Genomic DNA, 57,671 nt, shown 5'->3' on the forward strand with positions numbered 1-57,671 from the left:
CCGCGTCGTCGGTCGAGCGCGCCAGCTCCGCGAGCAGCGCCGCCGGGTCGCCGGCCCCGCCGCGATACACGATCGCCGCCGCCGCGCGCGCGATCGCCAGCGCGCCCGCCAGCGCCCGTGGGTCGGTGTGGGTCATCCGCGTCGAGCGGATCACGAACGCCTCGAGGCGCACCGGGTCCGCGCCCACGCACGCGCCGAGGATCGCCGCGCGCATGGCCGGTCCGTTGCCGGCCGAGTCGACCCCGCTGCGCTCCGGCGACCACCCCAGCCACAGCCGCACCAGCGCCCGCAGCGTGCCCCAGCCGACGCTCACCGGCATCCCGAGCAGCCAGCCGCGCAGCCGCCAGGCCAGCGAGCGGGCGAACGCCCGCGAGTCGCCCGGCGCGGCCAGCAGCGCCTGCCCGGTCATGCACGCGTGCTCGGTGTCGTCGCTGATCATCCCGCGCGCCCCGATCAGCGCGTGCTGCAGCGGCGCCGCCCCGAGCGCCGCGGCGATGCGCCCGCGCGACAGCCCCTCCCACGGCAGCCCGATCGCGTCTCCCACCGCGCCCCCGAGCAGGCAGCCGACGATCGCGTCTCTCAACTCCATGTGCACCTCCGGAGCGCCTCACAGCAATTCACGGGCCAGCCCCTCGCGCGCTCGACCGGCGACATTCCGTCGCCGCGCCTCGCGGGCCTGCGCGGTGCGGTGACAACGTGTCGCCGCCACGCGCGGATCGCCGTCGCCTGCTCTCACCCGGCCTCCGGCCTCGCACCGCGATCGTCCGGCCGGCGCGCCGCGTTTGGCCCGCTGACATTTCGTCCGGCCCGACGCCTGACAGTTCGTCCGCGTCGCTCGCCGCTGCGTGCAACCTTGTCGCCGCGCGCCACGACCTCCGCCTCGTCTCGGCCCCGAGCTCGCTCCTCACGCGTGTTCATCGCACCGCCGCCGCGATCACCCTGCGATCCTCCGCGTGACCGTCGTCGCGCCCGCGCCCGCGCGGCAGCCCGGGCCCCCGTGTTAGAACGCCAGGCGCGTGCAGGTCGAGCGCACCCGTCACGGACCCTTCGAGCGGCTCTCGTTCGCCTTCGACACCCCGACCGGGCGCAGCCAGCACTCCGTCTACCGCCTCGGCGACACCTTGATCGACGCCGGCGGCACCGTCGCCAGCGCGGAGCTGCTGGCCGTCCTGCGCGAGCGCCCGCCGCGGCGGATCATCTGCACCCACCAGCACGAGGATCACGTCGGCAACATCGCCGCCATCCGCCGCGCCTTCGGCGACCTGCCCGTGTTCGTCCCGCGCGAGCACCTCCCGATCATCACCACCACCGAGCGGATCCCCGACTACCGCGCGCTGTTCTGGGGTCACCCCGAGCCGAGCGGCCCCGTCGAGCCCTACGACCCCGGAGCTGTCTTCGAGGACAGCCGGGTCGCCCTCGAGGCCGTCCTCACGCCGGGGCACACGCCGCATCACATCACCTTCGTCGCCCGCGACGGCGGCGTCGCCTATGCCCTCACCGCCGACCTCTACACCTCGCGCCCGCTCGAGGGCTGGTTCGAGTCCGCCGCCGACGACATGGTCGCCTCGCTGCGCCGCGTCGCCGCCCGCGACCCTGGGCTGGTGGTCCTGCCGACGCACGGCCGGGTCAAGCCCGACGGCGCACGTGTCCTTTCGGACATGGCCGACTGGATCGACCGCGAGGCCGAGCGCGTCCGCGTCGAGGCCGAGCGCCGCGGCACCCGCGACCCTCGCACGCTCGCCGCGGCGCTCTACGCCGACCTCGGCCCCGACCTCGCCGACCTCGGCTCGGGCGGCGAGATCTCGCGCGCCGGCTTCGTCCGCTCGATCCTCGCGCCCAACCGCAGCCTGCCCGTCGACGCGCCCTGATCGCGGAGGACCCTCGGCGGTCATCGCGATTCGCGGCCTCGACGTCCTCGATCCGCCTTGCGCTCGCGCTCGAGGTGGTCGACCTCCGCCCTCTCACCGACCATGCCCGACGTCTTCCGCGAGCATCATTCGCGGACGCGATGATCGATCGACCGCCCCTCGCGCGTGCCGCCAATGAAACACGTTGCAACCACGCGTCACTCGCGGTCGAGCCGGCGCTGCCGTGAATCATCCCATGTGTCTGTCGCTCCCACGCGCGCGCCAGTGCGATCTCGAGCGAGCGCGGGGCAACCGCCGTTCGACCGCCGTTCAATTCCTTGCGCCCGTCGCCGCGATTCGTGGGACCCTGGGGCCCCTCTCCCCCGATGACGTCGCAGGACCTCCGAAACGAGCCCGATTCTGTATTCGTCGCCCTGCAGGGCGCTCTGGCGCAGGTGTTCGCAGGCCTCGCCCGGGCTCGCAGCGAGGTCGAACACCTCGAGGCATGCGCTCCGTGCCTGCGCGCCCTGAACGTCCGCCACGCCGAGCTGCTCGGCGTCGACGGCTCGGCGCACGAGCAGCTGGCCGCGTGGCGCTCCGAGGACGCCGCCGGCCCGGCCTCGGCGGCGGCGCTCGACCTGTCCGAAGGGACATGGCGTCAGGGCGCCGTCTATCTCGGGCGGCACGCGATCGTGCCGCTGCGCTGCGACGCCGACGAGCTGGTGTTCGGCGCGCTCCGCCTCGAATTCGCCGACGCGACCGAGCTCTCCGCGGGCCAGCGGGAGGCGCTCACGGTGGTCGCCGACGGGCTCGCGGCCTTCCTCACCGCGCGCCGCGTCGTGCTGCGCCAGCGCGAGGCGCTGCGCAACGCCGACCGCCAGCAGGCGACGCTGGAGGCCGTGATCGATTGCCTGCCGATCGGGATCTTCCTCGCCGAGGCCGGGACCGGCACGCCGACGCTCGTCAACCGCGTCGGCGTCGAGCTGCTCGGCCGCGGGGTCGACCCCAACGCCCGCCAGGAGACCTACTCCGAGGACTACCAGTGCGTCCGCCTCGACAGCGACGAGCTGCTGCCGAACGACGAGCTGCCGCTGGTCCGCACGCTCATCACCGGCGAGCGGCACACCAAGATGTTCGGGATCCTCCACCCCGACGGCAAGCGCGTCACCATCGAGGTCACCGCCGCGCCGATCCGCGACCGCCAGGGCACCATGTTCGCCGCCGTCGCCGTCATCATCGACTTCACCGAGCGCAACCGCCTGGAGGCCGAGCGCGCGGAGTACCGCGACGAGCTGATCAAGGCCCAGGCCCAGGCGCTGGCCGAGCGCTCGACCCCGCTGATCCCGCTGAGCGACGAGATCGTCGCCATGCCGCTCGTCGGCACGCTCGACCGCGAGCGCGCCGACCAGGTCGTCGAGACGCTGCTGACCGGCTGCGCCGCCCGCAAGGCCCGGGTGGCCATCCTCGACGTCACCGGCGTCCCGCACGCCGACACCGCCGTCGCCGCCTCATTGCTGCGGGCCGCCGCCGCCGTGCGCCTGCTCGGCGTCGAGCCGGTCCTCACCGGCATCCGCCCCGACGTCGCCCGCGCCCTCGTCGGCCTCGACGTCGACCTCAAGAGCCTCGTCACGCTCTCGACCCTGCAGGACGCGATCCTCTACGCCACCCGCACCGCGCGCCGCTGAGCGCGAGGCGACATGTCCTCGGGGACATCATAAGACGTGTCCTCCGAGACAGCCGAATGGCGCTCACGCCCCCGTGAGCCCGGCCAGCTCGGCGCGCGCGCGGACGATGTCGTCGACCAGCAGCGGCATCGTCGACGCCGCGCGGGCCGCCTCGACGTGGGCGCTGGCGGTGGTGCGGTCGCCGTCCGCCGCCGCCAGCGACGCCAGCTCGAGCAGCAGCAGGCTCGCGCGCAGCGACACCGCCTGGTCGGCGCGGCGGCACAGCTCGAGCGCGCGGGCGAAGTCTTCGCGGGCCGCCGCGGGCTTGCGGGCGCGCTGCAGCAGGCGGGCGCGCCAGGTCAGCAGGTCGGCCGCGCGCAGCAGCTCCGCCGCGCTGCTCCCGGGGCCGGTCAGGCGCTCGGGCGCCAGCCCCGACAGGATGTCCAGAAAGACAGGTGCCACCCGCGGGTCGTCGAGGTGATTGGCCCCGGTGTTGCGCCACGCCTCCGCCAGCAGGTCGAGGTAGCGCGGCTCCGAGATGGCCCGAAGGACAGGTCCGACATCCGCGTGGTGCCCGCGCAGCAGCGTGTGCAGCGCCCCGCGGGCTGTCGCGTCCTCGCTCGCCAGCAGCGCCTGCCAGATCGGCGCCGCCTCGGCCGCGCGCCCGGTCTGGACCAGCAGCAGGGCCTGCAGCGCCTGCTCGCGCGCGTCCGCCGGCCCGACCTCGGCCAGCGCCGCCAGGGTCGCCACCGCCTCGCCCTCGACCGCCGCGTTCACCAGCGCCGCGCGCCGCGGATCGACGGCCGGCGGATCGACCGGCCTGGCCCCGCGCACCGCCACGCGGTGGATCTGCGCCGACAACCACGCCGGCACGTCGCCCGCGGCCCGCAGCACCAGCCTGTAGCGCCCCGGCGGGCCGATGCGCGCCGGCAGGCGGTCGCGCTGGATCCGCGACTCCTCGCGGTCGAGGTCCGTCAGCGCGCAGCCGAGCTCGTCGAGCGGCGCCACCGCGAACATCCGCAGCCGCAACCGCGAGCGCGTCGACGGGTCCGCCGGCAGCAGCGCCGGCACGTGGTTGACGTAGAACACCCGCCGACCGGCGTGGCACTGGTACTCGCGCAGCGTCGGCTGGCCGCCGCGGCTGGTCCCGTGGGTCATCACCCCGAGGCGCAGCACCGGCCGCTCGGGCTCGGCCTCGGGCACCAGGTCGAGCAGGAGCTGCGAGCTCCACTCGGTGTGTTCGACGGTGAGGTCGACGCTGACGTCGATCGTCTCGCCGTCCCACTCGAGCGGCAGCTCGGCCAGCGGCCCCGGGCTGGTGGTGCGGACCTCGAGCGTCTGCGCGAGCGGCCGCCGGCGCAGCGCCAGCGGGTCGAGGATCGTCCACGCGGCCGCGAGCGGGCGGTCGAAGCCGACGTCGATCGGCGGGTGGTCGTCGACCGCGCGGACCAGTCGGTCGCGCTGCTCGAGCAGGTCGGCCGCCTCGCCGGGCGCCAGCTCCGGCCGCGTCCGCAGCAACTCGAGCGCGCGCAGGGCCCGGTCGTACTCGCCGAGCCGCAGGTGTGAGCGGAACACCCCCTGCAGCGCCGCCGTCGTGCGCGCCCCGTCGTCGGCCTCGCGGTACAGCGCCAGCGCGGCTGCGTCGTCGCCGAGGCGCTCGCGCAGGCCGGCCGCGTCGACCAGCACCCCGCGGCGCAGCTCGCCCGGCGGCACCCGCCGCGCCAGCTCCTCGTAGGCCCCGGCCGCGTCGGCGAACAGCCCGAGCCGGCGCAGGTCGTCGGCGCCGGCGAACGCCCGCCGGAGCGCCGCGTCGCTCACCATCGACCGATCGGACATGTCCTCATGGACAGGCGGACGCACCGGCAACGTGCCCTCGCCGGCCCCGAGCAGCCACAGGTCGGCCGCCCCGCCGGCGTCGAACACGTTGACCAGCAGCTCTTCGGCCGGGTCGTCGTCGAGCTGGACCAGCCGCAGCACCTGGATGCCGTCGAGCACCGCCGGCACGAACCCGCCGCGCTCGTCCTGCAGCTGGACCACCGAGTGGAATACCCCGCGCTCGAAGTAGTGATTGACGAAGTCGCCGCGGCCGTCGCCGTCGGCGTCGCCGACCAGCGGGTACCAGTGCACCCCGTCGGCCTTGGCCCCGGCGTCGTCGCTCACGAACGGCACGTGCGCGCGGCGGACCAGGCGGTCGCCGTCCAGCGCCAGCAGGTAGTTCCCGGCCGGCGCGCCGAACGGCTGCTCGGGCGCGAACACCAGCGGGTTGGGCTCGCGGTGGAACACCTCGGCGACCACCCGCACCCGGCCCCTGTCGTCGCGCACCGCCCCGAGCCCGAACGCCTGGCCGATCTTGTCGCGCGCCACCGCCACCAGCTTGCCCGTGCCCGGCGCCGCGCGCAGGACCCGGACGTCGTAGGCCCGCCAGCCGGCGAACGCGACCACCAGCTCCTCGCGGCCGTCGCGGTCGAGGTCGACCGCCAGCATGCTGTGCACCACCGACTCGACGCTGTCGCCGACGTCGTAGACCGTGCGCCGCGCGAACGACCCCTGCGGGTCGCGCTCGATCCTTGTGATCTGGCACGAAGAACCTGTCCCGACGTACATCTCCCGCGCGCCGTCGCCGTCGAGGTCGGCCGCGGCCGCGGCGTAGACCTGTCCTTCGGGCCATGTGTAGAGCCGCTCGAGCCCGCCGCCGCCCGCCCGCCCGTACAGCGCGAGCGTGTCCTCCTGGGCGACCACGTACCCGCCGAGCGGGTCCACCAATTCGACGCGCGCCGTGTCGGCCGGGAACGCGTGGCGCCACAGCGGCGCCAGCGAGGCGTCGGCCCTGGCCGCGTGCAGCACCGGCGCTCCGACCCCGCGCGCCAGCAGCCACACCTCGTCGCCGACGCGCCCGTAGACCTGGCCGACATCGGTGAACCCGGCCCGGCGCGCCGAACTCAGCGCGCGCGCCAGCTCGCGCTTGGGCCCCGCCAGCCGCGCCGCCGCCCCGGCGAAGTCATGGCGCGCGAGCGCGACGTCGCCGCGCACCGACGCCAGCGTCAGGTCGCCGGCCGCCTCGGGGTGGCGCTGGTCGAGCAGCGCCAGCACCTGGGCCAGCCCGTCCCACTCGAGCTCGCCGCGGAACAGCCCGACCAGCCCGAGCAGCGCCTCCTTGCTGTCCTTCGGGTCATGTGCCAGCGTGAACGCCCGCGCCAGCGCGGAGATCGCCGCGCGCCGATCGCCGTCCTCGCTGCGGCGGCCCGCCTCGGCCAGCCACGCGCGAGCGATCGCCGCGGTGTCCCTGTAGGCCGGCTCGTCGAGGAACGCCGCGAACATGCGCGCCGCCGCGATCCTGTCGCCGCCGGCCCGGCTCTCGCCGATCCGCGCCTCGAGCTGCGCCAGCGCGGCCGCGGCGTCGTCCTCGCGCTGGTCGCGACGCCAGCGCTGCTGCAGGCCCTGGGCGAGCAGCACCGCCGCGATCACGAGCACCGCGGTCACCAGCGCGACCCCGGCGATCCGCCGCCGCCGCCGCCGGCTCGCCCCCGGGTCGTGGTCGAGCGCGGCCAGCAGCGCCGTCATGTCGGGGAAACGCGCGTCTGGCCGAAAGGACAGGCCACGCCGCAGCGCCGCCGCGATCGGGGCCGGCACCGCCAGCGCGCGCGCGCTCGACTCGAGCGACACCTGCGAGATGGCGGACAGCACCTCGGTCGCGTTGCCGCCGGCGAACGGCCGCACCCCGTGGAGCGCCTCGTAGACCGCCGCGCAGAAGCTGTACTGGTCGGAGCGCGCGTCGGCCGGGCGGCCCAGCCACTGCTCGGGCGACATGTACGCCGGCGTGCCGAGGATCGCCCCGGTGCGGGTCAGCATCTCGGCGCTGTCGAGCGGCGAGCCGGGCCGCCGCCGCGGCGGCTCGCCGCGGGCGGCGACCAGGCCGAAGTCGAGGACCCGCGCGCGCCCGTCGGCGCCGACCAGCACGTTGTCGGGCTTGAAGTCGCGGTGCACCAGCCCCGCCGCGTGGGCCGCCGCCAGGCCGCGGCCGGCCTCGATCAGCGTCGACATCAACTCGCGGCAGCCCGCCCCGGCCTCGCGCCGCTCCTGGACCCACGCGCGCAGCGTCGGCCCGTCGACGTACTCCATGGCGATGAACACCTGGCCGTCGCTCTCGCTGACGTCGTGGATCTGGACCACGTTGGGGTGCGACAGCTTGGCCAGCGCCTTGGCCTCGCGCAGCACCCGGGCCAGAAGGTGCTGATCGTCGCGGTCGCTGCGGACCATCTTGATGGCGACGATGCGGTCGAGCAGCTCGTCGTAGGCGGTGTAGACCACGCCCATGCCGCCGCGGCCGAGCACGCGCAGCAGGGTGAAGCGGCCGAGCCGGACGTCGGCGGGCAGGTCGTCGGCCGTCGGCTGCGCGTCGGCCTTGCGCGCGCCGGCGCTGCTGAGCGTGTCGGCGTGGCTGATCCGCGACGGATCTTCCGAGTCCCGCTCGACCTCGGCGGTGTCTCGCGCACGCTCGACCACGGGGCGAGTATGCCAACCGACCGCGACCCGCAGGAGGTCGAACGATCACCTCGGGCGCCGCTCGGGCGCCGGGCGGGCGCCCACAACATGTCTTTCGCGACATGTTCATCGAGACATCTGTCCGACGCCCGTCCGCGCCGGGGCTCCGGGGCCGTCCCGCGGGTCGCGCGCGGGCGGACGACCCGTGTTACACTCCCGCGCACAATGCGGGTCTGCATCCTCGGCGCCACCGGCCTCGTCGGCCGCGAGCTGCTCCACCTCATCCCGCGCGCCTGGCCGGGCGCGCAGCTCGCCCTCTTCGCCAGCCGCGACCAGGAGGTCGAGGTCGACGGCCGCCGCTTCGAGGTCAAGGCGGCGAACGCCCTCGACGCCCTCGACGCGACCGGCGGCGAGCTGGCGTTCGTGGCGCTCGACGACGAGCACAGCGCGCGCTACGTGCCGCGGCTGTTGGCGCTCGGCTACCGGGTGATCGACAAGAGCAACGCCTACCGCGGCGACCCTGCGGTCCCGCTGGTGGCCGCCGGGGTCAACGACGGCCTGGTCGGCGACGAGGTCCGGCTGGTCGCCAACCCCAATTGCACGACCATCCCGCTGACGCTCGCGCTCGCGCCGCTGCGGCGCCGCTTCGGCATCCGCGGCCTCGCGGTCTCCACCTACCAGGCCATCAGCGGCGCCGGCATCGCCGCCCTCGACCAGTTCCTGCTCGACGCCCAGGTCGGCTACGCCGCGCAGAACCGCCTGGGTCTCGCCTTCTCGCCCTCGGGGTACGCAGGCAACACCGTCCCGCACAACGGCAAGACCGACGACAGCGGCTTCTCGGCCGAGGAGCGCAAGCTCATGACCGAGAGCAGCAAGATCCTCGCCTTCGCCGACCTCCCGATCTCCGCCCAGGCCTGCCGCGTCGCCGTCGCCGTCGGCCACTACGAGCAGGTGTGGCTGACCTGCGAGCGGCCCGTCACCCCCGCCGACGTCGCCGCCGCGTGGGCCGAGGGCCCCTTCCTCCGCGTCGTCCCCACGGCCGACGGCGCCGGCCTGTCCGCGCTCGCCTGCGTGCACGAGCGCGACCTCACCCTGGTCGGCCGCGTCCGCGTCGTCCCGCACGACCCCGCCACCGTGTGCTTCACCGTCGCCGGCGACAACCTGCGCCTCGGCGCCGCCACCAACGCGGTGCGGATCGCCGCGCGCTGGTACCCCGCCGTCGACCCCACCCTCCAGGCCCCGGGCGACATGCCCTGAAGGACATATGCCCACGACCCCACGCAAGCTGGCCATCGCCACCGGCGGCGGCGACTGCCCCGGCCTCAACGCGGTGATCCGCGCCGTCGTCCTGCGGGCCCACGCCGCCGGCCTCGAGGTCCTCGGCATCGAGGACGGCCTCAACGGCCTGCTCGAAGGGACAGGTGCCACCGTGCGCGCGCTGACCCCGATCGAGGTCGCGCCGATCCTCGCGCGCGGCGGCACCGTGCTCGGCACCACCAACCGCTGCAGCCCGTTCGCCTGGCGCGACGGCAAGGCGCCGCCGCGCGACCGCGGCGACGAGCTGCTGGCGCGGGCCGAGGCGCTCGGCATCGACGTGCTCATCAACGTCGGCGGCGACGGCTCGCAGGCGATCTCGCTCGAGCTGGCGCGCCGCGGCATGACCGTGATCGGCGTGCCGAAGACCATCGACAACGACCTCGACGCGACCGTCGAGACGTTCGGCTTCGGGACCGCCGTGCAGGTCGTCACCGACGCGCTCGACCGCCTGCGCACCACCGCCGAGTCGCACGACCGCACCATGATCCTCGAGGTCATGGGCCGTCACGCCGGGTGGATCGCCCTGCACAGCGGGATCGCCGGCGGCGCCGACGTCATCCTGATCCCCGAGCTGCCCTACTCGCCGGTCCACGTCGCCCGCGACCTCATGCGCACCCTCGGCACCGGCCGTCACTTCGCCCTCGTCGTCGTCGCCGAGGGCTGCGCCTGCGTCGGCGGCGAGCTCTCGCACAAGCCGGTCGCCTCCGGCGGGATCGGCCCCAGCTCGATCCTCGGCGGCGCCGGCCAGCGCGTCGCCGAAGAGATCGCCGCCGTCGTCCCCGAGCTCGAGCTGCGAGTCACCGCGCTGGGTCACATCCAGCGCGGCGGCACGCCCACCGCCTACGACCGCCTGCTCGCCAGCCGGCTCGGCGTCGAGGCCGTCGAGGCCGCGCTGCGCGGCGAGCGGAGCGTGCTGGTCTCGTCGCAGCCGCCCGACATCAGGACCGTCCCGCTCGAGCTCGCGGTGAAGAAGATGCGAGCCGTCGACCCCCGCGGTCAGCTCGTCGCCCACGCCCGCGGGCTTGGCATCAGTTTCGGCGACGCCTGACCCTCGGCGTTGCGGGGTTGCGGGCCGACGCAAGCCGCGCCATCCTCCCGCCTCCCATGGACGGAATCAGTCAGGCGATCCTCGAGCACGCGGACGGTGCCGGCACGCGCGGTGTGGCGATGGGTCAGCTGGTCGACGCGCTGGTCGGCCGCGGCTACACGGCCGAGGCGATCGAGCACGCGATCTGGGCCCTGCTCGGCGCGCGGCGCCTGACCCCGAGCGGCTTCCTGTGCCGCCACCTCCGCCGTCGGGACGCCTTCGGCGAGGTCGTGCAGACCCGCTGCTACGAGCTGCTGCTCGCCCCCTGGTCGAGCGAGCTCGACCACCAGCTCGACCTCGACCTCGCCGCCGAGAGCGAGATCGACGAAGACGAAGACGACCGCGCGCCATGACCGTCGGGGCCTGCGAGCGCTTCGTCGCCGACCCTGCCCGGCGCGTCGGCGAAGCTGTCCTCGCGGACATGCGACAGGACAGCGCCGCCCGCTGGGCCGCGACCTGGGCCGAGCGCGGCCGCGTCGCCGCCCGCCCCGGCGAGCCCGGCCTCTACCTCGCGCTCGCGCCGATGGACGGCATCACCGACGCCGTCTACCGCCGCCTGCTCACCGACCAGTTCGGCGGCCGCAGCGGCATCAGCCTGTGCGTGTCCGAGTTCGTGCGGGTCACCCGCGACCCCGTGCCCGCCGCGGTGCTGCTGCGCGACGTCCCCGAGCTCGCCCGCGGCGGCCACACCCGCGCCGGCGTCCCCGTGTACGTGCAACTCCTCGGCGGCGACCCCGAGCCGCTGGCGGAGACGGCCCGCCGCGCCGCCGAGCTCGGCGCCCCCGGCATCGACCTCAACTTCGGCTGCCCCGCCAAGACCGTCAACAACCACGACGGCGGCGCCAGCCTGCTGCGCGCCCCGCAGCGGATCCGTGCCATCGTCGCCGCCGTCCGCGACCGCGTCCCCGAGCACGTCCCCGTCACCGCCAAGGTCCGCGTCGGCTGGGACTCGAGCGACGGCCTCGAGGAGATCGCCGCCGCCGCCGCCGACGGCGGCGCCGCCTGGCTCACCGTCCACGCCCGCACGCGCACCCAGCTCTACCAGCCGCCCGTGCGCTGGCCCGACCTCGCCCGCGCCCGCGCGGCCGTCGACATCCCCGTGGTCGCCAACGGCGACCTGCGTGTCCCCGAGGACCTGTCCCATTGTGCAGCTCAGAGCTGCTGCCAGGCCTTCATGATCGGCCGCGCGGCCATGGCCCGCCCCGACCTGTTCGCCGTCATCCGCGGCGAGCGCCACGACGGCCCGCTGCCGCTCGCCGAGCTGGCGGCGATCGTGCGCGACTACCACGCCGCGATGCGCGAGGACGGGCTGGAGCCGGGCCGCGCCGTGGCCCGGGTCAAGCAGTGGCTGCGCCTGGCCGCCCAGCTCGACCCGCGCGTCGAGCCGCACTTCGCCGCGACCAAGGCCGCCGCCGCCTGGCCGCCGATCGCCGAACACCTCGACACCATGGCCTAGGCTCGCGACAAAAGTCTCTCGCGGCCTCGCTCGCCGCAGGGCCCGCAGAACCACGTAAAAAACCCCGCGCAGGCCGTGTGTCGAGTCCTGCCTGCGCGGGGGTGCTGCGTCTGCTTGTCGAACGAGCGGAATTCACGGCCACGGCGCGCCGCAGCGGCGACGCGCACGCGGGCCTGGAGCCGTCACCAGCCGCGGAAGAAGCCGAGGACGAGGGTGACGACCGCGGCGAACAGGAACACCAGGAACAGCATGCGCGCCATCCCGCTGGCGGTGGTCGCCGCGACCTTCGGGGTCGTGCTGGTATACCCCGAGAACCCGAGCGCTCCGGCCAGGAGCGCGAGCGTCAAGAAGCTGACCGTCCAGATGAGCATCTCTTACTTCGTCTCGCGGGTTCGCACTTTTCATGAAACGGTCGGCCAGACCTGTCAAGCGCGGTCCTGAACTCGTGGGTAGTCCATCGCACCGGCGCGCGGCGCGAAGCCCCCTGACGCTTCCTTGATGTTCGAAGCGCCATGCTCCCCGCGCCGTGTCCGATCGGACCTGGCCCCGCGATCCATCGCCGAATCTTCGATCGACCGCCGCGTCGGCGCCCGGTCCCGCCGCTCGCCCGGAGTCGTTCGACTGCCTCACGCGAGATGCGGGACGGCGAAACAACATGTCCCATGAGACATGCCTCGAACACGCGTCGCACCGCGCTCGCCTCTGGTCACGACCAGTCCTCGGTGTACCCGTGGACCTCGAACGCCGCCCCGCGCTCGCGCTCGCAGGTGATCTCGAACCCGATCCGGCCGAGCGGGTCCAGGGGGCTCTGCGGCGCGAAGTCGAGGTTCTCGACGAGGACGCCGCACACGCCGGCGATGGACTCGGGGAACAGCACGCCGAGGCTGGTGCCCACCCCGGTGGGGCTGAAGCCGCCGCGAGCCATCGTCAACGACATGACATCGTCCTGCACGAACGGTTGGCCGTCGAGCTCGCCCTCGACGCGGAGCAGGAGCGCCAGTCCGGCGCGGGAGCTGGCCAGGCGCTCGAGGTTCTGCAGCTCGAACCTGAAGGTGCCGCGCGCCGTGTCCACCGTCCAGCGCCGGATCGGCACCTCACCGAAATCGCAGGGAGCGAGCTCGATGCCGATCCCCTGCGGCTGCGCCACATCGCCGATCGAGCACGCGTCGACCGCCGTGTTGTCGCAGGCGACGAGGACCTGGAAGTCCTGCGCCTCCTCCGGCGTGGACGGCGGCCGCAGAACCAACGTCTCTTGCCCGTCCGGGACGCCGGCGATCCCGACGCGCAAGAACGCCGCGCTGAGCGGCGCGCTCTCACTCGTCGGTGTCCTCGCCGGCGACATCCAGACCAGCCCGGGCGCCTCGGCTCCCCACAGGTCGCGATCCGCGACGGCCGCCCAGTTCCCACCGCCGAACGCGTGCACCCCCGACTTCACATTCGGAAACTCGATGGTCGCGCCGAGCTCGATGTCCGCCCCCGAGGGCGGCCCTCCCTGCAACATCCCGTCTTCGTCGGCCGGCCATACGACGCGCGGCCCGAGCTCGTGCTCACCGGCAGGCACCTCGAGCCGGGCATTGAGCGCGAATGCCTCGGGCACGCTCGTCGAGACATGCGAGTTCGCGCAGAGCGACAGCGCCTCGGGGACCACGACCCGCACACCCGAAGGGTGGCCCGTCGGGTCGTCGGCGGTGCTGGTCGCGGACTCGGACCCGCCGCTCGACGTCGTACCGTCCGTCGAATTCTGCCCCGACGTATCGTCGCCGCAGGCGAGCAAGACAGCGGCGAACAAGCCCGAGATCGTGGCACGGGCTCCGACCAGAACGCGCTCGGCGGTAGAGGGAGCATGCATCGAGCCCGGCATCGAGGGCGGACCCTATCACGCTTCTTCTTCGTCTTCAGATCGCGCCGACGCCAGTCGAGCACCCAATCGCCTGTCTCGCTGACGAACCACGATGTGCTCGTCCGCGGGGAGGTCCAGGGCTGCGAGCCTTCAATTCCCCGCCGCGCAGCTCCGGCGCAGCACCAGGTCCTCGCCGCTCGCCTCGAGCGTCGTCTCGAGCGCCTCGCTGAGCGTCCGCATGCGCGTCCGCACGATCTTGCCGAGCCCGCCGGTCGCGGGGACCGGGTGCTTGCTCGGCGTGCGTTTGATATAGGCCGGGTGGAACGTCAGCGCCTCGAGGCACGACGTCGCGGTGAAGCGCGCCCGCAGCACCCCCGTGAGTCGGGGGATCTCGTTCGTGTTCTCGAACAAGAAATTGCCGAGCGAGTACGCGATCGCTCCCTCGCCGTACTTCTCGATGCCCTGCAGCACGTGCGGGTGGTGCCCGACCACCAGATGCGCCCCGCGGTCGAGCAGCGCCCGCGCCTGGTTCTGCTGGTGGCGCCCCGGCGCGTCGGCGTACTCCTCGCCCCAGTGCACGAACACAATGATTAAATCGTGGGTCGGCTTGGCGGCGTCGATGAGCGGGCCGAGCGTCGCGGTGAATTCGTTCGTCGACAGGAACGGCAGCTCCGGCGTGCCCGCGAACTGCGGCGCGTTGCGGCGCGACGTCACCGCCAGCAGCCCGATCTTCCACCCGCGGCGCTCGATCGTCTCGACGCGGAACACCGGCGGCTCGCTGCGCGACGCGCCGAGCGGCAAGATCCCCAGCTCCTCGAGGATCTTCGGCGACTGCAGCAGCCCCTCCGCGCGCTGGTCGAACGAGTGATTGTTGGCCAGGCTCACCGCCGTGAACCCGCCGTCGACCAGGTGCTGCGCCATCGCCTTCGACGCCCCGAACGCGAACTTCGCCCCGATCGGGCTCTTCGCCGGCAGCTCGTACACCAGCGGCGTCTCGAGGTTGCCGATCAGCACGTCGCTGCGCATCGTCGCCAGGATGTCGTCGAACGGCCGCTCGCCCTCGCCGACGATCGGGTCGAAGCCCGTCGTGCGATAGCGGCCGAAGATGATGTCGCCGACGAACGTCAGCTCGATCGGCTCGCGCAGCGGCGGGCTCGCCACCGTCGCCGCCGGCTTCGCCTCGGCCGCCAGCTCCGCCTCGGGTTCGGGCGCCGCGTCCTTCACGGCCGGCTCGCGGCTGTCCTCCGGGACAGGTGACTGCACCACCGGCGGCAGCGTCGGCTGGGCCGCCGTCGCGCTGTCGCGCCCCGCTCCCGAGCACGCCGCGAGGCCGAGGACAGCGAGGGCGAGGGCGACTCGGACGGCTCCGAACACGGCGCGCGCGAGTTACGCCCAAACCCTCGTCCGACGCAAGAGTTCGGCGCACCCGGTGCGTTGGCGACCCTGCGCCGCGACGGTCCGCGTTCGCGCCCGCGACCTGCTGAACGCTGGGCGTCATGGCAGCCCCACGTCCCCCGGGCCTCGCGCTCGCCGACGCGCGCGGGACCGTCGCCCCTCGCAGCGGCGCCAGTGTCGCGTCGGCCGTCGCATTCGCGCTAGCGACCTGCAACGCCTCCCGGCCCCCCGCGACGACCGGCGCCTCGGCCGCGTCCGTGTCCGCCGGCACCACCGACGACGATTGGATCGACGCCCCCACGACCACGAGCGGCGGAAGTGGATGCGCCCGCCCGGACCTCGGCGACCGCCGCTGCGACGTCTATCTTTTTATAGATGGCTGTCCCGAAGGACAGAAGTGCGTGTGGAGCCGCGGCGACGGCGTGAGCTACTGGACCGAGAACCGCTGCGTCCCGCTCGCGGACGACCCCCTGCCCCTCGGCGCCGCGTGCACGCCCGGGTGCAACAGCACTGCCTGGGCCGACGACCGCTGCGACCTCGGCCTCGAGTGCTACGGCGGCCGGTGCGTGCCGCTCTGCGCCGGCGCGCCCGCCGAGCCGACCTGTCCCGAAGGACTGGTCGCCGAGAATTTCTCCAATGGCTGGTGTCACTGCCTCGCCCCCTGCCACCCCCTGGTGCAGGACTGCGGGCCCGGCGATCGCTGCTTGCCCGGCCTCGGCAGCAGCGGGACCTTCGTCTGTTCGCCCGATCGCTCCGGCGCCGCGGATCAGGAGCGGGACCCCTGCGAATACGCCGACGGCTGCGACCCCGGCCTGATGTGCGTCGATCCGTCCCTCGCCGCCGAGTGCGACCAGGCCGCGGCCGGCTGCTGTCTGCCGTTCTGTAGCGTCACCGCCGGCGATTGCCACGGCCAGGATCAGCAGTGCCTCCCGTGGTACGAGCACACCACGGCCCCTCCCGGTTACGACGACGTCGGCGTGTGCGGCATCCCGCCGTGACCGGCGCTCGCCTCATGCCCTCCCTCTCGTCACTCGCACGACCCGAGCACCTGCGAGACGGCGCTCGTGTTCACCGCGCGGCGCGTGCGGCGTCCCGCCACGAGTCGCAGCGACGCCCGCGCTGTTCGACCCCCGCGGCGAACGCGGCAGTCCTGGCCGACCCCTCGCGTCTCCCGTCCGCCGCCGCCCTTCGCTACACTGCGCCCGTGCCCCTCGACGCCACCCGTCGCCGCGCCGCCGTCCTGCTCGGCGTCTTCGGCCTCGTCGCCGCCGTCGAGTGGATCGCCGCCGCGCGGGCCTATCGCCCGCTCCTCTCCGCCGCAGACTGGGACGCCGCCGCCGCGGCCCTCGCCGCGCTCCCGGCCGACGAGCCGGTGCTCCTCGCCGACGACTGGCTCGGCCCTGTCGCTCGCCGCCACCTCCCCGCCTTGCAGCGCTCGCTGGGCCGCCCCGACCTGCACGGCGCGCCGCGCTTCCACGTCCTCGCGCTCGGCGAACCGCTGCGCCCCGACCTCCGCGCCGACCTCGACGGACTCGCCCTCGAGCCGCTCGGCGTCGACGACCTCGGCCCGCTCGCCCTGCATCACTTCGCCGCCCCTGCTTCGGGACATGTCCTGTGGGACATCCTCGATCAGCCCGCCCTGCTCCCCGCCGATCGCCACGGCCCGTGCAAGAAGGCGCAGAAGACGTGGGTCTGCAAGCAGGGCCGCGTCACCGCGCGCTGGGCCGAGGTCGGCTACCGCCCGCGGCGCTGCCTCGCCCTCGACATGAGCGACGGCGCCGCCTTCGAGCTGCGGGGTCGCGTCGAGCTCGGCGCGCGCCTGCGCGGCCACCTCGGCTTCACCGACTTCAACGGCCGCCTGCGCAACGACGCCCCCGCCGTCGTCGAGCTCGAGGTCGACGGCGTCCCACGGGCGCGCTGGCTCGTCAGCGACAACCAGGGCTGGGCCGGCTTCGAGCTCGCCACCGCCCCGGGCCCGGCCGAGCTCACCGTCCGCGTCACCAGCCTGCTCGCCGGCACCTTCACCCCCGGCGGCTACGACCCCGACGCGCGCCGCGTCCCCTGCCTCGACCTGCGCGCCCTCACGGAGCCCGCGTGACTCGCCGCCTCACCGCGCTCGTCGCCGTCGCGCTCGGCCTCGTCGTCGTCCTCCTGCTCGCCCGCGGCCACCGCGACGTCGGCTACGTGCGCGACGAGGGCATCTACTTCCACGCCAGCCGCGCCTACGCCGACTGGGCCGTCCGCGGCCTGCGCTCGCCCTCCGCCCTGTTCGACCGCGCCGCCCGCGACCGCGCCTTCGCCGTCAACCACGAGCACCCGGCCTTGATGAAGCTCGCCGGCGGCCTGTCCGCTCGCCTGTTCTCTGCGCCAGGTCCCGAAGGACAGCCGGCCGAGGCCCGCGCCCAGGCCGGCCTGCTCCCGCTCGTGCCCGAGGGCGCCGCCATGCGCCTGCCCGCCCAGCTGCTCGCCGGCCTCGGCGTCGTCCTCCTGGCCCTCGCCGGCGCCGCCCTCGCCCGTCCCCGGGGGCATGTCCTTGGGGACACCTCACCGCCGCCCCCGGACCTGTCCCCAGGGACATGGACCATCCACCCGCTCGTCCCCGCCCTGCTCGCCGCCCTGTGGTTCATCGGCCTGCCGCACGTGTGGTTCCACGCCGGCCTCCACTGCTTCGACGTCCCGGTCGCCGTCCTCACCCTCGCCGTCGTCCTCTGCTACCGCCGGGCCCTCGCCTCGTGGCGCTGGTCGCTGCTGCTCGGCCCGTTGCTCGGCGTGGCGATCTCCGTCAAGCACAACGCCCTCTTCGTCCCCGTCCTGCTCGGCGTCCACTACCTCGCCAGCCTCGCGCTCGCCCGTCGGCGCCCCAGCCGCGGCCAGTGGCTCCCGCTGCCGTTCCTCAGCATGGCCCTGCTGGCCCCGCCGACCGTGCTCGCGCTGTGGCCGTGGCTGTGGCGCGACCCGCTGGTCCGCCTCGGCGAATACTTCGAGTTTCACCGCCTCCACGCCTATTACAACACCGAATACCTCCACATCAATTACAACCAGCCCCCGCTGCCGTGGAGCTACCCGTTCGTCCTCACCTGGGCGACCGTCCCGACCGCGCTGCTGCTGCTGGCCGGCCTCGGCCTCGTCCTCGCTGTCCGCAAGGACCTGTCCGCAAAGCCACCCGCCGATCTCCCCGCCAACACCTTCGCCGCCCCCCTGCGCGGCCACCCCGCGCGCGACGGCCTGCTGTGGGCGCTGTTCGGCCTGTTCCCGCTGCTCCTCATCAGCCTGCCGAGCATCCCGATCTTCGGCGGCACCAAGCACTGGCTGACCGCCTACCCCTTCCTCGCCCTCGCGGCCGCGTTCGCCTACGTCACCCTGTGGCGCGGCCTCGCCCCGACCGGCCGCCTGCGCCACCTCCCCGCCGCCCTGCTCCCGCTGCTGCTCGTGCCCGCGCTGTGGAGCACCGCCCACGGCCACCCCCACGGCCTCTCGCAGTACGCCCCGCTGGCCGGCGGCGCCCGCGGGGCCGCCGACCTCGGGCTCCTGCGCGGCTTCTGGGGCGGCGCCGTCGCCCCGCTGCTCGACGACATGTCCCGGCGGCCAGGTCCGCTCTACCTCCACGACCTCCACGAGCTCGCCCGCCTGCAGTACGAGCGCGAGGGCCGCTGGCCGCCCGGCCTCGCCGGCGCCCCGCTGTCCCGCGCCCGCGCCGGCCTGCTGTTCCACGAGCGGCACATGCTTTCCAACGAGGTCGACCTGTGGAACCACTTCGGCACCACCGCCCCGGTCGACGTCGTCACCCTGGACGACGTCCCCCTCACCAGCCTCTACGCGGGCGGCAATTGACCGGCCCCTCGACACCGGCGCAGACACTCCACATGCCTCTTCGGGCAGGTCGGTATCATTCCAGCTCGCTCTGGTGAAGGACCCGCCCGAGGATGAAGGTCTTGGCGAGCAGCAGATCGGTGGCGACGCGATGGTGCCCGTCCACGACCATCACTTGCCCGTGCCTGGTCCGCCAAAAGCACGGGTGGCGCAGGAACTCGTACTCTCGCGGCTCCGGCCAGGTCGCCTCCACCGCCGCCAGATCGCGCAGCGGGTCGTAGTCCGGGTCACCGATGACCTCGTCACGCAGCGCCGGCTTCTTGTCGGGATGGAACAGGTTGTGAGCCACGAGGCTGTGGCGGATGTGGGTCTGGATCGCGTGGAGCGGCCCGGCGAGGTCGACTTCTTCCAGCGGACGCCACGACCAGGTCTCCGCCGCGCGGAGCCTCTCCATGCCCGCGGGCGAGTCGAGCAACGCCGACGATCGGTCGGCCGCCGAGGCGAAGCCGTACTCGGTCGCTTCGAACCGTGCAACACCGCTCCTCAGGCCGGCGATCACGCGCCGGAGGGCCCCCGCGGCCACCTCGTGCGTCACGCCGTGGGCCTCGCTCACTCGCCGCGCGAGGCGCTGCTCGCGTTGCTCCCAGGTCTCGCGCGGGTCTCTCAGGCCCCGTTCGTGGGGGGCGAGCGGGTCACAATTGTACCAGGGCATCCATCCACCTTCTCTCGAGTCGAAGCGCCGAGACCTCCGGCGCCGCGCCTCGATCGCGCCCAGCTTGCCACACGCGAGGACGCATGACCACCCGCGAGCGTCGCGCACAGGACGAACCACGAATCGCCGGCGTGGTCGACGAGCCGGCGAGCAAGACACACCGGGAGTGACGGCAGCCCGCGCGCCCGCGGGCGCCTACCTGCGCACATATTCGTGCTGCACGCCGGTCCACGGCGTCACCATCCCCGCCGCCGACATATAGCCCGTCATCGGCAGCACCCGCGCCGCCCCGGCCAGCGTGCGCCCGGCCGCGTAGCGTCGCCGGAGCGAGCGCCGCAACCACGGCGGCGGCTCGCCGTCGACCCAGATCGCCGCGAACTCGCCGCGCTCGACCGCCGCCGCCAGCGTCGCCTCGATCGCCTGCTGCCTGTCCTTCGGGACATCGTTGATCCCCATCGACCCCACGTGCCCCGGACCGCCGGCGAGCACGCTCCACCACGGCCGGTGCAGCGCCAGGATCGGCCGCGGCTCGGCCTGGAGCTCGGCCCGCAGCGCGGCCGCCTGCGCGCGCAGCTCGGCCGGCGGCAGCGTGCGCGCAGGGTCCTGGCGCGTGTAGCTGTCCCGCAGACCAGCCAGCCCGTGGTCCTGGATCGGCTGATAGCGCGGCTCGATCACCAGCGCGAACACCAGCTGCGCCGCCACCAGCCCGAGCGCCGGCGCCTCGCCGCGGCCGATCGGCAGCATCACCGCCAGCCACGCCGCCGCGAAGCAGACCCCCGGCATGAACGCGTTCGGCTCGGCCCACTGCGTCGAGTAGCCGAGCGCCGACACCAGCAGCCCCGCCGCCGCGATCACGCCCCAGTACGCCGGCCCCTTCCACCTGCCCTCTCGGCCATGTTCTTTGAGTACTTTCCAATCGGACAGCCGACGCGCCGACGCCCACGCCGCCAGCACCGCCAGGAACGGCGCCGCGTGGACGAACATGCCCCACGTCTTGCGCCAGAAGCGGGCCGCGTTGAACGCGTGCGCCTGGTGCAGCTCGTAGATGTACGTCCACAGCCGCCCCTCGGTGAGCCACTGCCCGAGCAGCACGCCGCCGCCGTCGATCGCCGCGATCGTCGCCGCGTACACCCAGACCACGCGCGGCGCCACGATCAGCCCCGCCGCCCCGCTCGCCAGCACGAACACCGCCGCCGTCTGCTTGGCCCAGAACGCCGCCGCCACCAGCACGCCCGCCGCCACCGCGCGCCGGCGGCTCTTGCCCGCGTGGCGCAGCGCGACGAGCCCCCACAGCATCAGCGCCAGGAACAGGCTGTCCGCGCGGGCCACGTCGTACCAGCGAAACGTGAACACGTAGCCCGAGAGGAACAGCCCGACCGCCGCCGCCGCGTGCGCGCGCGGCTTGCCCTCGAGCCGCACCAGCCGCCACAGCCCCCACGCCACCGCCCCGATCGCCGCGATGCTCACCGCCCGACCGAGCGCGTAGCCGAGCGGCAGCACCCAGCCGAGCACCGCCAGCACCGCCGGATACAGCGGCGTGTACAAAAACGGCACGAACTCCGCCGACGGCTCGGGATAGATCGCCTGCCCCTGTTGCAGGCGCAGCGCCGTGTGCAGGCTGCCGCCCTCCATCCATTCGAGCTCGAGCGGAAAGCCGATCCTGCCGGCGAACACGATCAGCAGCACGAGCACCCACAGCCCGGCCAGCCCGACCACGAGCGCCCGCGAGCGCGCCACCCACACGCTCACGGCCCCGCCCCCTCGCTGAATGTTTTTATCACGCACCCGCGCACCCGCCGCAAATCATGACACCAGCGCTCGCTCTCCCGGCGAGCGGCGCCCTCGCGACCCCCCACGCACCCCTCATTCCTCCTCACGGCCCCGCTCCGTCGCTGAATGGCCCGACCGTGCGACCGCGCGGGCGCAGGCAACAATAATAGCCGACATCGAGCACACCGCCCGGCTCGCGCGCGTCGGCCACCGGCCCCGGCTCGACGCACGCCCATTGCATGGTGCGCCCGAACCCGCGGCTCTGCGCCGCGGCCGGCGACGGCCGCCGCGGCCCGACGTGGCCGACGTGACACAGCAGATCCGGGTCGCGCGCCAGGATCACCGCCTGCGGTGCCATCAATTGGTGCCCCGGCCGCGCCCGCGTCTGCGGCTTCACCTCGACCTGCCGCGGCCACGGATCGACCAATCCATAGACATCGACCGCGCGCAGCCGCGACGCGTACGGCAGCGCCCCCGCCGCCCCGACCGTGATCGTCGTGTCCGCCGGCAAATGTTCGCGCATCCAGGACCCGACGTGCACCCGCTCGCGCGCGAAGCGGTCCATCGCCGTCACGCCCTCCCAGCGCCCGTCGAGCCACCCGGCCGGCGTCGCCCGATCGATTTTAACACGTTCACGCGACATGACCCCGAGGACAGCCGCCAGCGCCACGCCGACCAGCGCGGCGACCAGCGGGCCGCGGCGCCCGAGCCAGCGCTCGCCGGCCTCGATCAGCAGCCAGCCGACCAGACCGGCCGTCAGGGCCGTCGCCACCACCAGGAAGCGCCCGTAGGCCATGAAGTCGCCGCCGACCGACCACGCGTAGCCAAGCACCGCCGCGGCCGGCAGCACCAGCGCCGCGTGGCGCGGGCGCAGCAGCAACGCCAGCGGCGCCAGCCACACCAGCCGCAGCGCGCTCGCCCACGCGCCCACGTACGCCGCCCCGAACGTGTCGCGCAGCAGCCGTCCGTGGCGCTTGATCGTCCACGTGTTCGGCAGCCACTCCCCGTAATACGCGTAGCGCAGCAGCAGGTGCCCGAGCAGCGGCCCGGCCGCCAGCGCCGCCGCGATCAGCGCCTCGCGCGGGCGCGGCAGCCGATCGCGTGTGCCCCGGAGGACATGTCCCAACATCCATGTCCCGACGAACACGCCGATCGGCAGCACCGCGTCGAGGCGGGTCAGCCCGGCCAGGGCCGTCAGCAGTCCAGCCGCCCGCCAGCGCCCGCTCGCCGCCGCCGCCATCGCCGCCAGCGCCAGCGCGGCCGCCCACGCCGTCTCGAGCCCGCCCTGGGCCCACACCACGTACTCCGGCGCGGCCGCCAGCAGCGCCGCCGGGATCAGGTCGGCGACGCGCCACGGCCCGCTCGCCCCGCGCAGCGCTCGCACCAGCACGACCGTCGCCGCCGCCCCGGCCAGCGCCCCAAGCTGCGTCAGCCACGGGGCCAGCGCCTCGGGCGGCGCTCCGAGACATGTCCCGAAGGCCAGCACGAGCACCCACAGGAAATTCGTATAGCCCTCGACCCGCTCGCCGAGGTTGTACTCGAGCGCCCCGTGCTCGGCGAGGTTCCACGCGTAGCGGAACGAGATGTACGCGTCGTCGCAGATGAACCGCCACGCCTGCGCGTGCAGCAGCAGCGCCGCGGCGATCGCGACCGCCGCGGCGACGAACGCCCTGTGCCCGCGCGCTGCCGCCATCACATCGACCGACGCAGCGCCTCGGGGTCCTGCGCCGCGCTCATCGCCGCCTCGAGCGACACCTTGCGCGCGCGCACCAGCGCCGCCAGCGACTGCTCGAGCGACACCATCCCGTCGGCGCGGCCGGTCTGGATCGCCGTGGCGATCTGGTGCCCGCGGCCCTCGCGGATCTGCGCCGCCACCGCCGCCGTCACCAGCATCTTTTCAAACGCCACCGCGCGCTCGCTCGGGCGCGCCGTCGGCACCAGCACCTGCGTCACGATCGCGCGCAGCGTCCCGGCCAGCTGCAGCCGCACCTGGGTCTGCTGGTGGCCGGAGAAGCCGTCGATGATGCGGTCGACCGCCATCGCCGCGCCGGCCGCGTGCAGCGTCGACAGCACGAGGTGGCCCGTCTCCGCGGCCGTCAATGCGGCCGAGATCGTCTCCGGGTCGCGCATCTCGCCGAGCAGGATGACGTCGGGCGCCTCGCGCAGCGACGCGCGCAGGCCCTCGGCGAAGCTCGCCACGTCGCGGCCGACCTCGCGCTGGTGGATCAGCGACCGCCTGCTCGTAAAGACATGTTCGATCGGGTCCTCGAGCGTCACCACGTGCTTCGCCGCCGTGCGGTTGACGTGCTCGACCAGCGCCGCCAGCGTCGTCGACTTGCCCGAGCCCGTCGGCCCGGTGAACAGCACCAGCCCCGCCGGGTAGCCGACCAGCGCCGTGAAGTCGTCCGGCAGCCCGAGCTCGGCCAGCGTCGGCGCCTTGTCGCGCACCGGCCGGAGCGCCGCCGACAGCCCGCGCTGCTGGCGGAACAGGTTGGCGCGGAAGCGCAGCCCACCGAGGTCGAGCGCCGCGTCGACGCTGCCCGTCGCGCGCAGCCGGGCCCGCTGCTCCGGCCCCAGCACCCTGGCGAACAGCGCCAGGATCGCCGCCTCCGTCGCCGGCACCCCGATCTCCCGCAGGTCGCCGCCCGAACGGACCCGCGGCGCCAGCCCCGTCGAGAAGATCACGTCGGCCGCGCCCTCCCAGTGGGCCCGCTGCAGCACCCCGCGCAGCTCGTCGGCCAGCCGCTGCGCCTCCTCGTCGGGCTCTTCGGACATGTCCCCCACGACAGGCGCAGGCACCGAGACCGGCGGCTCGTGGATCGCCGGCTCGCTCGCGCGCGTCGGCGCCGGCGGCCGCACCGGGGCCGGCGTCGCGGCCGCGCGCACCGGCGGGAGGTCGGGCACCGCTCGCATGTCTGTCGGGACAGGTCTCGAAGGACCTGTCCCTGCGGCCACTCGCGCCTTGGCCAGGCTGAGGTGGTAGCGGCCGCCGTCGATCTTGAGCTCGCCGGAGAAGCGCTGGCCCTCGAAGGTGTGCTCGACCTTGACCGCCTTGCGGGCGTCGAGCTCCTGGCGCTGCTCGGCGCTGATGAGGTCTTCGAAGAACATCCCCATCATCTCGTGGCTGATCTTCGGCATCGACAGCGGCACGTCGGCGCCGGCGCGCTTGAGCGAGGGGACGCGGTCGGAGGCGAGGACGAGGCCGTCGGCCTTCTGGGCGTCGAGGATCTTGAGCAGCGAGTCGATCGCGGCAGCCATCGCGGCGGGTATAGCGCGAGGTCCGGCCCCCTCGCCAGTGCTCCCGGCACGATGCGCGCGCAGCCGGGTCGTGGCATCGTCCGGGCGCGTGCACGTGTTTTATTCCGACCAATTCGTGCTCCCCCTGCCGCCCGGCCACCGCTTCCCGATGGCCAAGTACGCGGCCCTGCGCGCGCGCGTCGACGCCAGCGGCCTGGTCGACCCGGCCGACATGCACGTCCCCGAGCGCGCGAGCGAGGAGCAGCTCGCGCTGGCGCACGACCTGGGGTACGTCGGCCGCGTCTGCCACGGCGAGCTCAGCGCCCGCGAGCAGCGCGAGATCGGCTTCCCCTGGTCGGAGCAGATGGTCGAGCGCTCGCTGCGGTCGACCGGCGCCACCATCGGCGCCTGCCGGGCCGCCCTCATCCACCGCAGCTTCGCCGTCAACCTCGCCGGCGGCACCCACCACGCCTTCCGCGATCGGGGCGACGGCTACTGCGTGTTCAACGACACCGCCGTGGCCGCCCGCGTCATGCAGGCCGAGCGCCGCGCCGCCCGCGTGCTCGTCGTCGACTGCGACGTCCACCAGGGCGACGGCACCGCCGCCATCCTCGCCGGCGACGACACCATCTTCACCTTCTCGATCCACGGCGCCAAGAACTACCCCTTCAAAAAACAGGTCAGCGACCTCGACATCCACCTGCCCGACCGCACCGCCGACGCGGAGTACCTCGCCGCGCTGGAGGCCGGCCTAGCCGAGGCCCTCCGCCGCGCCGACCCCGACCTGGCGATCTACCTCGCCGGCGCCGACCCCTACGAGGGCGACCGCCTCGGCCGCCTGGCGCTCACGAAGGACGGCCTGGCGCGGCGCGACCGCATGATCCTTCAGACATTGCGCGATCGACATGTCCCCACGGCCATCTCGATGGCCGGCGGCTACGCGAAGGAGCTCGCGGACGTGGTCGACATCCACTTCACGACGGTGAGCATCGCCGCCGAGCTCGCGCCGTGAGCTCCGCTCTCTACGCGTTCGTTCTGTCGACCCATTCGTGACACTCCGCCGCTCGCCGGTGCCGCGCATCAGGGGGCCGGAGCACAGGATCGTGCTCTTCTCGTCGCTCGAGAATTGGGCCACGCGCCATGACTGCGATCACCGAAGCGCAGCGGACGGCCCGATCGTGCTGCGGATCAATTGCCTGCATTCCTATCACGACCCCAAAACACGCGGCTCCCAGCGCACGACGACGAGGCGGCGAACCGACCATGGGTCAACGCCATACAAATACATCATTATCATTGTACAAAGTGCAACTCGACACTCACGCGCATGGCGCGTAGATCGAGGAGGTCGGGCGGACAACCACTGTTCTCGCGAGGACGCGGTCGCGTCGCCTTGACAGCGATCCGCACCGGCGACATAGCCGACTGTCATGCTATCCACACGCACCCTGGCCATATTCGTGGGCCTGGATATCTTCCCCGGCATCTTCACGTGCGAGGGGCCCGGCGGCGACCCCCCGCCGATCCCCGACGAGCCCGACCCCGACGACCCCGACGACCCCGACGACCCCGAGCCCGAGCCCGAGCCCAAGCCCCCGCCGTTCACCGCCGGCTCGACCGTGTTCGCGGTGATGCCCGACACTCAGCTCTACTCGCTCAACTACCCCGAATTGTTCGACCTCCAGACGTCGTGGATCGCCCAGAAGGCGGACCAGCTCGACATCGCCTACGTGTTCCACCTCGGCGACATCGTCCAGAACAACACCGCGCCCGAGTGGGAGGTCGCGAGCGACGCGATGAGCAACCTCGACGGCGTCGTCCCCTACGCGCTCGTGCCCGGCAACCACGACTACGGCCCGTTGGGCAACGCCTCGACGCGCGACACAGGCCTCAACACATGGTTCTCGTTCGCTGACGCCGCGCAGCTGCCGAGCTTCGGCGGCGCCTACGAGCCAGGCAAGCTCGATAACACCTATCATCTATTCAAGGCGGGCGGGCACGACTGGATCGCCGTCATGCTCGAGTGGGCGCCGCGCGACGAGGTCGTCGTCTGGGCCGACGAGGTGATGGCCGCGCACCCCGGCCGCCTCGGGATCCTCGTGACCCACGCGTACCTCAACAACAACGATCTCCGCTACGACTACACCGACCTCGAGAACCCCCAGGATTACAACCCGCACCATTACCCGACGCCGGGCTCGATCAACGACGGCGAGCAGCTGTGGCAGAAGCTCGTCCGCCACCACCGCTTCGTCATGACCTTGAACGGCCACGTGCTCGGCGACGGCACCGGCTACCTGGCGAGCGTGAACGACCACGGCCGGGTCGTCCATCAGATGCTCTCCAACTATCAGATGCGCGAGGTCGGCGGCGAGGGTTACATGCGCCTGCTCGAGCTCATGCCCGACGGCCGGACCATGCACGTCCGCACCTACTCGCCGCTGCTCGAGGAATTTCTCGTCGCCGCCGACCAGCAGTACACGATCGAGCTCGACGTCGATTGACGACAGACCCGGCGGCCCCGCGCTGCGGCGCCCGGCTTTTAAAAACCCTCGCGACCGGTCGCCGTCAGCAAGATCGCCAGCCCGCGCTGCGGCCCTCCGTTGAGGTCCTGCGGCATCTGCTTCAAGATCTCCACCGCCGCCGCCCACAGCCCGCGCGACTCGCAGGCGGCCAGCAGCGGCTGGTTGCGATACGAGCGCTTGCCCTTGCTGATCGCCATGTACGCGCGCTGCGCTCCGGCGAGGTCGCCGGCCGCGGCCATCACCGCTGCCACCTCCTCGAGCTGGATGTCCGGGTAGTGCTCGCCGCGGGCCGCCTCGATCGCCTGGTTCAGCAGCTCGTCGCGGGCCTCCATCACTCCGCCGCGGGCCGCCAGCGCAGCCAGGCGCTGGGCCGGCTTGCGCCCCGAGGGCATCTCGGCGCGCGCCCGCTCGAACCACGCCTTCCACGCCGAATGCTGCGGGTCGAGCGTCGCCAGCACGCCGGTGCGCACCTCGAACAGCTCGGCCTTGGCGCCGGCGATCTCCTCGAGCATTGCTGCGACCTCGAGCCGGCCGAGCTGCGCCGCTGCCCCGGCGAGGTCGCGCAGGAGGCTCACGTCGCCCTCCTCGCGCAGCTTCGGCGCCGCCCTGGCGATCGCCTCGAGGTGCTTCTTCGCGCGTTCCGGCGCCGCGCGGGCGAGGGCCAGCAGGTACCCGGCGCATTGCGTCGAGTCCGGCCGCAACTTCTCGGCGAGCGTCGCCTCCGCGCGCGCCGCCTCGCCGGCCGCGCCCATCGCCGTCACCACCCGGATCTTCGCCCCGCTCGTCGACAGCCCGTCGAACTCGCGCAGCCACGCCAGCGCCGCGTCCCACTCCTTCAATGCGATGAGTCGGTCGACCCCGCGGTCGAGCAGCGCGAACTCGTTGTGGGCCCCGCGCGCCTTCATCCGCGCGAGCAGGTGCTGCAGCTCGGCCGCCGAGGCGCGCGGGCAGATCACCGAGAACGCCCCACGCGTCTCGGTCCACGACGGCTGCTTCTCGCCGCCGGCGAGCACGTCGGCCGCCTCGCGCACGCGCCCGAGCGCGGCCAGGGCGTCGGCGACCACGCGGCGGTTCTCGCTCGCGTTGTGCTCGGGGTCGGCCGTGGCGATCGCCGTCGCCAGCAGCTCTTCGCCCCGGGCCGTCTCGCCGAGCAACACCCAGCCCGCGCCGATCATCGCCCGCGGCGGCGCCAGGGACCGCTCCTTCGCCTCCTTCTGCGTCAGCGACTTCTCCGCCTCGCGGAGCCAGCGGCGCAGCGTGCCCGTCTGCACGTCATCGAGCTTCGGCGCGCCGGCGGCACGGAACGCAAGCGCCGCCACCACCGTCTCGGCTTGCGTTCGCGCCGCGAACCACGGGTCCTTCCACGCCCACCAGCCCGACGTGCCGTCGACCGCCGCCGCCGCGCGGTCGAACAGGCCGAGGGCCATCGCCCGCTCGGCGAACTTCCGCCGGTAGTCGTCGCCGTGATAGCTCTCGCCGATCTGCTGGATGCCCGTCTCGGTCAGCGCCGCGACGTCGTCGAGCGTGCCGCCGCTCGGCGGCCAGCTCGACTTCTGCGGCCGCGCCGGCGCCCTGGCCTTCTTGGCGAACTTGCGCTTGAACGACGCCGGCGCCGCGGGGTCGGCCGTCGCCGCCCGCGCGTCCGGCCACACTTCGGTCTCGCCCCAGCGCCACGGCCACGCCCACTTGCGCTCGACGATCCACGCGATCTTGCCGTCGACCTCGGCCGCGCCGGCGCTCGCGCCGGCCGGGCCGATCACCACACCTTCCGGCAGCGCCGCGGCCACGCGCTCGCGGTCGAGCGGGAACGCCGGGTTCCAGTCCCACTGCGTGCCGAAGTCGTCGCCGTCGCTCGCCAGCGGGCTCTCGCCGCTCGCCTCGATCGCCGGGTGGAAGCGACCGATCTCCGCGCCGTCGCGCTCGCGCAGGAACGCCAGCCCGCGCGACGAGTGCGTCACCAGCACGCCGTCGCCGTACGCCACCCCGCCGGCGGGCTCGGCGATGTCGAGCAGCCGCACCGGCTTCTCGCCGAGCTCCCACACCTGCAAGCGCCCGCGCACCGAGATCGCCGCCGCCTTGCCGTCGGGGCGCCACGAGAAGTCGTACTTCCCGCCCTCGTCCGGCGCCGGCACGTCCGGGCTGTAGCGATACTCGCCGCGGTCGTAGATGAAGACGCCCGGCTCCGCGCCCCACTTGTTGCCGGGTTGCACGATCGCCGCCAGCCGCGAGCCGTCGCGCGAGTAGATCAGCGACTCGGCGCCGACGTGCATCGGCAACTTCCCGTTGGGCAGGCCGGTGCTCGCGTCGTAATAGACGATGCCGGCCGGGTGCATGGCGAACTCGCTGCCGTCGGGCGAGAACGAGACCGGCGGGTGGGCCGTGTTCTCCCACAAGATCTTCCCGGTCTTCGCGTCGAGCGCGAACAATTGCGACCACCCGCTGTAACCGACGATGCGATCGGGGTGCGACCAGTCGAGGCCGTCGAGCGGCTGCAGCCGCGGCTCGGAGTGCGGATCGTTCGGGTCGCTGCGCCCGACCTTCTCGCACCAGCGCGGCTGCGGCCGCCGGCCGATCAGCGGCACGATCGCCCCGAGGGCCAGGTCGGGGCCCCAGCAGGCGATGTACACGTCGCGGCTGTTCGGCGACCACGCCCACGACGGCGGCCGGCTCCACCCGTCGGTCACGTAGGCGCACGAGTCGGGCTCGCCGGAGATCGCGAACGGGTCGAAGCTGCCGACGCCGTTGGTGTCGAACGCGAGGCCGACGCGCTTGCCGTCGGGGCGCCACTGCATGCAGCCGGCGTGGTCGGGCCAGCCGACGCCGCCGCGGATCCGCAACAGGTTGACGCAGCGCCCGGCGCGGACGTCCCAGATCTGCATCACCCCGCCGCGATCGTAGTCGTCGCCGACCCATGACCCGGTGGCGAGGAAGCGCCCGTCCGGCGACAGCTCGATCCACTCGACCTCGACGTCGTGGCCGTGCGCGTGACCCAGCAGCGCGTGCGGCCGCACCCGCGCCGTCGCGGCCCGGTGCGCCTCGGTGACGCCGTGCGCGGCCTCGTGGGCGTACAGCACCTCGCGCAGCCCCGGCAGGTCGCGGTCGGCCTCGAAGCCATCCCACGGCAGCGCCTCGATCGCGGCCGCCAGCGCCGGGCCGGGTATCGCCGGATCGAGCGCCGCCAACGACGGCGCCGTCGCCGGCGCGGACGCGGCCTTCGTCTCGCCGGCGAGCACCGCCATCAACTCGTCCTCGCCGAGCACCGTGATCCCGAGCCGACCCGCCGCGTCGATCTTGCTGCCGGCCTTCTCGCCCGCGAACAGGATCTGCGTCGACTTGCCGACGCTGCTGCCGATCTTCGCCCCGAGCGCCGCGAGCTTGGCCTCGGCCTCGGCCCGCTTGAGCCGGGAAAAGGTGCCGGTGAGGACGACGGTCTTGCCGCGGACATCGAGGGCCATCAGCCCCGGATGTACCCGTTTCCGCCCGGGCGGTCCATCGCCACGAGAGCGCGAAGCGAGAGCCGTTGCTCGCCCGATCGACCCGCCGGCTTCAAGGGCAGGTGCCGAGGTTGTCGAAGACCGCTCGATACCCGGTGTAGTCCGGCGGCTCGAGCGAATCGGCGAGCTTCTCCGCCTCGCACGCGGGGAGCAGCGGATTCCCGAAGATCTGGATCCGCGCGTCGCGGTCGACCTTGCCGCCCAGCGCCCCGGCGATGTCGATGAGGCTCGCGTTGTCATACAGCTCGAAGTGCTCGCCGAAATGGGCGACCCCCTCCAACCCGTCGAGGTTCGTCATGGCGCGGTCATGTGTCGCCTCGAAGGCCCCCACCCTGCGCAGGGAGTCGACCCCGCTCATGTTCACCAGCGAGTCGTCGCCGTACACCCGGAACGAGCCGACGACCTCCTCGAGCGCGTTCAGGCCCTGCAGGTCGCGCAAGGGCGCGACGCCGGCGATCCTCAGATCACCTTCCACGCGGGCGATCCCCTCGAGGCCGTGGAGGCTCGCTAGCGCCGGGGACCCGATCTCGAGGTCGTGGCCGATGCTCGTCAATCCGCCGAGGGCGGAGATGTCGGTCAATGGATCGAGGAGCTGCAGGTCGTATCCGACATGACTCAACTGTTCCAGACCGGCCAGCGTCGTGAGCGAGTCGTTCCAGAGCAGGCGGAGGGACCCGTCGATCCGCTGCAGACATTGCCACGGGCGCAGATCTTCGGCCTCGGAGCAACAGAGACTGACGCTCCCCGTGACTTCGCTGTGGCCGACCAGCAGGTCCGGCGTGGTCTCGTCGTAGGAGCCCTGCCACACCCGGCCGCAGCTCGGGTCCGCCGCCGTCGTATCGCTGGTCCCCATCGAGTCGGTGGTCCGTCCGGAGCAGGCCAGGCTGCTCCATGCGATGGCGGCCGCGACGCAACGCAGGCCGGCTCGGAGACCGCCGCGCGCGAGCGGGTGCCTCGCCGCGAGGACATGTGGAGTCGTCTCGCGCACCGCACTCCACCGTAGTCGATCGCCGGCCCGGGGGGAAGCGCACCGACACGCCGGCGTCCAGAACATCGGCCTGCGCGCCTTCACGGCCCCGACATCAGGCCCCGGCACCACGCTGTCGCCGTCGCGCCACTGCTCCCCGTCTCCGGTGGAGTCGCTCGATGCGCCCCCGCACCCAGGCGGCGCTCGTCGGCGAACGACACGGCGGCGACGCGACACGATCTGTCCCTCGGGTCATGTCGCGTTCATGGCCAGACGCCCGATCGTCTGGAGCACGAGCTCCAGGCCGCCCCCGCCGCGCGTTCGCGATTACCGTGTAGGTGACGCCGTAAATTGGTTCACTGCGCGCCGCGTGTGTTCCCCGGACGTGGACGACCGCGATCTGCGGGCTCGCAGGCGGCGCTAACCGGGCATGAAAACCTTGTCGTTCTCCGTTATCTGTCTCTCGCTGTTCGCCGTCGCCACGCCCGCGCAGGCGCAAGCTCCCAACTATTCGGTCACCGCGCATGCGATCACGGGTGGGACCCCTGGCGGCGGCGCCGACTATGTCGGGCCGCTGATGGGTGAGACCTCGGCCGCCGCGCAGCATGACCCCGCGGGCGTCACCTGGGCCCACTATTACACGCAGATCCTCTACTCCGACGCCGAGGCGTTCGCCTGGACCGACCTGGGCTCGCTCACCAGTCGCGTCGCCGCGGTCGCCGAGCGGGTCGACGCGACCAGCTTCCCGAACGCGGTCTCGGCCACCACGATGAACCGCTTCGTCGACCGCTTCGTCGTCGCCTCGGACACGCTGCCGAAGAACACGCCGGTGACCCTGACCTTCCGCGCCGCGCTGACGGTCGACTGGCAGGGTTCGGGCCTGTACGACGGCAGCGCCAGCTGTGAGGTCCAGATCGGCGCGAAGACGGCGACGCCGAAGTGGAGTCAGGCGTGGAACAAGGCCCCGGTGGTCGTCGACAGCTCGCTCGTCGTCGTCAACACCACCGTCGGCGCGACCCTGTGGATCTCCGGCCGGCTCAACACCCGCGCGTACGCCTCCTTCATGGTGCCCGGGCCGCTGTACGGCGGCCGCACCGAGGTCGACGCGACCTGCGAGACGCCGCTCGTCGACGTGACGCCCGGCGTGCACCTGGTCACCGAGTCCGGCTTCGACTACGCCTCGCTGCAGTGACGCTCAGACGGCGACGAGCTCGACGAACTCGACGTCGAGCTCGTCGCCGCGGACGCGCAGGCGCGCCAGCGTGATCGGCAGCTTGAACCGCCGCGGACCCGCCGACCCGGGATTGAGGTACAGCACCCCGCCGTCGCGCAGCTCTTTCGGCTTGTGCGAGTGACCCGTGATCACCGCGTCGATCCTCGCGGCGCGCGGATCGACGGCGAGGTCGGCCGCGTCGTGCAGCACGTGGATCCGCCTGCCGGCGAACTCGAGCGTGGCGGTCGCCGGCAGCGCGCTCCCCCACGCGTCGCGGTCGTTGTTGCCGCGCACGGCCGTGACCGGAGCGACCGCCGCGAGCGCCGCGAACACCTCCGGCCCGCCGACGTCGCCCGCGTGCACGATGTGCGCGACGCCGGCGAGCGCCGCGAGGGCCTCCGGGCGGACGAGGCCGTGGGTGTCGGAGATCACGCCGAGAGTGGCCGGACCGCGAGGCACGTGACGAGGCTTAGCACGTCGACAGGCCCACGCCGGCACGAGCGAAGCGCGGGTCGAAGCTCCGCTCGTGGCGCCGCGACAAAGCTGTCCCAAAGGCCATGCGAATCGAGGTGTCCGGAATTGGGATTTCATTCCCCGGAACCGGACACCGCCGGGCTCGCCTCGCGGTCAACCCCGCGAGATCATTGGCGGCACGACCGTTGCGAGAGATCGGGCCGTGGACGTCCCACGCACGCATCGCAGGCTGCTCGGTCGTCACGGCGGCAGGGCCCTCGCGGCGCTCGTCGTCGTGGCGATCCTCGCGGCCACGACCGTGGCGATCGGCCAGCTGCGCGCCCCGCCGCCGACGGTCGCGCGAGCCAGCCTGTGGCTCGGCACCGTCGAGCGCGGCGAGATGCTGCGCGAGGTCCAGGGCAACGGCAAGCTGGTGCCCGAGCACATGCAGTGGGTGACGGCGCTGTCGGCCGCGCGGGTCGAGCAGATCTTCGTGCGGCCCGGCGCCCCGGTCGAGGTCGACACCGTGCTGCTCGAGCTGCGCAACCCCGAGCTCGAGCTGCAGGCGCTCGAGGCCGAGCGGGACGTCGCGGCGGCGAAGACGGTGCTGGCCAACATGCGGGCCACCCTGCGCAGCGAGAAGCTGGCGCAGGAGCTCACCGTGGCGACGCTGCAGGTCGACAAGAAGACGGCGCGGCGCAAGTCCGACGCCAACGTGGCGCTCGACGAGCGCGGGTACGTCTCGGGCGACGACGCCCACTCGGCGAAGGCCCAGCTCGAGACGATCGAGCGGCGGATCGGGCTCGAGGAGCGACGACTCGCGGTGCTCGGCGACGGCTTGAAGGAGCGCCTGGCCGCGCAGACGGCCGACGTGGCCCGCCTGCAGACGATCGCCGACTTCCGCCGGCGCCAGCTCGACGGCCTGCGCGTGCACGCGGGCGTCGCCGGCGTGTTGCAGGAGCTGCCGCTCGAGGCGGGCCAGTGGGTCAGCGCGGGCGCGCTGCTGGCGAAGATCGCCCGGCCCGATCGCCTCAAGGCCCAGCTGGCGATCGCCGAGACGCTGGCGAAGGACATGCAGCCCGGGCTGCGCGCGCACGTCGACACCCGCAACGGCGTGATCGACGGCGAGGTCGTGCGCGTCGACCCGGCCGCGTCGAAGGGCACCGTCACCGTCGACGTGGCCCTCGCCGGTCCGCTGCCGCGAGGGGCGCGGCCCGACCTGACGATCGTCGGCACCGTCGAGCTCGAGCGCCTCGCCGACGCGCTGCACGTGCGCCGCCCGGCGTTCGTGCAGCCCGACTCGACGATGGGGATCTTCCGCCTCGACGCCGCCGGTGTGTACGCCACGCGGGTCAACGTCCAGTTCGCCCGCACGTCGGCGACGACCGTCGAGATCGTCACGGGCCTGAGCGAGGGCGATCGCATCATCCTGTCCGACATGTCCGAATACGACGCGGCGGACCAGGTCCAGCTCGAATAGCGCGAGAGAGCAGCGATGCCCGCGACCACCACGACTTCGAACGAACCGCTCGTCCGCCGCGCATTCACGATCGCGTGGCGCGAGTCCCTGCGGACGCTGGCCAGGAGCCCGACCTGGGTGTTCGTGGCGATCTTCACGCTGGCGCTCGCGATCGGCGCAAACTCGGCGATCTTCAGCGCGGTCGAATTGGTCCTCGATCCGCTCGTGGACCCCGCGCTCGCGCCGCGCGGCGTCATCGTGTTCGTCGCGCTGCTCGGCGTGGTCGCCGGCCTGGCGCTCATGCTCGCCGCCCTCGGCCTGTACGCGGTCATGGCCGACAGCGTCATCCGCCGCACCCACGAGCTGGCGTCGGGCGCGCCGTCGCGCGCGGCCGTCGCCGTGGTCGTCCGTCAGAGCCGGCTCCTCGCCGGCGTGGGCGTGGTCCTCGGCGTGCTCGGAGAGGTGGGCCTCGCCCGCCTGGTGACGGCCGTGGCGTCCGGCGGCGTCGGCCCCGGCGACCCGCTCACCTTCGTCACGGTGACCCTGGTGCTCGTGGTGGCCGGCCTGGCCGCGACGTATAGTCCTGCTCGCCGGGTCACCCGCCGCCACGAATGAGTCCGATGCCGGAATCCAGGCTCCTTATCGCCGACGACCAGCCCGACGTGCTCGCGGCGCTGCGCCTGCTGCTCAAGGGCCAGGGCTTTCAGCTGCACATGGCCCGCTCGCCGGCGGAGATCCTCGCCGCCGTCGAGGCCCACGAATTCGACGCCGTGCTGATGGACCTCAACTACGCCCGCGACACCACCTCCGGGCGCGAGGGCCTCGACCTGCTCGCCAGCATGGCCGCGCTCGACGCGACGCTGCCGATCCTGGTGATGACCGCGTGGGGCAGCGTCGACGGGGCGGTCGAGGCCATCCGCCGCGGCGCCCGCGACTACATCCAAAAGCCGTGGGACAACGCGCGGCTGTTGACGACGCTGCGCACGCAGATCGATCTGGCGCGAGCCGTGCGGCGCAGCGGCAAGCTCGCCGGCGAGAACGAGCGGCTGGTGGCCGGGCGCGAGCTGCCGCCGCTGATCGCCGGCTCGCGGGCGATGGAGTCGGTGCTGCGGATCCTCGAGCGCGTCGCCCCGTCGGACGCGAGCGTGCTCATCACCGGCGAGCACGGCACCGGCAAGGAGGTCGTCGCTCGCTGGTTGCACGCCGGCTCGCTGCGGGCCTCGCGGCCGTTCATCGCCGTCAACGCCGGGGCGCTCGGCGAGGGCGTGTTCGAGAGCGAGCTGTTCGGCCACGTCAAGGGCGCCTTCACCGACGCCCGCGCCGACCGCATCGGCTGCTTCGAGCTGGCCGACGGCGGCACCCTGTTCCTCGACGAGATCGCCAACATGCCGGCCGCCCAGCAGGCCAAGCTGCTGCGCGTGCTGCAGACCGGCGAGCTGCTGCGCGTCGGCTCGTCGAAGCTGCGCCGCGTCGACGTGCGCGCCCTGGCGGCCACCAACGCGCCGCTGGCCCAGCTGACCGCCGGCGGGGCCTTCCGCGAGGACCTGCTGTACCGCCTCAACACCGTGGAGATCCACCTGCCGCCGCTGCGCGAGCGCAAGGACGACATCCTGCGCCTGGCGCAGCACTTCTTGCAGGTCCGCAGCCCGCGCTACGGCGGCAAGGTGGTCGAGTTCACGAGCGAGGCCGCGAAGGCGCTGCAGGAGCACCGCTGGCCCGGCAACGTCCGCGAGCTCGAGCACGTGGTCGAGCGGGCGCTGCTGCTGGCCACGGGCCCGGCGATCCGCGCCGAGGACCTGGTGTTGCGCCCGGGTGGCGCGGTCGAGCGCAGCTCGGCCCTCGAGGAGATGACGCTCGACGAGGCCGAGCGGTTCTTGATCGCGCGCGCGCTGGCCCGCACCAACAACAACGTCAGCGAGGCGGCGCAGCGGCTCGGCCTGTCCCGCAGCGCGCTCTACCGCCGGCTGGCGCGCCACGGCCTCGAACCGTGAGCTGGTCGCAGCGGCACGAGGCGCGCATCACCCTGCTCGCGCTCGCGGCGGGGGCGCCCGCGCTGCTGGTCGCTCTCGCGCTGCTGTTCTTCGGCGACCACAGCGACAAGGTCCGCTGGACGCTCGCCGCCCTGATGACGCTCGCGTGGATCGGCGGGGCCGCGGCCCTGCACGCCCGCGTGACGCGCTCGCTGCAGGTCGTCTCGGCCCTGCTCGCGGCCCTGCGCGAGGAGGACTTCTCGCTGCGCGGCCGCCCGTCCGCCGGGCCCGCCGACGACGTCCTGTCCGACGTGATCCGCGAGATCAACGGCCTCGCCGACACCCTGCGCGAGCAGCGGCTCGGCGCCTTCGAGGCCGACGCGCTGCTGCGCAAGGTCATGACCGAGATCGACGTCGCGGTCCTGGCCTTCGACGCTCAGGGCGCGGTGCGCCTGGCCAACCGGACCGCCGAGCGCCTGCTCGAAGGGACAGGTGACCTGCTCGGCCGCGACGCCGCCGCCCTCGGCATGTCCGCCTGTCTCGAAGGACAGGCGCCGCGCACCCTGCTGACTGTGTTCCCCGGCGGCGCCGGGCCGTGGGAGCTGCGGCGCAGCCAGTTCCGCCAGCGCGGCCTGCCGCACACGCTGGTCGTGCTGACCGACCTGCGCCGGGCCCTGCGCGAGGAGGAGCGCCAGGCCTGGCAACGCCTGGTCCGCGTGCTGGGCCACGAGATCAACAACTCGCTCGCGCCGATCCAGTCGATCGCCGAGCACCTGGGCCAGCAGCTCGCGCTGCCGCCCCGCGAGCGCGCCGCCGACCTCGACGACGACCTCGCGGGCGGCCTCGAGATCATCACGCGCCGCGCGGCCGGGCTGAACCGATTCCTCGCCGCCTACGCGCGCCTGGCCCGGTTGCCGCCGCCGCGGCTGGCCACCGTCGAGGTCGCCGCGTGGGTCGGGCGCGTCGCGGCGCTCGAGCGGCGCGTGCCGGTCCGCGGCGAGCCGGGCCCCGACGGGCTGTTGCACGCCGACGGCGACCAGCTCGATCAGCTGCTCATCAATCTGGTCCGCAACGCCGCCGACGCCGTGCTCGCCGCGGGCGACGGCGAGGTGACGGTGACCTGGCAGGTCACCGCCGGCACGCTCGAGCTCGTCGTGCGCGACGACGGCCCCGGCCTGGCCGAGACCGCCAACCTGTTCGTCCCCTTCTTCACCACCAAGCCCGACGGCAGCGGCATCGGCCTGGTGCTGGCGCGGCAGATCGCCGAGGCCCACGGCGGCGCGCTGTCGCTGCACAACCGCGGCGACGGCCGCCGCGGCTGCGAAGCCTGCGTCCGACTGGCCGTCCATGCCGTGCTGCCGGCCCAGGCCTCGGCCTGATCAGCGCGGCCGGTCGGCGGGGACGAACGGCCGCAGGCGATGGCCGTCGGGGTCCTCGACCACGAAGGTGAAGCCGAAGTCCATCTCGGTCGGCTCCTGCACCACCTTGAGGCCGAGCTTCGTCCACTCGGCATACGTCGCGCGGACCGCCTCCTTGCTCGCCTCGGTGAGCGAGATCTCCACGCCGCCCGCGGACTTCGGCGGCGGTGTCATGTCCGAGGCCGACCACAGGCCGATCTTCAGGCCGGTGGGCAGCACGTAGAGGACGAAGGTCTTCGAGCGTTCGACCGGCTCGCGGCCGAGCAGCTGCGAGTAGAGCTCGGCGCTCTGGAGCGGGTCACGGACGGCAAGCAACAGGTAGTTGAGGGTTCGCATGGGCATCTCCATCGGGGTGACGGATGTGGTGTGCCGCGCCCCACTGTCAGTTTCTGGCAGTGGCGTGCAGGCCCTGCCGGGCCCGCCACTCCTTGACCAGGACGGCGCGGCGGCGAGGGAAGCGCTCGTCCCTCGCCTCGACCGAGCGGATGCGATCGACGCGGAAGCCGCGGTAGTCCTGCCGCAGCTCGCACCAGGCCGCGAGCACCTGCACGCGGTCGAAGAAGCCGATCAGCAGCGGCCATATCGTGCGCGTCGTGTCGGCGCCGTCGAGGTCGCGGTAGGTGATCACGAGCTTGTGCTCCCTGCGGGCCGCGCCGCGGATCACCGCGACGTCGACCGCGACCGGCTCGTCGCGCAGCATCGGCACCGTGAGGGTGGCGGCGTCGACGGTCTCGCGCAGCGCGTCGGGCAGCACCGCGCGGATCTTCGCCACCGCGTCGGCCGCCGCGGCCCCGAGCCGCGCGTCGCCCCGCACCGCCACCCAGCGCGAGCCGAGCACCAGCGCCTCGAGCTCGTCGACCGAAAACATCAGCGGCGGCAGCGTGAAGCCGGGGCGCAGCACGTAGCCGAGGCCCGGCTCGCCCTGGATGTCGGCGCCCTGCGCCTGCAGCGTGGCGATGTCGCGGTAGAGCGTGCGGATCGAGACCCCGAGCGCCTCGGCCAGCGCGGGGCCCGAGACCGGCGCTCGATGCCGGCGCAGCAGCTGCAGCAGATCGAGCAAGCGAGTCGCGCGGGACATGGACCGCGAAAGTAACTCCGCCCGCCGCGCCCGGTCGAGCTACCGGCACATCGGCTGTCTCTTCGGACAGCTCCTCGGAGAGGCCGCGGCGCCGATCGTCGCGAGGACCTCGCCGTCACGGCGCGACAAGATCTCGCCGGCGCTCCGCACCGTCCTCCTCTTCGGACAGCCGCCCACCGCGTGCGCCGCGGCGGGTCCGCCGCGGATCATCGTCGAGCCCGCCGCGCGCCGCGTGCGTCGCGACGTCGGCCTCGCGGCGCCTCCGTCGCGCCGGGCAAGACCGCGCGCAGCAGCGGCGCGCACGATCGCGCTCGCGTGTACGCCGCCTGCTCCGCGCGTGCCGGTGCTTCTGACGTGCACATGCATCTCTCGCGACGCCCCTCGCGGCGCTGCTCGCGGGAACAGAGCGTTGACACGTTCGCGCCACCTTTTTACAGTCGCGAGGCCGTGTCGGTCACGATCGAGGCTGAGCGCGTCGACCAGCTCCTGCGCATCATCGTGGCCGCGGCGACCGGCGACTACGAGCTGCGGGTCCCGCTGGTGGAGGAGGACGACGACGAGTTTCTCGAGGTCGAGCTCGGCGTCAACTACTTGCTCGAGGAGCTGTCGCTGAACAAGGCCAGGAGCGACAGCCAGCGCGAGCAGCTGGCCGCACGGGCCGACGAGTTGGCCGAGCAGCAGACCGAATTGATGCAGGCGCTGTCGACCCCGGTGATCGCGGTGTGGCCCGGCGTGCTGGCGCTGCCGCTGGTCGGCCGCGTCGACGACGAGCGCGCCGCGATGGTCACCGCCACCTTGCTCGAGCGCGTCGCCGCGGAGCGGGCCACCCACGTCATCCTCGACCTCACCGGCGTCGGGGCGATCGCCGGCAACACCATGCCCGCGCTGCTCCGCATGGTCCGCGCGATCGGCCTGCTCGGCGCGACCTGCCTGCTCACCGGCATCAGCCCCGCGGTCGCGCGGCAGATCGTCGCGCTCGGGGCCGACGACAGCGGCGCCCCGGTGCGCGCGCTGGCCCAGCTGTCCGACGCCCTCGCGCACGTCCTCGCCCAGAAAGGCGCGCTTCGGCGTTGACCATGCCGTTCCGCTACGAGGAGCGCGTGTCGCCGAAGGGGCGCCCCTACGTGCGGCTGCACGTGTCGGGCGAGCTCAGCCTCGCCGACGCCCACGAGTACGCCGGCCATTTCCGCGCGGGCGGTCGCTACCACGGCATGCACACGCTCTCGTTCGTCGAGAAGGGCACCGAGTACGGCCCCGAGGCGCGCAAGATCTTCCTCGAGGTCGGCCAGAGCGCCCCGCACGCCACGGTCACCAGCAGCGCCCTGGTCCGCGCCGCGATCAACCTGATGTCCCGCTTCAGCCCGAAGACGGGCCGCTACCGCATGTTCGCGACGGAGCCCGAGGCGCTCGCCTGGCTCGACGACAAGGAGGCCTGAGTGTCGCTCACCGTCGATGCCGCGCGGATCCACGAGCTCCTCGACGTGCTCGTCGCCGCCGCGGCCGGGGACTACGACGTCCGCCTGAAGCTGCGCGAGAACGACGACGCGCTGCTCGATGTCGAGACCGGCGTCAATTTCCTGCTCGACGAGCTGATCGAGCGCCGCCTCCACAACGAGGCCCAGGAGGAGGAGCTGCTGACGCGCGCGCGCCGGCTGGCGCGCCAGCGCGACGAGCTGATGCAGGCGCTGTCGACCCCGGTGATCACCGTGTGGCCTGGCGTGCTGACGCTGCCCCTGGTCGGCCGCGTCGACGACGAGCGGGCCGCGGCGATCACCGCCGGCCTGCTCGCGCGCGTCGGCGCCGAGCGGGCCAGCCACGTGATCCTCGATCTCACCGGCGTCGGCGCGCTCACGGACGGCACCATGCCGGCGATCCTCCGCATGGTCCGCGCGATCGGCCTGCTCGGCGCGACCTGCCTGCTCACCGGGATCCGCCCCGACGTCGCCCAGCAGCTCATCGCCCTGGGCGGCGCCGACGTCCACGTCCGTGCCCTCGCGCGGCTGTCCGACGCGCTCGCGTCGGTCCTCGCCGACAAGGGCCTGCTGCAAGGCACGTAGGAGGACTCGTCGATGCCGTTCTTCTTCGAAGAAGCCGTCACGCCGCAGGGCAAGCCGCTCCTGCGGATCCACGCCCGGGAGGAGGTCACGCTCGCCGACGCCGAGGCGCTGGGGGCCCGCCTCGACGGGCCCAACAAGGGCTGGCTGGTCCTGTCGATCGTCGACCGCGGCACCGAGTACGCGCCCGCGGCCCGCAAGTACTTCCCGAACCTGCAGCACAAGTACGGCGCGCTGGCGGCCGTGGTCACGAGCCCGATCGTGCGCGCCGCGATCAACATGATGACGCGGCTCACCGGCCAGGCCCCCAACTTGCGCCTGTTCACCACCGAGGACGAGGCGCTGGCCTGGCTGGACGCCATGAAGATCTGAGCGGGCGCGGCGCGGCGCGATTTCACGGCCGCGTGGTATAAGTGGCGCGCCCGCGCCCGTGAAGCTCATCATCCAGATCCCCTGCCTCAACGAGCGGGAGCACCTGCCGGCGACCTTCGCCGACCTCCCGCGCGCCCTGCCGGGGGTCGACAGCATCGAGGTCCTGGTCGTCGACGACGGCAGCACCGACGGCACGGCCGCGGTCGCCGAGCAGCTCGGCGTCCACCACGTGGTCCGGTTCCCCGGCCATCGCGGGCTCGCGGCCGCGTTTCAGGCCGGCGTCGACGCCTGCCTGGCGCTCGGCGCCGACATCATCGTCAACACCGACGCCGACAATCAGTACCCTGGCGCCGACATCGCCCGCCTGTGCGCGCCGATCCTCGAGGGCCGCGCCGACCTCGTGGTGGGAGACCGGCAGACCGACAAGATCCCGCACTTCGGCCCGCTCAAGCGGCTGCTGCAGCGGTGGGGCTCGCGCGTGGTCCGCCGGGCCTCGGGCACGACCGTGCGCGACTCGACGAGCGGCTTTCGGGCCATGAACCGGCGCGCGGCCGCGGCGCTGTTCGTGCACAACCGCTTCACCTACACCCTCGAGTCGATCATCCAGGCCGGCGCGGCCGGGCTGACGATCGCCGACGTCACGATCACCACCAACCCGGAGACCCGGCGCTCGCGCCTGTTCCGCTCGATGGGCAGCTACGTGCGCCGCAACGGCGCCGTCATCGTCCGCTCCTACGGCATGTACTGGCCGGTCCAGACCTTCGGCGTGATCGCCCTGCTGCTGCTGCTGTTCGGCCTGGCCCTCGGCGGCCGCTTCACCTACTACTACCTGTCCCGTTGGCCGCAGGAGAGCGGCCACACCGAGTCGCTGCTGGTCGGCGTCGGCGCGGTCGTGCTGGCCTTCCTCGTCGCGCTCATGGCGTTCCTCGGCGACCTCAGCGCCGCCAACCGGCGCCTCACCGAGCAGGTGCTGACCCAGGTCCGCGGCCTGTCCGCCGCCCTCGCCGCGCAGACGGGCGCGCCGTCGATCGCCGGCCACCACCGCACCGCTGCCGCGCCCTGGCGCCCGGAGGGCCGCGCGTGAAGGTCGACGTCGGCAACGTCGTCGGCAACGCCGAGGCCAAGTACGACCACCCGAACCCGATCGCGCGCCGCCTGGTCGCCGGGTTTAAAAATGCCGTCGGCGACCTGTACGTCCGGACATGTCCCGAGAGCGTGCTCGAGGTCGGCTGCGGCGAGGGCCTCCTGGCCGACAGCCTGATCCGCCTGCGCCGCCCGGCCCGCTTCGAGGCGTGCGACGTCGACCTGTCGCGCCTCGCGCCCGGGCTCGACCCCGGCCTGTCCTTCCAGACAGCCTCGATCTACCAGCTGCCGCACGCCGACCGCAGCGTCGACCTCGTGCTCGCCTGCGAGGTGCTCGAGCACCTCGAGGACCCGGCCGCCGGCCTGGCCGAGCTGGCCCGCGTGGCCCGCCGCGCCGTCCTCGTCAGCACCCCGTGGGAGCCGGTGTGGCGCCTGCTCAACCTCGCCCGCGGCCGCTACGTGCGCGCGCTCGGCAACACCCCCGGCCACGTCCAGCACTTCTCGCGGCGGGCCCTGGTGCGCCTGGCCGAGACGCGCCTGCGCGTGGTCGAGGTGCGCCGGCCCTTGCCCTGGACGGTGATCCTCGGTGAGCCGCGCTGAGCGCACCGGCCTGGCGCGGCTCGGCCGGCGGTCGCTTCGAGCCTGGCCGTTCGTCCTCGTCACCGCGCTCGGCCTCGGGCTGTTGTGGCCGGTGCCGGCCGGGGTCATGCCGCTGTCGGCCGACCACACCGTCCACCTCACGCGCGCGTGGCTGTACGGCCAGCAGCTGGCGAGCGGCCACCTCGTCGGCTGGAGCCCGACGTGGTTCTTCGGCTTCCCGCTCGGCGAGCTCTACCCGCCCCTCGGCGACCTGCTCGTCATCGCCGTCCGGGTCGTGACGCTCGGCCTGCTCGAGTGGTCGCAGGCCTACGCGCTCGCGTTCACCCTCGTGTTCCTGCTGCAGGGCTGGGCCCTGCTCCGCTGCGGCCGCGCCCTCGGCCTCGGCCCGCTCGCCGGTCTCGTCGCCGCCGCGCTGGCCCTGCTCGACGCCGGCGCCTACCGCGAGGGCGGGTGGGTCTACACCGTCACCTACGGCGTGTGGCCGCAGGCCCTGGCGACCAGCCTGGCCTGGCTGGCCCTCGCCGAGCTGGCCCTCGCAGCGCGTGTCCGCGAGGGCATGTCCCCCGGGACACATCACCGCCACCTCGCCCTCGCCGCCCTCGCCGCCGCCGGCGCGCTCCTGGCCCACCCGATGAGCCTGCCCATGCTGGCGCTCGCCGCCCCGCTGTGGCTGATCACCGTCGGCCTGCGCGGGGCCGGGCGAGCCGAAAGCCCCGCGCCCGCCGCTCCTGCCCCTTCGGAAAGCCCGTCCTCGCCATCTTCCGCGCCTGTCCCTTCGGTCAGCTCGTCCTCGCCATCCTCCGCACCTGTCCCTTCGGTCAGCCCGTCCTCGCCATCCTCCGCACCCGCCCTTTCGGACAGCACCTCCTCGCCACCCTCCGCCCCTGTCCCTTCGGTCAGCCTCGCGACCCCCACCTCTCCTGTCCCTCCGACCAGCCCGCCCCTCACCCGCCGCGAGCGGCTCGCCGGCGCCGCCCTCGACCTCGCGCTCGTGCTCGGCCTCGGCCTCGGCCTCGCCGCCTGGTGGCTGGGGCCGATGAGCGCCCACCGCGGCTACATGGCCAGCTACGGCTGGCTGTACGCCCCGCTCGACGTCATGCTGCGGATGCTCGGGCACGGCCAGTGGACCCAGCTCATGGCCCCCGCGGCCGGCTGGGCCGCCCTGCTCGGCCTCCTCGTCGCGGCCGTGCGCGGGGCCGGCTTCCTCCGCTTCGTCGCCCTGCTCGCCCTGGTCCACTGGCTGCTCGCCAGCACCGACGTGTTCTGGACCCTCCGCCTCGACCGCCTCAGCGCCGGCTTCTCGCACATCCAGTACCAGCGCTTCCTGACGGCGGCCAAGCCGGGCCTGTTCCTGCTCGCCGGCGCCGTCGTCGGCAGCCTCGCCTACCTGGCCCAAAGGACATGGTCCAAACGCCCTATTTTTAAAATCGTGTCGATCGGGGCAGGCCTCGCCGCCGCCGGGCTCGTCGCCTGGCTCGCGCGCGACGCCACCGACCTCGCCCGCCGCCACGGCGTCGGCGTCGTCCAGACCGAGCGCGTCCCCGGAGATCCCGCCTTCGACGCCGCCTACGCGCAGTTCCTGGCCTGGGCCGCCGAGGCGCAAAGAGCCGCCCCGGAGGGCGCGCGGATCGCCGTGCGCACCGATCGCAACGCCCACTGGTTCATGGACAGCCCGGTCTACACCGGCGCCTCGATCTACAAGATCGGCTTCACCCCCGGCGACAACTTCGTCCACAAGCCCGAGTCGGGGACCGCCCGCGTCCTCGACCTCGCCCAGGCCCGCTGGCTGCTCGCCCAGGGCGGCGGCGGCCCGACGCAGGTCGCCGGCTTCGGCCCCCTGCGGGTGTTCGAGCGGCCGAACGCCGCCGGCCTCGCGCGCCTCGACGGCCCCGGCGAGCTCCTCGTCGAGTCGGCCGACCTCCGGGCCGGTCGCGTCCGCGTCCGCGTCGCCGGCACCACGAGCGCTTCACGGCTGGTGTTCCACGTCGCCGGCTACCCGCGCTGGGACCTGTCCTTTCAGCCAGACGGTGGCGCCGCCGAGCCGGTCGCGTGGCACGAGGTCCCGGTGGTCGGCGACGGCCCCACGGTCACCCCGGAGCAGCGCCTGCGCGGCGAGCTGCGCGGCGGCAAGGCCCTCGGCGACGACGGCAGCGAGCCGACCCTGATCGCCGCCCCCGCGCGCGACGGCGTGTTCGAGCTCCGCTACGCCCGCTGGCGGTGGTTCGACGCCGCCGGCCTGCTCGCCAGCCTCGCCGCCCTCGTCGCATGTGTCTCTTTGGTCAGGTCACCGCGCCTCGTCGAGCGCCTGCGCCCGCTCGCTCGCCGCCTCGCCCACCCCGCCGTCCTGATCGCCGTCGCCGCCGCCGCGCTCGTGGTCGCCGGCGTGCGCTGGCAACGAGCCGCCGCCCGCGAGCGCCCGCAGGCCAGCGCTCGCCTCGCCGAGGGCCGCGCCGCCGCGGTCACCCGCGCGCGCACGGGCCCGCTCAAGACCGACATGCTGATCTTCCCGGCCGTCCTCGCCGACCCGCGCCGCCCCTCCGAGGTCGTGTTCTCCGGCGTCGCCCCCGGCCCCGTCCTCGACGCCTGGTTCGCGCTCGACGACGACGACGCCAAGATGCGCCGCCGCGGCCAGTACCGCGTCCAGGTCGACGTCCGCCCGCACGGCAGCGAAGCCTGGTCGCCCCTCGCCGACTTCACGATGGCCCACCGCCCCGACCGCCAGCGCCCGCACATACCTGTCCCCGAGGACATGCAAGCGTCCGCCGACCTCGCCGTCCGCATCACCCCCTCCGGCGACGCCCCGCCGAAGCTCGGCTTCGACCTCGTCCTCGCCGACCGGTGACGCGTCGGCCGCCGAGGCCGATCGCCGACTCGACGACATGTCCCGGAGGACAGGCGTGACGTTCGAAGCCCGGCCGGTGTCGCCGCTACGACCGCTCCTCCGCCGCAGCGCTCGCTCTCGCGCATGCCCCGATCTTCCGCTAACATGTCATCATGTATCCAGCCGTGCAAAGCGCCACGCTCGCCGACCTGCTCGCCGTCGCCGACGAGAAGCCCTACTACGAGCTCCTCGACGGCGAGCTGAGCCAAAAGGCCGCGCCGCTGTTCGGCCACGCCGACACCCAATTCTCGATCGGCGAGCAGATCCGCAGGCACTTCCGCGGCCCGCCCAGGGGCGACGCGCCGGGCGGCTGGTGGATCGGCGGCGAAGTCCACGTCGAACTCGCACCCCGCCAGGTCGTCGTCCCCGATCTCGTCGGCTGGCGCATCGATCGCGTCCCTGAACCTCCTGCCGGCTTTCCGGTCAAGATCCGCCCGGACTGGGTCTGCGAGGTCATCTCGCCCTCCAACCCCTCGCGCGACACGATCCGCAAGCTCCAGATCTACCACCGCGCCGAGATTCCGCACTACTGGCTCGCCGATCCGCAGCGCCAGTCGCTCACCGTGTTCCGCTGGCAGCCCGAGGGCTATCTCATCGCCCTCGCCGCCGAGCCGCCCGCGCAGGTCTGTCCGGAGCCGTTCGACGCCGTCGAGTACAGCGTCGCCGCGCTCCTCGGTACCCTCGAGTGAGTCCGCGCATCGTCGCCCCGTAGCTCGAAGCCGTCGGGCAACGTGGACGTCGGGGCGAGCTCGAGGCCCCTGCTCGCCTGGTCCGAAGGACAGGTCCTTCGGTACCACTGCTTCCGCGAGCTCGCGGGCCGCTGTCGGGCCGCCCGACCCGTGAATTCTCCCCGACGAGGCTTCACCGGTGGTTGCTCGCCTGCCCGCCGTTCCGCCCGTTCCGCGCATCGACCCGGCCGCCTGACCGCGTCCAGGCGAGCGCACGCGCCTCTGCGGCCCTGCGCTCGCTCCAGGCCGGTGGGCCCGCGCGGCGGCGCCCTGGCCTCGCGTGGAGCGGGTGATAGCCTTCACGGACCGCGCGGTCGGCCTTTGCGCCGCGCCGCGCTTTGCGCGACCATCTCGATGCGTCTCGCCGGAGGTTCCGTGCGCCGAATCGTCGTCCTCACCGCCCTCGTCGCCCTCGCCTTGCCGGTCCAGGCCGCGCGGGCCGACGACGATCCACGCCCCTTCCGCCGCGGCACGATCTTGCCGAGCGTCGCGCTCGGCGGCTCCTTCTCGCGCAACTACGGCGGCAGCTTGCTCGTCGGCGCCGGCGCCAGCTACTTCGTCGTCGGCGGCCTGGCCGTCGGCCTGCACCTGCGCAACGTCAGCACCTTCTACTCGCAGGCCTACAAGGAATCGGTCGGGCCCACCCTCTTCGCGCAGATCCCCACCAACGAGTTCAGCCTCACGCCGAGCCTCTTGTGGGTCCTCTACCGCGGCGAGCGGGTCGCCCCGTACGTCTCGTTCGGCCTCGGCCCCGTGTTCCTCAACAAGAAGCGCGGCGTGCTCGGGCAGTGGACCATCGGTCCCGGCGTCATGATCCGCCTCGGCGGCCTCGCCTGGCTCGACCTCGGCGTCGGCGTCGGCATGCGCTTCACCAACGACCGCTGCGAGCGCGCCTACACCTTCGTCGAGAACGGCAACAGCTACTACCCCGACTACGCCTGCAGCTTCACCTGGGGCTTCCGCGGCGGCATCGTGTTCGGCGTCGGCGGGCGGCGCCAGGCGCAGCCGCCCTCGCGCCCGCCGCCGCCGCCGAGCTACGAGTCGCAGCCGGCCTCGAGCTACCCGCCGCCGCAGGGTTATCCTCCCCCCGCGCAACCTGTCCCGAGCGCCAGCCCGCCGCCCGCCACCACGCCCCCGGTCGCGAGCCCGCCCGAGGCTCCGCCGACGCCTGCGAGCCCGCCGCCCGCGCCCGTCGAGACCCCCTCGCCCGCGAATCCGCCGCCGCCGGACACGCCGCCGCCCACGACCGCGCCGACCGAGACCAGCCCGGTGCCGCCGCCCGGCGAGAACCTGCCGGTCCCGCCTCCGGCCTGACCCGCTCGACCTGCGCACGCGAGTGCTCCGCGCGCGTGCCCGAGCTCCGCGGCTTGCGTCTGCGAAGCACGCTCCAAGCTCCGCCCACTCGCGGGCGCACGCTGCTCGTCGCGGTCGTGCACGCGGCTCGCCTGCCAGGCGCGCTCGCGCCCGCCACCGACCCGCGCACCCGCCGGCCTGCTCTCCCCCGCCCCGGACCTCGCCTCCGGCCCGCCCCTCTGCGATCCTGCCCTTCCTCGCGCTCGTGCGACCCGCCGGTCGTCCCTGCCCGATCCACCCCCGCGTGTCCCGCGTAACTTCGCCCGTGCCTGCTCGCCTCGCCGTCGCGCTCGCCCTCGCCGTCCTGTCCTTCGGGACATCCTGCAAAAAGCCCGAGCCGCCGCCGGTCGCACCCGCCGCGCACGTCGAGCCGGCGTGGCGCGGGTGGGACGCGGCCGCGTTCGCCGAGGCGAAATCCGGGCGCAAGATCATCCTCGTCGACGTGATCGCCAGCTGGTGTCACTGGTGTCACGTCATGGACGAGGAGACCTACGCCGACCCCGAGGTCGCGGCGCTGCTCGCCGAGCACTTCATCGCCATCCGCGTCGACAGCGACGCCCGCCCCGACGTCGCCGAGCGTTACGCCGACTGGGGCTGGCCGGCGACCGCCTTCCTGACCAGCGACGCGCGCCCCGTGCTCGAGCTGCGCGGCTACCAGGACCCGCGCGAGTTCGCCGCCTTGCTGCGGCGGCTGGTCGCCGAGCACGAGGCCGGCAAGCTGACCGGTCGCGTCGCCGTCCCGGCCCCGCCGCCGCGCGGCGGCGACCTCGTCGACCTGCGCAAGCTCGCCGCCGAGCAGCTCGACAGCTACTGGGACGACGCCCAGGCCGGCTGGGGTCGCAAGCAGAAGTACCCGCTGGCCGCCAACAACGAGTACAGCCTGCTGCGCGCGCACCTGTACCAAGAGACAGCCTGGCAGGAGCGCGGCCTCCTCGTCCTCGACCGCCAGCGCGACCTCATCGACCCGGTGTGGGGCGGCATGTACCAGTACAGCGTCCACGGCGTGTGGACCGACCCGCACTTCGAGAAGATCGCCCCCATCCAGGCCGGCGCGCTCGAGAGCTACGCGCTCGCCTACCGCCGCACCCGCGACCCCCGGTGGAAAACCGCCGCCGGCGACATCGCCCGCTACCTGCTCGAGTTCTGGGTCGACGGGGACGACGGCGGCTTCTACACCAGCCAGGACGCCGACCTGCGCGTCCCGACAGGTCGCAAAGAACCTGTCCTCGGGGACAAGTACTACGCCATGGACGACGCCGCCCGGCGCGCGCTCGGCCTGCCCGTGATCGACACCCACGTCTACGCCGACCGCAACGGCGCGCTCGTCCGCGGCCTCCTGCTGTTCGACGCCGTCGCCCCCGACGAGGCGGTGCGGGCCGCCGCGGTCCGGGCCGGCGAGCGCCTCCTCGTCACTCACCGCGACGAGCGCGGCGGCTTCCGCCACGCCGGGGACGACCGCGGCCTGCTCCACCTCGGCGACCAGGCCGAGGTCGGGCGCGGCCTCTTGGCCCTGTACCGCACCACCGGCGACCCGAAGTGGCAGCAGCACGCGCGCGGCGTCGGCGAGTTCGCCCTGCGCGAGCTCGCCGACCCTGCCGGCGGCTTCTACGCCCACACCGTCGACCCCGAGGCGACCGGCACCTTCGCCGAGCGGCGCAAGCCGTTCGAGGACAACGCCCGCATGGCGCGCTTCCTGCTCGAGCTGCAGCGCAGCCTCGACCACGACGCCGACGACCTGCCCTACGCCCGGGCCGCCGAGCTGGCCGTCCGCGCCATCTCGCAGCCCGACGTCGTCAAGGCCCAGGCGCGCATGCTCGGCGACTACCTGCTCGCGCTCGCCGAGCTGACGATCACGCCGATCGACATCACCGTGGTCGGCCGCGCCGACGAACCCGCCGCGCAGGCCCTGCTCCGCGCCGCCCTGGCCCACGACGAGCCGCGCGCCAACATCAGCCTCAGCGCCCCCGGCACCCGCTACCCCGACCTCGAGAAGCCCGCGGCCTACCTCTGCACCGACACCGCCTGCTCGACCCCGATCACCGATCCGGCGCGCTTCAGTGCCGCGGCCGAGGCCTTCTTGCGCGGCATCGCCCGACCCTGATCCGCCACGCGGGCCGGCTGTCGGCTCTCAACCTCCGAACAAACACTGAGTCGCACATCAGGCGATAGCGGAAGTCTTCAGCCCTAGGTCACGCGGCCCCGCGTCGCTCGCTCGCCTGGCTCCAGGTTACGCTGGCGAGCGATGTTGCGCGTTTTTTGCCCCCCGATCGCCATCCTCCTGCTCTCCGCCTGCGGAGACCCCGGTGACCCGGTCAGCTCGGCGAGCGAGCCCAACGGCACCGAAAGCACCGGCGGCGACCCGTCGACCTCGACCGGCGACGCCGTACCGACCAGCGGTCAGCTACCGCCCACCAGCAGCGCCGGCGAGTCTGCCACCGGCGACCCGCCGGGCACCACCACGGACGTCGCCACCGACACCAGCGCGGGCCTCGACACCACCACCGGAGGCGACAGCGACGGCACCACCGGCGACGAGCCCTCGCCGTGGGACGGCGAGCCGCTGCCGCTCGAGCCGCCCGGGCTGTGGTCGTGGGTGCCGTTCCCGGACTCGATGTGCCGCGACGGCTCGACCACCGGCCTCGGCGTGCGCTACGGCGGCGGCGACGGCCTGGTGATCTACTTCGAGGGCGGAGGCGCCTGCTTCAATTCCGGGACCTGCGCGCTCAACGAGCTGTGGTCCAACTTCGGCGAGTTCAAGTTCGACGCCTGGGCGCTGGGCATCGGCAAGGGCGGCCTCTTCGACGACGACCCGCAGAACCCGGTACGCGACTGGAGCTTCGTCTACGTGCCCTACTGCACCGGCGACGTCCACGCCGGCGACCGCGAGAACGTCGGCATCGACGGCGTGCTCGGGGCCCAGCAGTTCGTCGGCTACCGCAACGTCGCCGCCTACCTCGAGCGGCTCGTGCCGACCTTCGGCGACGCCGGCCACGTGCTCGTCACCGGCAGCAGCGCCGGCGGCTTCGGGGCCGCCCTCAACTACGACCGGATCGCCGGCGCCTTCCCCAACAGCGCCGTCACCCTGCTCGACGACTCCGGCCCGCCGATGTCCGACCAGTACCTGCCCGTGTGCCTGCAGGAGCGCTGGCGCGAGCTCTACAATTTTGAAGACACCCTGCCGGCCGACTGTGTCGAGTGTTTTCACGAGGACGGCGGCGGGATCTACAACCTCGCAAGTTTCCTCGGTGAGAAGTGGTCCGACCAGCGCCTGGCCCTGTTCTCGAGCGAGCAGGACGGCGTGATCCGGACCTTCTTCGGCTACGGCCTCGAGGACTGCGACGGCGGCACCTACCCCGGCCCGACCTTCGAGGACGGTCTCTATCAATTGCGCGACGAGATCCTCGGCGCCAGCCCCGTGTGGGGCAGCTACTTCGTCGGCGGCACCGGCCACACGATCCTCTCCAGCCCCGGCTATTACACCACCGAGGTCGACGGCGTACCGCTGACCGACTGGCTCGACGCACTGCTGCACGGCGACGTCTCGCACGTCAGCCCGTGAATGTGCACAGCCGCGGCGCGGACCGCCGGTCCGCGCCCGCGGCGAATGTATACACTCGCGACGGTGCCCAGGGTTGGACTCGAACCAACACCTCTTCCTCTTCAGGGAAGCGCTACCACCCGGTCAGCTTCCTGGGCGCTGATCCGCACCGCTGCGACGGCCCCCTCGCGCGCCACGAACGCTCGCACAGCGAGCCCGCGACGCGGCGAAACGGCCGGAGCGCACGCCAGGGCGGCTCCGTGGGCCCGGAGCCGACCTGGCTACCTAAACAGCGCCGACAGGATGAAAGCCCGCGCATTCGCGACCACCGAGACTGCCGCGACGAGGCGCGGGTCATGGCCGAGATGTCGGTTCGTGCGCATGGCGACGAATCGTTTTTTAGACTGACCCGCCGCGAATGTCAAGTGTGCGCCCGATCGATTCTTCGTTCAGGTGCGCGATCGATGGGCGCAGCTCGGGCCGACTGCGGATCGGTGTGCCGCGCGGACCTGCGCTTGACCGGCGCGCGGGCCCGTGATGTCCTGCACGGGACAATGCGACGACTCTTCCCTGCCCTGCTCGGTCTCGCGGCCGCCTGCACCGACCGCCCGATCGGCGAAGACAGCGAAACCGGCGCGACCACGAGCACCACGAGCACCGCGACGACCACGACCGAGGTGCCGACCAGCGGGAGCGGCGAGCCCGATACGACCACCGAGGCCGCCGAGCCCTGCCTCGAGCACAGCTACAGCGACCCCGACCCGGACGCGTGGATGCTGACCTGCGGCCTGCCCGAGCTGTGCGCCGGTGACGAGCCTCTGGTCTTCATCACCAGCAGCGACGACATCCTCGATCCGGGCGAGGTCCAGGTCGACGACCTCCAACGCGCGCGCTGCATGGCCGCCGCCCTGCGCGATCGCTCGCCCGGGCAGATCGCCTGGTGGCACGTGGCGGACGTCGTTGTGCGGTTGTCACCGGTCTCGCTCGAGATCGCCGGCGACAGGGCCCTGGCGCACAGCGTGGCAGACAACGTGCATGGATCGCAGCCCAACGTCCACGAGGCCGTCTACCCGCTGCGCCCGCCGGAGTTCTTCGCCGCCTGCGCCGAGGGCGACGCGCTCGCCGTGTGGCTGTGCCTCATGGACTCCGTCGAGCCGACCTGCCTCCCGGGCCCGCTGGCCTGTCCCGAGTGACAGGTCGGCCATGGGCGCAGCGGCCGCGAGCGGTTCGGACGACACGGCTTCATCGCCCGCCGCGCTGCTCCGACGCCCTGTCCCAAGTGACAGGCCGGCCCGGAAAGGCAGCAGCCGCGAGCGCCCCGCGACGACACGACTGGATCGCCCGCCGCGACCCTCCGACGCTCGCAATCCACACGAAGCGACCCCTCGCGCCTCCTTCTCCGAAGCGACGCGATGGCGCGCCCGGCGGGCCCGCCGCTTGCTATGCTCCCCGCGCCCGTGACCCGGCTCCGCGCTCTCGCCGTCTTCGTCGTCGCCTTCGCCGTGCTCGCGGTGCTCGCGGGCGCCGACCTGCTGCAGCCGAGCGCCAACAATCACTTCGCGCACATGGCCCAGGGCTGGCTCGAGGGGCGGCTCGCGCTCCCGGGCGATCCCCCGGGCTACCCGCGCAATTTCGACGACTGGGGCCGCGTCCACACCCTCACGCTCAAGGACGGCACCGTCCTGCGCGGCTTCCCCTGCCGCACCGCGGCTTGCACCGAGCGGCGCCGGCGCGAGCGCATCGACAGCTTCCGCGCCACCGACGGACAGGTCCACGACGTCCCGCTCGCGCAGGTGGCCGCGCGTGGCGGCACCTGGTACGTGACCTTTCCGCCAGGTCCCGCGCTCGTCATCCTCCCGGGCGTCGCGCTGTGGGGCCTCGGCTTCCCCGACGTCCTGTTCACGGTCCTCGTCGGTGCGCTCGTCCCCGTGTTCCTGCTGCGATTGCTCGAGCGCGTCCGCCCCGGCCGCACGCGCGAGCACCTGCTCGCCTGCCTCGCCTGGACGCTCGCCAGCCCGGCCTGCTTCGTCGCCGCCCACGGCAGCGTGTGGTTCACCGCGCAGATCCTCGCGGACCTGTTCCTCGTGCTCCACATCGGCGCCGCCTGGAACGCCGGGCGGCCCGCGAGCGCCGGCCTGTGGCTCGGCATGGCCGCCGCCTGTCGCCCGCAGGTCGCCTTCGCGGCCCCCTTCTTCCTGCTCGAGTGGTGGCGCGCCGATCGCCGCCCCGCCGCGCTGCTGCGCTTCCTCGCCCCGCTGGCGCTGATCGGCGGCGCGCTCGCGCTGTTCAACTGGGTCCGCTTCGACGACATCTTCGAGTTCGGCCACCGCTACCTCGAGATCCGCTGGCAGGAGCGGATCCAGACCCACGGCATGTTCGGCCTGCACTACCTGTGGCGCAACCTCGAGTGCATGTTGTGGCTATGGCCGCAGGTGCAGCTGTCGCCATTGCACGTACGCTGGTCGATCCACGGCATGGGCCTTCTGTTCGGCTCGCCGTGGCTGCTGTGCCTGTTCGCCGCCCGCGACCCGCTGCCGCAGCGGCGCGGCCTCCTGCTCGCCGCCCTGGCCGTCGCCGTGCCCGCGCTCCTCTATCAGAACAGCGGCCAGGTCCAGTTCTCCTACCGCTTCGCCCTCGACTTCCTGCCGTTCTTGCTCGTCCTCTTGGTGGCAGGCGGCGGCGCCCGCAGCCGATGGTTCATGCCGCTGGTGCTCGTCGCGGCCGTCGTGCAGCTCTACGGCGCGTGGCTGTTCCAGCGCGCCCCGGGCCACCTGTTCGTCCGCGACCCGTGGTGGCCGTTCGCGCCCGAGTGATGACATTGACGAATACCACGAGCGTGGCCCTGTCGTGCCCGAAGTGACACTCGCATGACCCGGGCGGTGCGTCGGCTCGCCGACGAATGGTTCTTCGATCGCCAGGTCGCATCACGGCGCCGACCACGCGCGCGTGAGTGTTCGCGCCGGCCCTGGCGCGGCCTCGCGCGGTGATACAGACTGCCGCGCGAGCGCTTCACGATGGACCCGCGGACCCGACTGACCGTGCTGCACCGCCGGCTCGACGCCTGCAAGGCCTGTCCGGCGATGATCGGCCCGGTCGTCCACGGCCCGCCGATCGTCACGCCCGTGCTGCTCGTCGGTCAGGCGCCCGGGCCGCGCGAGGGCGGCTTCGGGCGGCCGTTCGCGTGGACGGCCGGCAAGACCCTGTTTCGCTGGTTCGAGGCGGCGGCAGGTGTCAGCGAGGCCGAGTTCCGCGACTGCGTGTACATGTCGGCGGTCGCGCGCTGCTTCCCCGGCAAGGCCAACGGCGGCGGCGACCGCAAGCCCGATCAGGACGAGATGGCGCGCTGCCGTCAATTCCTGGCCGGCGAGGTCGACATCCTGCAGCCCCGCCTGCTCATCCCCGTCGGCGGCGTCGCCATCGAGCAGGTGCTCGGCCACAAGGGCCCGCTGGTCGAGGTGATCGGCGAGGCGCGGCGGATCCGCTGGCACGGCGTCGAGGCCGACGCGATCTGCCTGCCGCACCCCAGCGGCGCGTCCACCTGGCACCGCGTCGAACCCGGCCGCAGCCTCCTCGCCCGCGCCCTCGGCCTGATCGCCCGCCACCCGGCCTTCGTCGCCGCGTTCGCCGGCCGCGCCGCGCCGCAGGCCGGCTGTCCCGCGAGACATCCGTGAACCTCGGCCTCGCCGCGTCGCATATCCGACCCGCATTCATGAACATGCCCTTATCACCATGCCCATGACGACATGTTTTAAAAGGCATATCACTTCATGTCGTGCTTCTCTCATGCGAGCGCGGCGTCGATCGCGGCCAGGCCTGCGAGCGCACCTGTCGCAAGGGACAGCTGACCGCTCGGCACGCCCGGGTCGCGCGGGTTGACGCGGATGAGCGTCCCGCCGAGCCGGCGCACCGTGCGCTCGGCGGTGAATCGCACCGTCGGGATCGCGGTGCCCGAGCCGAGGCACAGCACCACCAGGCGGGCGCGGGCGGCCGCGACCTCGCCGAGCCACGCTTGCAGGCGCTCCTCCTGAGCGCTGCTGCGGCTCGGGTCCCAGCTGAAGTCGCCGAACATCAGGATGTTGGGGCGAGCGAGGCCGCCGCAGCGCGGGCACGTGGGCAGCGGCGCGGCGGCGCGGAGGCTCTCCGCGTCCACCGACACCGTCACCTCGGCGGCGGACCACGCCTCGAGGTCGCAGCCTCGCAGACATTGCAGGTGCAAGATCGATCCGTGGCACTCCACCACTCGCAGATCGGGGAACCCTGCGCGCTGGAATTGACCGTCGACGTTCGACGTGAACACGAACGCACCCGCGGGCGCGCGCGCGGCCCAGCGCTGGAGCATTGCGAAGCCCGCGTGCGGTGTGGTGTCGCGGTAGAGGTTGAGGCGGTGGCCGTAGAAGCCCCAGGCGAGCGCGGGGTCTTCGAAGAACCAGCGCGGATCGGCGAGATCGTGGAATTGCAAGCCCAGGCGGCGCGCGGCCGGGTACGCGCGCCAGAAGCCCTCGGGCCCGCGGAAGTCGGGCAGGCCCGAATCGACGCCCATGCCGGCGCCCGCGCAGATCAGGAGGGCGTCGGCGGAGCGGACGGCGGAAGCGGCGCGGGCGGCGATTTCCGGCGGGTCAGTCATGTGCATACAGAGTAAATGCTGCGAAAATTTTCGCGACGATCACAATTGAATTCGCCGCGATTGGCTACTGCCGCGTTCAAGGGATCGATGAGTCTGTTCAGCGCCTGGAATCGTCACCTGCGTGTCGTCATGGAGCTCGGGCACGGCGCGTGGCCGCCGTTCTCGGCCGACCTTCGCCTCGGCGACGTCGGCGGCTTCGACCACGAGCGCTTCGTGCCGCACCACCACCTCGACCGCTGGGGGGCGGATCTGCGCGACTGGCCGACGATCGTCACCCCGGTCGGCCCCACCGACTTCTCGGCCGGGGCCGATCTGCGGCTGCAATCGGCGCGCGGCGAGGAGGTCGTGATCGGCCCCGCCGGCGTGCGCATGCCGGTCGAGGTCGAGGCGGACGTGTTCTTCGCGGGCGACGACACCCACCTCTGCCGCGTGGCCTCGTACGCGGTGGTCCGTTACGACCGGCTCGACGAGCTCGCGAATGTCGTGTGGTCGCGGGCCCGCGAGCGCGGCGGCGCGCCGGAGCATCTGGTGCACACCGTGCTGCAGGTGCAGGAGGGCTACTTCGCCGGCGTCAGCCGCGGCGACGCGCGCCTGCGCCTGCTCGGCGGCGCCACCGAGGCGCTCACGATCGGCAGGCTGTCGCTCGGGTTCGCCTGGGGCGAATCGCAGCACATCCACCTGCGCGCGATCCACCCCGATCAACACCACCCGACCAGCGGCCTCCTCGCCTTTCGCACGCTCAGCTGGAGCCCTGCCGGCGAGATGCGGCGCGACTACTGAGACCCCGATCCCCGGAGGCCTCAGCGCCCGGGCTCGGGCCGGGCCTCGTGGACGCGCAGGATCACCATGAGGCACACCAGCACCACCAGCACCGCGGACGAGCCCATCGGCGCGCGCGGGCCGATCAGCTCGAACAGCACGCCGGCGATCATCGGCCCGGCGATCCGCCCGAGCGCGCCGGCCGACTGGGCGAAGCCGGCGTTGATGCCCTGGTTGTCGCTCGTGCTGTTGCGCGACACCAGCGCCGACATGCTGGGCATGATGAGGCCGTTGCCGCCGGCGATGAAGAACCCGCCGAGCAGCACCCACGGCCACGCCGGCGAGACGCTCAGCAGCGTGAAGCCGGTCGCGCTCATCGTCAGGCCGAGGGCCAGCGAGCGGCGCTCGCCGATCGTGGCCACCGAGCGGCCGACGATCACGCCCTGGAACAGGACGATGATCGTGCCGACGAACGCGAAGAACTT

The 57,671-nt window shown here is 73.2% G+C and carries 47 protein-coding genes and 1 tRNA gene (2 of these 48 cut by a window edge); 31 read left to right on the forward strand and 17 right to left on the reverse strand.

What is annotated here, in order from left to right:
* Window positions 1–589, reverse strand: the 5' portion of a protein-coding gene (locus K7C98_RS26115; RefSeq protein WP_224194491.1) for an ADP-ribosylglycohydrolase family protein. The gene continues 485 nt to the left of window position 1, outside the view; only the first 589 of its 1,074 coding nucleotides appear in the window; its start codon is at window positions 587–589; the stop codon falls past the left edge of the window.
* A 427-nt stretch (window positions 590–1,016) separates the two neighbouring features.
* On the opposite strand from K7C98_RS26115, the gene K7C98_RS26120 reads away from it, so the two are divergent.
* Both K7C98_RS26120 and K7C98_RS26125 read left to right on the forward strand, forming a co-directional pair.
* Window positions 1,017–1,868, forward strand: coding sequence for an MBL fold metallo-hydrolase (locus tag K7C98_RS26120; protein ID WP_224194492.1), 852 nt, complete (start codon window positions 1,017–1,019; stop codon window positions 1,866–1,868).
* A gap of 365 nt (window positions 1,869–2,233) precedes the next feature.
* Window positions 2,234–3,532 carry an STAS domain-containing protein gene (locus K7C98_RS26125; RefSeq protein ID WP_224194493.1) on the forward strand — a complete coding sequence of 433 codons (1,299 nt, stop codon included), beginning with the start codon at window positions 2,234–2,236 and terminating at the stop codon, window positions 3,530–3,532.
* Between the two features lie 63 nt (window positions 3,533–3,595).
* Here the strand turns inward: K7C98_RS26125 and K7C98_RS26130 are convergent, their stop codons facing one another.
* Entirely contained in the window at window positions 3,596–8,014 is a 4,419-nt protein-coding gene (locus tag K7C98_RS26130) for a protein kinase domain-containing protein (RefSeq protein ID WP_224194494.1), read from the reverse strand.
* 204 nt (window positions 8,015–8,218) lie between these two features.
* Between K7C98_RS26130 and K7C98_RS26135 the strand changes: the two genes are divergently transcribed.
* From K7C98_RS26135 to K7C98_RS26150, 4 genes are read left to right on the forward strand one after another with little or no spacing between them, the layout of a single operon-like run.
* Entirely contained in the window at window positions 8,219–9,250 is a 1,032-nt protein-coding gene (locus tag K7C98_RS26135; protein ID WP_224194495.1) for an aspartate-semialdehyde dehydrogenase, read from the forward strand.
* Window positions 9,251–9,257: 7 nt separating this feature from the next.
* Window positions 9,258–10,358 carry a 6-phosphofructokinase gene (locus tag K7C98_RS26140; protein WP_224194496.1) on the forward strand — a complete coding sequence of 367 codons (1,101 nt, stop codon included), beginning with the start codon at window positions 9,258–9,260 and terminating at the stop codon, window positions 10,356–10,358.
* 56 nt (window positions 10,359–10,414) lie between these two features.
* The gene (locus K7C98_RS26145; protein WP_224194497.1) at window positions 10,415–10,750 is read left to right on the forward strand and encodes a hypothetical protein; all 336 of its coding nucleotides are present in this window, start codon (window positions 10,415–10,417) and stop codon (window positions 10,748–10,750) included.
* Window positions 10,747–11,853 (forward strand): tRNA dihydrouridine synthase, encoded by a 1,107-nt coding sequence (locus tag K7C98_RS26150; protein WP_224194498.1) that lies wholly within the window; start codon window positions 10,747–10,749, stop codon window positions 11,851–11,853. Before K7C98_RS26145 ends, K7C98_RS26150 begins: the two co-directional genes overlap by 4 nt.
* Before the next feature lie 182 nt (window positions 11,854–12,035).
* On the opposite strand, the gene K7C98_RS26155 is transcribed toward K7C98_RS26150, so the two are convergent.
* The 3 genes from K7C98_RS26155 to K7C98_RS26165 all read right to left on the reverse strand — a co-directional run bounded on the left by K7C98_RS26155 (window position 12,036) and on the right by K7C98_RS26165 (window position 15,067).
* Window positions 12,036–12,224, reverse strand: coding sequence for a DUF1328 family protein (locus K7C98_RS26155; RefSeq protein ID WP_224194499.1), 189 nt, complete (start codon window positions 12,222–12,224; stop codon window positions 12,036–12,038).
* Window positions 12,225–12,559: 335 nt separating this feature from the next.
* Complete coding sequence (locus K7C98_RS26160; RefSeq protein WP_224194500.1) at window positions 12,560–13,642, reverse strand: hypothetical protein; 1,083 nt, start codon at window positions 13,640–13,642, stop codon at window positions 12,560–12,562.
* 201 nt (window positions 13,643–13,843) lie between these two features.
* Window positions 13,844–15,067, reverse strand: coding sequence for a CapA family protein (locus K7C98_RS26165; RefSeq protein ID WP_224194501.1), 1,224 nt, complete (start codon window positions 15,065–15,067; stop codon window positions 13,844–13,846).
* A gap of 122 nt (window positions 15,068–15,189) precedes the next feature.
* Between K7C98_RS26165 and K7C98_RS26170 the strand changes: the two genes are divergently transcribed.
* From K7C98_RS26170 to K7C98_RS26180, 3 genes are all read left to right on the forward strand, one after another.
* The gene (locus tag K7C98_RS26170; protein ID WP_224194502.1) at window positions 15,190–16,086 is read left to right on the forward strand and encodes a hypothetical protein; all 897 of its coding nucleotides are present in this window, start codon (window positions 15,190–15,192) and stop codon (window positions 16,084–16,086) included.
* Between the two features lie 206 nt (window positions 16,087–16,292).
* Window positions 16,293–17,186 (forward strand): hypothetical protein, encoded by an 894-nt coding sequence (locus tag K7C98_RS26175; RefSeq protein WP_224194503.1) that lies wholly within the window; start codon window positions 16,293–16,295, stop codon window positions 17,184–17,186.
* Window positions 17,183–18,919 (forward strand): hypothetical protein, encoded by a 1,737-nt coding sequence (locus tag K7C98_RS26180; protein ID WP_224194504.1) that lies wholly within the window; start codon window positions 17,183–17,185, stop codon window positions 18,917–18,919. The genes K7C98_RS26175 and K7C98_RS26180 overlap by 4 nt, the downstream gene beginning before the upstream one ends.
* 55 nt (window positions 18,920–18,974) lie before the next feature.
* On the opposite strand, the gene K7C98_RS26185 is transcribed toward K7C98_RS26180, so the two are convergent.
* The 4 genes from K7C98_RS26185 to K7C98_RS26200 form a co-directional block, all read right to left on the reverse strand.
* Complete coding sequence (locus tag K7C98_RS26185; protein ID WP_224194505.1) at window positions 18,975–19,610, reverse strand: hypothetical protein; 636 nt, start codon at window positions 19,608–19,610, stop codon at window positions 18,975–18,977.
* A gap of 195 nt (window positions 19,611–19,805) precedes the next feature.
* Window positions 19,806–21,359: a hypothetical protein gene (locus tag K7C98_RS26190; protein WP_224194506.1), complete on the reverse strand. Its 1,554-nt coding sequence runs from the start codon at window positions 21,357–21,359 to the stop codon at window positions 19,806–19,808.
* Window positions 21,360–21,483: 124 nt separating this feature from the next.
* Window positions 21,484–23,073, reverse strand: coding sequence for a hypothetical protein (locus tag K7C98_RS26195; protein ID WP_224194507.1), 1,590 nt, complete (start codon window positions 23,071–23,073; stop codon window positions 21,484–21,486).
* Window positions 23,073–24,638 carry a type IV pilus twitching motility protein PilT gene (locus K7C98_RS26200; protein ID WP_224194508.1) on the reverse strand — a complete coding sequence of 522 codons (1,566 nt, stop codon included), beginning with the start codon at window positions 24,636–24,638 and terminating at the stop codon, window positions 23,073–23,075. The genes K7C98_RS26195 and K7C98_RS26200 overlap by 1 nt, the downstream gene beginning before the upstream one ends.
* 88 nt (window positions 24,639–24,726) lie before the next feature.
* On the opposite strand from K7C98_RS26200, the gene K7C98_RS26205 reads away from it, so the two are divergent.
* Window positions 24,727–25,629 (forward strand): histone deacetylase family protein, encoded by a 903-nt coding sequence (locus K7C98_RS26205; protein ID WP_224194509.1) that lies wholly within the window; start codon window positions 24,727–24,729, stop codon window positions 25,627–25,629.
* Window positions 25,630–26,047: 418 nt separating this feature from the next.
* Window positions 26,048–27,121, forward strand: a complete 1,074-nt coding sequence (locus K7C98_RS26210; RefSeq protein ID WP_224194510.1) for a metallophosphoesterase — start codon at window positions 26,048–26,050, stop codon at window positions 27,119–27,121.
* Window positions 27,122–27,159: 38 nt separating this feature from the next.
* On the opposite strand, the gene K7C98_RS26215 is transcribed toward K7C98_RS26210, so the two are convergent.
* Entirely contained in the window at window positions 27,160–30,597 is a 3,438-nt protein-coding gene (locus K7C98_RS26215; RefSeq protein ID WP_224194511.1) for a WD40 repeat domain-containing protein, read from the reverse strand.
* 91 nt (window positions 30,598–30,688) lie between these two features.
* Complete coding sequence (locus K7C98_RS26220; RefSeq protein WP_224194512.1) at window positions 30,689–31,624, reverse strand: hypothetical protein; 936 nt, start codon at window positions 31,622–31,624, stop codon at window positions 30,689–30,691.
* Between the two features lie 418 nt (window positions 31,625–32,042).
* On the opposite strand from K7C98_RS26220, the gene K7C98_RS26225 reads away from it, so the two are divergent.
* Window positions 32,043–32,795: a hypothetical protein gene (locus K7C98_RS26225; RefSeq protein WP_224194513.1), complete on the forward strand. Its 753-nt coding sequence runs from the start codon at window positions 32,043–32,045 to the stop codon at window positions 32,793–32,795.
* 3 nt (window positions 32,796–32,798) lie between these two features.
* On the opposite strand, the gene K7C98_RS26230 is transcribed toward K7C98_RS26225, so the two are convergent.
* Window positions 32,799–33,275 (reverse strand): metallophosphoesterase family protein, encoded by a 477-nt coding sequence (locus K7C98_RS26230; protein WP_224194514.1) that lies wholly within the window; start codon window positions 33,273–33,275, stop codon window positions 32,799–32,801.
* Window positions 33,276–33,492: 217 nt separating this feature from the next.
* Between K7C98_RS26230 and K7C98_RS26235 the strand changes: the two genes are divergently transcribed.
* From K7C98_RS26235 to K7C98_RS45005, 4 genes are read left to right on the forward strand one after another with little or no spacing between them, the layout of a single operon-like run.
* On the forward strand, window positions 33,493–34,749 hold the full coding sequence (locus K7C98_RS26235; RefSeq protein ID WP_224194515.1) for an efflux RND transporter periplasmic adaptor subunit: 1,257 nt from the start codon (window positions 33,493–33,495) through the stop codon (window positions 34,747–34,749).
* 15 nt (window positions 34,750–34,764) lie between these two features.
* On the forward strand, window positions 34,765–35,343 hold the full coding sequence (locus K7C98_RS26240) for a hypothetical protein (RefSeq protein ID WP_224194516.1): 579 nt from the start codon (window positions 34,765–34,767) through the stop codon (window positions 35,341–35,343).
* Window positions 35,344–35,348: 5 nt separating this feature from the next.
* Complete coding sequence (locus tag K7C98_RS26245; RefSeq protein WP_224194517.1) at window positions 35,349–36,719, forward strand: sigma-54-dependent transcriptional regulator; 1,371 nt, start codon at window positions 35,349–35,351, stop codon at window positions 36,717–36,719.
* Complete coding sequence (locus tag K7C98_RS45005) at window positions 36,716–38,077, forward strand: sensor histidine kinase (RefSeq protein ID WP_224194518.1); 1,362 nt, start codon at window positions 36,716–36,718, stop codon at window positions 38,075–38,077. Before K7C98_RS26245 ends, K7C98_RS45005 begins: the two co-directional genes overlap by 4 nt.
* Here K7C98_RS45005 and K7C98_RS26255 read toward each other — a convergent pair whose 3' ends face one another.
* The gene (locus K7C98_RS26255) at window positions 38,078–38,452 is read right to left on the reverse strand and encodes a VOC family protein (RefSeq protein ID WP_224194519.1); all 375 of its coding nucleotides are present in this window, start codon (window positions 38,450–38,452) and stop codon (window positions 38,078–38,080) included.
* 46 nt (window positions 38,453–38,498) lie between these two features.
* The gene (locus tag K7C98_RS26260; RefSeq protein ID WP_224194520.1) at window positions 38,499–39,194 is read right to left on the reverse strand and encodes a helix-turn-helix transcriptional regulator; all 696 of its coding nucleotides are present in this window, start codon (window positions 39,192–39,194) and stop codon (window positions 38,499–38,501) included.
* A gap of 447 nt (window positions 39,195–39,641) precedes the next feature.
* Here K7C98_RS26260 and K7C98_RS45010 point away from each other — a divergent pair, with 447 nt between their 5' ends.
* The 11 genes from K7C98_RS45010 to K7C98_RS26315 all read left to right on the forward strand — a co-directional run bounded on the left by K7C98_RS45010 (window position 39,642) and on the right by K7C98_RS26315 (window position 51,824).
* Window positions 39,642–40,268: an STAS domain-containing protein gene (locus tag K7C98_RS45010; RefSeq protein ID WP_224194521.1), complete on the forward strand. Its 627-nt coding sequence runs from the start codon at window positions 39,642–39,644 to the stop codon at window positions 40,266–40,268.
* A 2-nt stretch (window positions 40,269–40,270) separates the two neighbouring features.
* Entirely contained in the window at window positions 40,271–40,630 is a 360-nt protein-coding gene (locus K7C98_RS26270) for an STAS/SEC14 domain-containing protein (protein WP_224194522.1), read from the forward strand.
* Window positions 40,631–41,251, forward strand: coding sequence for an STAS domain-containing protein (locus K7C98_RS45015; protein ID WP_224194523.1), 621 nt, complete (start codon window positions 40,631–40,633; stop codon window positions 41,249–41,251). It abuts the gene before it with no gap.
* A 12-nt stretch (window positions 41,252–41,263) separates the two neighbouring features.
* Window positions 41,264–41,620 (forward strand): STAS/SEC14 domain-containing protein, encoded by a 357-nt coding sequence (locus K7C98_RS26280; RefSeq protein ID WP_224194524.1) that lies wholly within the window; start codon window positions 41,264–41,266, stop codon window positions 41,618–41,620.
* Window positions 41,621–41,678: 58 nt separating this feature from the next.
* The gene (locus K7C98_RS26285) at window positions 41,679–42,704 is read left to right on the forward strand and encodes a glycosyltransferase family 2 protein (RefSeq protein WP_224194525.1); all 1,026 of its coding nucleotides are present in this window, start codon (window positions 41,679–41,681) and stop codon (window positions 42,702–42,704) included.
* Window positions 42,701–43,303, forward strand: coding sequence for a class I SAM-dependent methyltransferase (locus K7C98_RS26290; RefSeq protein ID WP_224194526.1), 603 nt, complete (start codon window positions 42,701–42,703; stop codon window positions 43,301–43,303). The genes K7C98_RS26285 and K7C98_RS26290 overlap by 4 nt, the downstream gene beginning before the upstream one ends.
* A complete protein-coding gene (locus K7C98_RS26295) occupies window positions 43,290–46,145 on the forward strand; it encodes a hypothetical protein (RefSeq protein WP_224194527.1) in 2,856 nt (951 codons plus the stop codon). The genes K7C98_RS26290 and K7C98_RS26295 overlap by 14 nt, the downstream gene beginning before the upstream one ends.
* A 164-nt stretch (window positions 46,146–46,309) precedes the next feature.
* Complete coding sequence (locus K7C98_RS26300) at window positions 46,310–46,873, forward strand: Uma2 family endonuclease (RefSeq protein ID WP_224194528.1); 564 nt, start codon at window positions 46,310–46,312, stop codon at window positions 46,871–46,873.
* A gap of 414 nt (window positions 46,874–47,287) precedes the next feature.
* Window positions 47,288–48,226, forward strand: coding sequence for a hypothetical protein (locus K7C98_RS26305; protein ID WP_224194529.1), 939 nt, complete (start codon window positions 47,288–47,290; stop codon window positions 48,224–48,226).
* 304 nt (window positions 48,227–48,530) lie between these two features.
* Window positions 48,531–50,366 (forward strand): DUF255 domain-containing protein, encoded by a 1,836-nt coding sequence (locus K7C98_RS26310; RefSeq protein WP_224194530.1) that lies wholly within the window; start codon window positions 48,531–48,533, stop codon window positions 50,364–50,366.
* A gap of 141 nt (window positions 50,367–50,507) precedes the next feature.
* Window positions 50,508–51,824 (forward strand): pectin acetylesterase-family hydrolase, encoded by a 1,317-nt coding sequence (locus tag K7C98_RS26315; RefSeq protein ID WP_224194531.1) that lies wholly within the window; start codon window positions 50,508–50,510, stop codon window positions 51,822–51,824.
* A 64-nt stretch (window positions 51,825–51,888) separates the two neighbouring features.
* On the opposite strand, the gene K7C98_RS26320 is transcribed toward K7C98_RS26315, so the two are convergent.
* Window positions 51,889–51,961: transfer RNA gene (locus K7C98_RS26320), tRNA-Phe, on the reverse strand.
* Between the two features lie 396 nt (window positions 51,962–52,357).
* On the opposite strand from K7C98_RS26320, the gene K7C98_RS26325 reads away from it, so the two are divergent.
* From K7C98_RS26325 to K7C98_RS26335, 3 genes are all read left to right on the forward strand, one after another.
* On the forward strand, window positions 52,358–52,996 hold the full coding sequence (locus K7C98_RS26325; RefSeq protein WP_224194532.1) for a hypothetical protein: 639 nt from the start codon (window positions 52,358–52,360) through the stop codon (window positions 52,994–52,996).
* A gap of 264 nt (window positions 52,997–53,260) precedes the next feature.
* Window positions 53,261–54,616, forward strand: coding sequence for a hypothetical protein (locus K7C98_RS26330; protein WP_224194533.1), 1,356 nt, complete (start codon window positions 53,261–53,263; stop codon window positions 54,614–54,616).
* Between the two features lie 201 nt (window positions 54,617–54,817).
* On the forward strand, window positions 54,818–55,474 hold the full coding sequence (locus tag K7C98_RS26335; RefSeq protein WP_224194534.1) for a uracil-DNA glycosylase family protein: 657 nt from the start codon (window positions 54,818–54,820) through the stop codon (window positions 55,472–55,474).
* Between the two features lie 110 nt (window positions 55,475–55,584).
* Here the strand turns inward: K7C98_RS26335 and K7C98_RS26340 are convergent, their stop codons facing one another.
* Window positions 55,585–56,427 (reverse strand): SIR2 family NAD-dependent protein deacylase, encoded by an 843-nt coding sequence (locus tag K7C98_RS26340; protein ID WP_224194535.1) that lies wholly within the window; start codon window positions 56,425–56,427, stop codon window positions 55,585–55,587.
* 87 nt (window positions 56,428–56,514) lie between these two features.
* Between K7C98_RS26340 and K7C98_RS26345 the strand changes: the two genes are divergently transcribed.
* Complete coding sequence (locus tag K7C98_RS26345) at window positions 56,515–57,207, forward strand: hypothetical protein (RefSeq protein WP_224194536.1); 693 nt, start codon at window positions 56,515–56,517, stop codon at window positions 57,205–57,207.
* Between the two features lie 20 nt (window positions 57,208–57,227).
* Here the strand turns inward: K7C98_RS26345 and K7C98_RS26350 are convergent, their stop codons facing one another.
* Window positions 57,228–57,671 carry the final stretch of an MFS transporter gene (locus tag K7C98_RS26350; RefSeq protein WP_224194537.1) on the reverse strand. Its footprint extends 795 nt past the window's final position, so the window shows 444 of its 1,239 coding nt (coding positions 796–1,239); its start codon lies beyond the right edge, outside the window; it ends in the stop codon at window positions 57,228–57,230.

This window comes from Nannocystis pusilla, from assembly GCF_020073745.1.
Lineage (GTDB): Bacteria > Myxococcota_A > Polyangia > Nannocystales > Nannocystaceae > Nannocystis > Nannocystis radixulma.

Coding starts and splice junctions, on each gene's coding strand:
- K7C98_RS26125 (WP_224194493.1), top strand. CDS start 2,234: ATGACGTCGCAGGACCTCCGAAACGAGCCCGATTCTGTATTCGTCGCC.
- K7C98_RS26255 (WP_224194519.1), bottom strand. CDS start 38,452: ATGCGAACCCTCAACTACCTGTTGCTTGCCGTCCGTGACCCGCTCCAG.
- K7C98_RS26145 (WP_224194497.1), top strand. CDS start 10,415: ATGGACGGAATCAGTCAGGCGATCCTCGAGCACGCGGACGGTGCCGGC.
- K7C98_RS26280 (WP_224194524.1), top strand. CDS start 41,264: ATGCCGTTCTTCTTCGAAGAAGCCGTCACGCCGCAGGGCAAGCCGCTC.
- K7C98_RS26150 (WP_224194498.1), top strand. CDS start 10,747: ATGACCGTCGGGGCCTGCGAGCGCTTCGTCGCCGACCCTGCCCGGCGC.
- K7C98_RS26155 (WP_224194499.1), bottom strand. CDS start 12,224: ATGCTCATCTGGACGGTCAGCTTCTTGACGCTCGCGCTCCTGGCCGGA.
- K7C98_RS26215 (WP_224194511.1), bottom strand. CDS start 30,597: ATGGCCCTCGATGTCCGCGGCAAGACCGTCGTCCTCACCGGCACCTTT.
- K7C98_RS26240 (WP_224194516.1), top strand. CDS start 34,765: ATGCCCGCGACCACCACGACTTCGAACGAACCGCTCGTCCGCCGCGCA.
- K7C98_RS26325 (WP_224194532.1), top strand. CDS start 52,358: ATGCGACGACTCTTCCCTGCCCTGCTCGGTCTCGCGGCCGCCTGCACC.
- K7C98_RS26170 (WP_224194502.1), top strand. CDS start 15,190: ATGGCAGCCCCACGTCCCCCGGGCCTCGCGCTCGCCGACGCGCGCGGG.
- K7C98_RS26260 (WP_224194520.1), bottom strand. CDS start 39,194: ATGTCCCGCGCGACTCGCTTGCTCGATCTGCTGCAGCTGCTGCGCCGG.
- K7C98_RS26340 (WP_224194535.1), bottom strand. CDS start 56,427: ATGACTGACCCGCCGGAAATCGCCGCCCGCGCCGCTTCCGCCGTCCGC.
- K7C98_RS26140 (WP_224194496.1), top strand. CDS start 9,258: ATGCCCACGACCCCACGCAAGCTGGCCATCGCCACCGGCGGCGGCGAC.
- K7C98_RS26315 (WP_224194531.1), top strand. CDS start 50,508: ATGTTGCGCGTTTTTTGCCCCCCGATCGCCATCCTCCTGCTCTCCGCC.
- K7C98_RS26335 (WP_224194534.1), top strand. CDS start 54,818: ATGGACCCGCGGACCCGACTGACCGTGCTGCACCGCCGGCTCGACGCC.
- K7C98_RS26185 (WP_224194505.1), bottom strand. CDS start 19,610: ATGCCCTGGTACAATTGTGACCCGCTCGCCCCCCACGAACGGGGCCTG.
- K7C98_RS26270 (WP_224194522.1), top strand. CDS start 40,271: ATGCCGTTCCGCTACGAGGAGCGCGTGTCGCCGAAGGGGCGCCCCTAC.
- K7C98_RS26200 (WP_224194508.1), bottom strand. CDS start 24,638: ATGGCTGCCGCGATCGACTCGCTGCTCAAGATCCTCGACGCCCAGAAG.
- K7C98_RS26195 (WP_224194507.1), bottom strand. CDS start 23,073: ATGGCGGCAGCGCGCGGGCACAGGGCGTTCGTCGCCGCGGCGGTCGCG.
- K7C98_RS26345 (WP_224194536.1), top strand. CDS start 56,515: ATGAGTCTGTTCAGCGCCTGGAATCGTCACCTGCGTGTCGTCATGGAG.
- K7C98_RS26245 (WP_224194517.1), top strand. CDS start 35,349: ATGCCGGAATCCAGGCTCCTTATCGCCGACGACCAGCCCGACGTGCTC.
- K7C98_RS26210 (WP_224194510.1), top strand. CDS start 26,048: ATGCTATCCACACGCACCCTGGCCATATTCGTGGGCCTGGATATCTTC.
- K7C98_RS26135 (WP_224194495.1), top strand. CDS start 8,219: ATGCGGGTCTGCATCCTCGGCGCCACCGGCCTCGTCGGCCGCGAGCTG.